Genomic DNA, 57,671 nt, shown 5'->3' with positions numbered 1-57,671 from the left:
CGAGCATTTCGGTGATCAATTCACTAGTTGATGACGCATATGGTTCGATGTAGATCAACATTGGGTTCTCTGGGAACTCCTCACCACGTCTATGGTGGTCGATAACTACAACTCTCTCGTTGCCTTGTTCAAATAGCTTTGGATTGATAGATATACTCTGCTTAGAGTGGTCAACCATGACTACCAAGGTATTTGATGTGATCATGTTATTAGACTCGTCAGAAGTGATTATATCGTTATTTACTTCAGGATCTTTCTTCTCGATCAACTCAATCAAACGAGCAACATCAGTATGTAATGATTTTTGATCAATAACGATTTTACATGGCGTATTATTCATCTCAGCAATACGTCTGATACCCAAGGATGAGCCAATAACATCCATGTCAGGATGATTATGTCCCATAACAATAACTTGGTCGCTATCTTTCAAAAGCTCTTGTAGAGCTTCACTGATCATACGTGCACGGACACGAGTTCTCTTCTCCATAGGGTCAGTATTTCCACCGTAGAAACGAGCTTTTTCTCCGATACCTTTAACTACGACTTGGTCACCACCACGTCCCAAAGCAAGGTTAAGATTCTTCTGAGCTTCTTCACTAAGGACAGCCAAGTCATCAACGCCATATGAAAATCCCATACTTAGCGTTAATGGTACGTTGATCTGTGAAGTGTATTCACGGATGGTATCCAAAACTTCGAATCCTTTATCTTCAGTTTCAAAAAGCTTTCCAGAATATGCAACTACGAAGAAATGATCATCGTCGATACGCTTCAAGAACATCTTTCCACGTGTCGCCCAGTTAGTTAATTCATTAGTAATGTAATTATCCAAGTTGGAAATATCTCTATCACTCATTGATTGAGTAATTTCAGCGTAATTATCTAAGTAGATTTGTCCGATAACAGAACGGTTATTCTCATAACGATTTTCCATTTCAGAATAATGTGTAATTTCAAATAGGTAGATAACCCTTAGTTCACGTTGAACCTGGACTAAATAATATTTGTGACCAATCTTAATTGTCTGACTACTGCCGTGCTCTGATTCCTCTTCTTCGTCGGTTGTGACGAATGAAAGTAAATCAGGCGAAATGTCAGCAATGTTCATACTATAGATAGGTTCCAAACCTGTTTTTTCAACAAAATAAGGATTGACCCATTGTACTTGCTTATCTTCATCGTATAATAGGATCCCTAATGGATATTCCACGAAGCTGTTGTCAGTACCACGATCAATTCGATACTGCAGATCAGTCGTATACTTACCAGCCTTTTCTCCTAATAATAGGAATAAATATACAAACAGAATAATAGCTATTACTACTAATAGTGCCTGAATGTAGCCACTTACTTCACCATGAATGATTCCTACTATAAAAATTGATACAAGCATCACTATTAATGATGCTGCAGTCAGTTGAGTCGAATGATCGACTCTAGAGAGGAAATATCGCAGATTTGCTTTTATATTTTTCATATCAATTCCCCTTTTAATATACCCTCTAATTTTATCACAGCAGGCCCTCGGACTCACTTATTATTAGTTTTTATTGGACCAGATATAATTATCGTAATGGAATAAATGGGAATAAAAAAAGACCACCTAAGTGGTCTAATTTATTAGTCTTCTGCAACGAATGGTAGAAGTGCCATGATTCTAGCTCTCTTGATGGCAATTGTTAATCTTCTTTGGTTCTTTGCGCTTGTACCTGTAACACGTCTTGGCAAGATCTTACCACGTTCTGAGATAAATCTCTTTAGTAAGTCTGTGTCCTTGTAATCGATGTATTCGATATGGTTAGCAGCGATGAAGTCAACTTTACGTCTTCTACGTCCGCCTCTTCTTTGTTGGGCCATGTGAATATCTCCCTTCTAATTAGAATGGTAAATCGTCATCTGATATGTCGATTGGTTTACTGTTGTCAGCAAATGGATCGCTCATGTTGTTATCAGAATTGTTATTGTTTGAATTGTTAGATTGATTATTGTTGTTACTATTATTGTTGCTGTTGTTACTAAATGGAGACTGATTTTGCGAAGATTGATTAGGAGCTGAATTTTGATTGCTGTTATTGTTGAAGTTATTGTTGTTACCACCGTTACCTTCATTAGCAGCTCTTCTTTCACTTTCAGATCTTGATTCCAAAAGTGAGAAGTTTTCAACTACTACTTCAGTTACATAAACACGGTTACCTTGTTGGTTTTCATATGAACGTGTTTGAACACGACCATCGACACCTACAAGAGAACCTTTATGTGTGAAGTTTGAAAAGTTTTCAGCAGCTTTTCTCCAAATAACACAATTGACAAAGTCAGCTTCACGTTCACCTTGAGCGTTAGTAAATTGTCTATTAACAGCAACGGTAAATGATGCTACCGCAGCTCCGTTGGCAGTGTATCTAAGTTCGGGGTCACGCGTCAGGCGTCCGACTAAAACTACTCGATTAATCATATCTCTGCCTCCTTTAATAAGTTCCACACAAGGTTATTGTGTTTCACTCTTTTGAAAAATTGTTTCACGTGAAACAAATTATTTGTCGTCGCGTTTAACTGTCATATGACGAAGAATGTTGTCGTCGATTTTTGCAAGACGATCAAATTCGCTTAATGCTACGTCATCTGAGGCATCTAAGTTAATAATATGATAGATACCTTCTTTGTAGTTAGCAATTTCGTATGCTAAGCGTTTCTTTTCCCAGTCTTTGGAATCAATTACTTTAGCACCATTATCGTTGATGATCTTGTCGTAACGATCAATAAGAGTCTTCTTAGCCTCTTCTTCGATATCTGGCTTAATGATATAAGTAATTTCGTAATGTGTTTCTGCCATGACTGTGCACCTCCTTATGGTCTAATGGTCCTAGCTAAAGGACAAGGAGTATAAATTATCTACATTTTATACTCACAATGTATGAGTTTACCATAAACACTCCTTGAATTCTAGCTGTTTTTTCAATTAAAAAATCGTTTCTGCCTGACGTGTACCGAACTGGATACACTATAAATTACGCAGAAACGATTATTTTTTTTCAAAACTATTAAATTTTATTCTTCAGAATTATCTGAGTCATCATCATTTGATGGCGCATCATCGTCGGAATTTGTATTTTCAGTTTCATCTGTACTATCAGAAGTATCATCTGAAGTACTTTCCGAATCATCTGCTTGATCACTAGCTTGAGGTGCATCTGAATCTGAGTTTGCTTTATCAGCATCGTCAGTTTCTGCTTCCTCATCTTCGTGGTCAATCAAGGCCATTGTCGAAACAATTGCTTTGTCGTCAACCTTGATCAATCTAACACCAAGTGTTGCACGACCAGTTTGAGAAACGTTCTCAACGTCGAATCGGATCATAACACCTGTATTTGTAACAAGCATGATGTCTTCATCACCAACAACTGCTGCAATACCAGCAATAGGTCCGTTCTTTTCAGTAACGTTGGCAGTCTTGATACCTTTACCACCACGACCCTTAACTGGATATTCAGTAGCTGCAGTTCTCTTACCATATCCATTTTCGGAAATCGTCAATACTTCTTGATCTTGTTCAAGAATTGAAGAACCAACAACGTAATCTTCTTCACGTAACTTGATACCACGAACACCAGCAGCTGTTCTTCCCATAGGACGGACGTCTGTTTCTCTGAATGTTACGGCATATCCACGGTGAGTACCGATAAAGATGATCTTGCTACCATCTGTCATAAAGACATTAGTCAATTCATCTTGGTCCTTCAAGGCGATGGCACGTAAACCGGAATGTCTGATGTTAGCAAAATCGTTAACAGGAGTACGTTTTACGGTTCCATACTTAGTAACGAAGAACAAGAATGAGTTATCTCGATCGACATCCCTATCAACATTGATAACAGTTTCGATTTTTTCACCCTTTTCAATATTCAAAAGGTTGATAACTGGAATTCCCTTGGCTGTACGTCCGTATTCTGGGACTTCATAACCTTTAGTTCTATAAACTTTACCAGTATTAGTAAAGAACAATAGACGGTCATGAGTAGATGTATAAATCATCTGTTCGATGAAGTCATCATCATGAACTCCCATACCTTGAATACCACGTCCACCACGGTTTTGAACTCTAAATTCATCAGCTGAAAGACGTTTGATATATCCATTATGTGTCAAAACGATAAGGATATTTTCTTCTTCAATCAAGTCTTCGTCTTCGATATTTGTGATTTCACTTGCACGAATTTCAGTACGACGAGCGTCACCGAATTTCTCTTGAATATCAAGTAATTCATCATAAATAATCTTATCAACACGCTCAGAGTTAGCCAAAATATCTTTGTAATCAGCAATTTTCACTACTAAATCTTGATATTCTGCCTCAACTTTTTCACGTTCCAAACCTGTCAAACGAACCAAACGCATATCAAGAATAGCTTGTGATTGTTTGTCAGATAACTTGAATCGGTCCATCAAAGTTTGTTTTGCGATAGCTGAAGTTTGAGAACCACGAATGATGGCAATAATTTCATCAATGTGATCCAAAGCTATTCTTAAACCTTCAAGAATGTGAGCACGAGCTTCTGCACGTTTCAATTCATATTCAGTTCTACGACGAATAACTACTTCTTGATGCTTCAAGTACTCAACTAAAACTTCTTTCAATGAAAGAACTTTAGGAGTCTTGCCAACGATAGCAACCATGTTGATACCATATGAAATTTGTAATTGAGTCATCTTATATAAGTTGTTCAATACAACAGAAGCACTCATATCACGACGTATGTCGATAACAATTCTCATACCCTCACGGTCAGATTCATCGTTTAGGTCAGTGATACCTTCAAGCTTCTTATCACGTGCAAGTTCAGCAATTCTTTCGACCAAAGTAGCCTTGTTGACCATGTAAGGTAGTTCAGTAACAATAATTTGTTCTGCGCCACTCTTCTTAGTTTCAACATCGACCTTGGCACGCAAGATAATTGTACCCTTACCTGTTTCATATGCACGTCTGATACCAGAGCGACCCATAATAATACCACCCGTGGCAAAATCTGGTCCCGGGATAGCTTTCATCAAGTCAGCAACGGTAGCTTCTTTATTTCTCATCAAAATATGTAAAGCATCGATAACTTCTTTTAAGTTATGTGATGGAATATTAGTTGTCATACCAACGGCAATACCAGTTGCACCATTGACCAAAAGGTTAGGAAAACGTGCAGGCAATACCATTGGTTCTTTTTCTTCACCATCGTAGTTAGGAACAAGATCAACTGTATCTTTGTTGATGTCTCGCAACATTTCAACAGCCATCTTACTCATACGAGCTTCGGTATAACGCATAGCAGCAGGAGGATCACCATCGATTGAACCAAAGTTTCCGTGTCCATCAACTAATGGATAGCGGTAACTAAAGTCCTGCGCCATTCTGACCATTGATTCATAAATGGCCGAGTCACCATGGGGGTGATACTTACCCATGATATCCCCAACGAAACGCGCACTCTTCTTATATGGCTTGTCAGGTGTAACACCAAGTTCATTCATACCGTATAAAATACGACGGTGAACTGGTTTTAAACCGTCACGTACATCTGGAAGAGCACGAGATACGATAACACTGGCAGCGTAATCAACGAAAGATTTCTTCATGACTTCCGTTAAGTTAACGTCTGAAATTCTTCTATCGTCCATTTAAATTAGTCCCCTCCCCTTAATAGTCAACCTCAGCATAACGAGCGTTGTCTTCAATAAATTCTCTACGTGGAGCAACCTTATCACCCATCAACATTGAGAAAATCTTGTTAGCTTCAATGGCATCATCGAGCTGAACACGATCAAGTCTTCTCTTTTCAGGATCCATAGTTGTCTCCCATAATTGGTCAGCATCCATTTCACCAAGACCCTTGTAACGTTGGATCTTTGGTTCTGGTTTTGCTGGCAATTGTGAAATGAATTCGTCTTTTTCTTTATCAGTATCAAGGTATTTCATGATTTTACCTTGGCGTACTTGATACAAAGGTGGCTTGGCGATGTAGACATATCCTGCATCAACAATTGGTCTCATGTATCGATAAAGTAGTGTCAATAGAAGGGTACGAATGTGCGCACCATCGACATCGGCATCAGTCATGATAATAACTTTGTGATAACGAGCTTTGGCAATATCGAATTCCTCACCAAAACCAGTTCCCATCGCTGTGAACAAAGTTCTGATTTCTTCGTTAGCCAAAATCTTATCCATCGAAGCCTTTTCAACATTCAAAATCTTACCTCTAATAGGTAGGATTGCTTGTGTTAAACGAGATCTACCAGTCTTAGCAGAACCACCGGCAGAATCACCCTCGACGATAAATAATTCTGAAATTGCAGGGTCTTTACTTGAGTTATCTGCTAATTTACCAGGCAAATTACTGATTTCAAGACCATTTTGCTTTCTAGTAACTTCACGAGCACGTTTAGCAGCAAGTCTAGCTTTAGTTGCCAAAGTACCTTTTTCGATGATTTTCTTGGCAATACCAGGATTTTCCATCATAAATTTCATGAAGTGCTCACTGAATAAACGGTCAGTTGCCGTTCTCGCGTCAGAGTTACCTAATTTAGTCTTAGTCTGACCTTCGAATTGTGGATCTGGATGCTTAACTGAAACAACAGCAGTCATCCCTTCACGAACATCTTCACCGGAAAGTTTTTCATTTTCCTTCATAAGCTTATTCTTGTGAGCATAATCATTGATAACACGTGTCAACGCAGTCTTGAATCCGACTTCGTGAGTACCACCTTCATAGGTGTGAATGTTATTAGCGAAAGTCATCAAGTTAGTGTGATATTCGTCGATATATTGCAAGGCAACTTCAACGGTAATATCATTTTGCATACCTTCAAGGTAAATAGGTTCGTCAAATAAGACATCCTTACCCTTGTCGAGGTATTCAACGTAACTCTTGATACCACCTTCATAGTGGAAAACCAATTTTTCAGCAGTATCTTTACGTTTATCAGTAAATGTAAGTTTTAATCCTTTGTTCAAGAAAGCTAGTTCACGGATTCTTGTAACTAAGGTTTTATCATCATATGTAGTAGTCTCGGTAAAAATATCAGGATCCGGAACAAAATGAACTAAAGTACCATGCTCGAATTCTGGAGCAGTACCTGCATCATGCATAGGATTCTTAACTTTACCTTTTTCAAACTCGATACCGTATTTCTTACCGGCACGGGTAACAACAACTTCTAGTGAACTACTCAAAGCGTTAACTACAGAAGCACCAACACCGTGAAGTCCACCGGAAACTTTGTATCCGCCACCGCCGAATTTACCACCGGCATGGAGAATTGTATATACAGTTTCTAGGGCTGGTTTACCAGTCTTCTTTTGAATATCGACCGGAATACCACGACCATCATCAAAAACAGTTATTGAGTTGTCGGGTTCAACAGTTACATCGATTTTGGTAGCGAATCCGGCAAGTGCCTCATCAATACCATTATCGATAATTTCCCAAACAAGATGGTGGAGTCCTTGTCCACTAGTTGATCCAATATACATACCGGGTCTCTTACGAACAGCTTCAAGTCCTTCGAGGACTTGAATTTGACTGGCATCATATTCTTCAGCTTTTTCTTCTTTTGCTTCTAATTCTTTTTCTTTGCTGTTATCAGCCATTAAATTTCCTCCTGTTTGATTTTTCCGTCAATAATCTGTAAAACATTAGGATCTTTAATCAAAGTTTGATCAACATCTTCTAATGATGTCGTGGTAATAAACGTTTGAATGCCTTGTCCGATAGATGCCAACAAGTGTGTTTGACGCTTGTGATCTAACTCAGACAAAACATCATCCAATAATAGAATTGGATAATCCCCTACCTCTTCTTTGATTAACTCGACCTCAGCTAATTTCAAACTCAACGCAACAGACCGTTGCTGTCCTTGTGAGCCAAAATCTTGAACATTTTTATCATTAACTAAGAATTTAATATCATCTCGGTGTGGTCCGAATAAAGTGACTCCACGTTGAATTTCTTTTTGATAATTCTTCTTGAAAGTATCCTTATATAGGTTGTAAAGTGCCTCGACATCTTTGCCTTCAGCATCAAAAAACGTACTATATTGAAGCTGCAATACTTCCTGATCATCAGTGATACGAGAATGAATCTTTTGAATAAAAACTTGCAGCCTCTTCAGAAAGGTCAATCTTGTCATGATAACCTCGGCACAATAGGCAGATAGTTGATCAGACAAGACATCCAGATATACCAGATCCTTTGTTTGATGATGCTGCAATTTCTTTAAATAAGCATTTCGCTGTTTCAAAACTAATCGGAATTGGCTGACCGTCTTCAAATACTGCGAAGATATCTGACCAAATTCCATATCGACAAATTTCCGTCTGATCGAAGGATTACCCTTAACGATCGACAAGTCCTCTGGCGAAAATAAAACTACATTTAAATTACCAATGTAGCTTGAAAGTTTGCGTTGCTCTAAATTATTCAATTTTGCTTTCTTTCCAGATTTACTAATAACCAAGTTCATTTTCAGTCGACTGGAATTGTCCTTGATGACCGTACCGGAAATTCGTGCAAAATCACTTCCCCATTTGATTAAATCCTTGTCATTGGATGTTCGATGGCTTCTGGTCAAAGCTAAAAAGTACATAGCCTCTAATAAGTTGGTCTTACCCTGAGCATTTTGCCCCAAAAAAACATTAATGTTAGGTGAGAACTCTGCTTCTAAAGCCTCATAATTACGATAGTTCTGGAGCTGTAGACTTTTTATATACAACTAACACTATTCAATTTCAAAAGTCTGACCTTCAGCAACGATAGTATCGCCCTTGTGAAGTTTCTTTCCACGACGGTTCTCAGGTTCGCCATTAACATCGATCGAATTCTCTTGTAAATACCATTTTGCTTGTCCGCCAGTTCCAATGATCCCGACTTCTTTCAAAAATTGTCCTACAGTTATAAATTCCGTATCAATTGCTATTTTTTGTGACATATTAACACCCTATTTATTAGATTTATCCATTAATGACATATGTTATATTATAGTGGTTTTGATCATAAAAAACAAATGAAAACCAATTTTCAGACGATTTGAGCGATTTTTGACTATTCCAGTAGTGGGACATTAAATATATACAAAAAACACGCAGAACAAAAAATAATGCCGTCATATTTTAAAGTACGCAAAAAAAAGACCAAATTCCGTGGAAAAACGGGATTTGGTCTTTTTTTTGATTAAAACGTTCTAACTGGTGTAATTAATTGAACAAAATTATCTTTGTTTTCCACAGGTCTGATAGTGAAAGGATGCAATGCTGAAGTAAAACTTACTTCGATATCAGTGCTACCACCGAATGAACGCAAGGCATCTTTCAAATAGTCTGGGTTAAATGAAATCTCAAGGTCGTCTCCTTCAAGATCCTCAAAATCAAGAACTTCTTCAACAGTACCAACCTCTGGTGAATTACCAAAGAGTGTAGCTTTCTTTTCATCACCTTTGATCTCTAGCTTGATAACGTTGTTTCTACTTTCATGTGAAAGCAATGAAGCACGTTCAACTGAAGATAAAAGACTTGATGAATCGAATTTCAAAGTTGTGTTTGAGTCATCAGGAATCAAACGGTCTGTTTCTGGATATCTACCGTCTAATAAACGTGAGTAAAACATGACGTTGTCAAAACTGAATAGTACTTGGTTTTCAGAGATAGCCATTGAAATTTCTTTAACTGAATCATCAATTGTTCTTACCAATTCAGTCAAACTCTTACCAGGAATGATCAAGTTATATTCTTCATCACTTGTGATGTTGATTTTACGTTGAGCCAATCTGTGACTATCAGTAGCGACTGAAGTTAAGCCATCAGGATTGATGATGAAATTAACACCTGTCAAAACTGGACGACTCTCTTGATTTGAAACTGCGATAACTGTTTGATTCACAACTTCTTTAAATAGATCAGTTGGGAAAACTAATTGATCTTCAGTTTCAACTTCTGGTAAATGTGGATAATTATTTGCATCTAATCCATTAATAGTAAATTCAGAAACTCCAGATTTGATCAAAGTTTGATTATTATCTAGTACTTCTAATTCAAAATTATCCCCAGGTAACTTCTTAATGATCTCGTTAAAGAACTTAGCTGGTAGAACAATTGAACCAGTACTTTCAATAGTAAGATCATTGTCTGCATCCTCTTTAGAAATGAATGCTGTTATTGAAATATCTGAATTGCTACCAGTAATAGTAAGTCCATTTTCAGCTAAGTCTAGCTTCATTCCTGTAAGTATTGGAATTGTTGTCTTACTTGATATTGCTCTTTGAACGTTATTTGTCTGATTGATGAATTTTGTTCGATCGATTGTAAATTTCATAGTCTGACTTCCCCTTTAATTAATTAATATATAAATAGAAGTAGTAGTAGTAGAACCTGTGATTTCTGTGGATAAGTGATTCAATGATGTTCAGCTCTAAGAAAAATCTTGTTGATAACAATTGTGGATAACTCTACGAATTATTAAAAGTTTTCAACAGGCTAATTTTTCAACTCGTCTTTTAATTCTTCAACAGCTTGCTTAACTTCTTCATCACTTACGACTAACTCCGTTATTTTATCACATGAATGCATAACAGTAGTATGGTCCTTACCGCCGAACTCCATTCCAATTTGTGGAAGTGATTTGTCAGTCAACTCACGAGATAGGTACATCGCAATTTGACGAGGCAAGACGATGGATTTAACACGTTTCTTACCTTTAAGGTCAGCTATCGTGATGTGATAGTATTTGCAGACCTTACTTTGGATCGTGCTGACGGTCAATCCACTCTTAGACTTCGCTAGTTTCAAGGCTTTCAAAGCATCAGCTGCCAATGATTTATCAATATCGGTGTTCTTCATTGTTGAGTAGGCTTGTACTCTAAGTAATGCTCCCTCAAGTTCACGGACATTGGTGTTGATCTGTTGAGCAATGTACGACAAGGCATCGTCAGGTATTTCTAGTTTTTCAGCTTCAGCCTTATTACGTAAAATTGCGATTCTTGTTTCCAGGTCAGGTGCAGTGATATCAACGGATAGACCCCACTTGAATCGAGAAACTAAACGAGCTTCTATATTATTGATATCGTTGGGTAGTCTATCAGATGTCATAACAATCTGTTTATTGTTTTCATGCAATTTGTTGAAAGTATGGAAGAATTCTTCTTGAGTCTTCTCCTTATTTCCAAGAAATTGGATATCATCTATTAATAGTAGATCTACGTTACGATACTCTTCTCTAAATGCTTTTTGAGTGCTGTGTTGGATAGAGTAAATAAGTTCATTAGTAAAGTTTTCACTCGTTACGTACTTAACGCGCGCTTGAGGATTGTTGTTCATCATTTCATGACCGATTGCCTGCATCAAATGAGTCTTACCAAGTCCCACGCCACCATAAATAAATAGTGGATTATAAATTTCTCCCGGTTCCCCCGCTGCAGCGACTGCGGCTGCATGTGCCATATTATTGGCATCACCGACGATAAATGTATCAAACGTGTACTTAGGATTTAGATGAGAATTTTCAAAAACTTCTCCGCCGTCGTTATTTTGAGCAGCATTGTCGTTTTGTTGGTTCTCTTCTTCAGTAGTAGTTTCTGGTTTTCTAGTATCTTGATCTTCGATCACTGGATTAAGCTCAATACCGTTAAACTCGTATGAATCTAAAACAATTTCGTTGACGAATTTCTTTTGCCAATATGTTTTGTGGAGTTCAGAAGGAACGAGTATATGTAGATTACTTCCTTCTATATATTGAGGCTTTGCAGTTGAGATCCAAGTATCGAACGCTGTGGACGATAGTGATTTCTTTATTTTGTTTTTAAAATAAGTCCAAAAGTCGTTCATTTCTTTTGTAGATGAGTTATTTGGATTTTGCAAAAAGTCCCCTCCAATCTTGCTATATATGAATTGTGGATAAGTTTTCCCCTAAAATGACAAAATATAGTTTATCATTCAATAAAATAGTTTTCCACAGAACAGATGTTTAATTTATATTTACTTAACAAGTTGTTAAAGGAATCGTAAAGAAACTGTGGAATTAGTTTAAAAATTTGACTTGTTAACACACTTATCCACAATTACACACAAGATAAAGTCCTTTACTACTGGGATTGAGAGAACTTATAAACCGAAATCCAAAACCTGTGGATAACTAATCCACAGTAAAAATATTCGGAGTATAAAGCTGTTTGTTATCTTGTTAATAACTTTAGTTATGAATTTAGTCCACAGATTTTCCACAAGCAGTTTTGTGCAAAAACCCCACCTAATAGGAAAATTAACTGTTTAAATTATTAGGGAAACATGATATTATAGTTGAGCAATTGTCTGATGAAGTGATAAATTAATTCAGGAGGTTTATTGATGACTACAAAAAGAACATTTCAACCTAAGAAGCGTCATCGTGAACGCGTCCATGGTTTCATGAAAAGAATGAGTACAAGTAATGGTCGCAAGGTTCTTGCAAGACGTAGAAAAAAAGGCAGAAAAGTATTATCAGCTTAGTTTTGAAGGATCACTAATTTTTGGTGGTCTTTTTTTATTACAAAAAGAGATTAGTCTGGTGACATATGAGAAAAAGCTATCGCATTAAAAAAGAAAATGAGTATCAATATGTCTACTCTAAGGGCCAATCAGTCGCAAACCGTAATTTTGTCCTCTATCAAATTGAGAAAGCAGGACAGAAACACTTTCGCGTCGGTCTTTCCGTAGGTAAGAAAGTTTCACATACAGCTGTTGGTCGTAATCGTATCAAGCGATATGTCCGTCAGTCTCTACTAGAATTAAAACCTAATTTGCCAGATGAACTGGATTTTTTGATTATTGCAAGAAAGCCAGCAATCAACTTAGATATGTTTGAAACGAAAAAAAACATAGTACATTTGTTAAAGTTAGGTAAAATAGTAGAAGAAAAATAAAAAAATATATATTGGGTGTAAAAGTGAATAAAAAAAGCTTAAAGAAATACATAGGTGTTGCACTGTTACTCAGTGTCGTTCTGGTGTTAGCTGGATGTTCCAACCTAAATGAGCCGATCACGAGCAACAGTACTGGATTTTGGGACCATATTGTTCTTTACAACTTCTCAAGATTCATTTTATGGTTAGGTTCGTTAGTCGGTCACAGTTCAGGTTGGGCTATCGTTCTCTTCACAATTATCATCAGAATCATTCTGTTACCACTAAACTGGTTCCAGATCCGTAGCATGAACAAGCAAATGGAAATTCAGCCTCAAATGAAGGCTTTGCAAACAAAATATGCTGCTAAAGATACTGATACACAAGCCAAATTACGTGAGGAAACTCAAAAGTTATATAAAGAAGCCGGAGTAAATCCGGTCGCGGGATGTCTACCATTGATCGTCCAGTTGCCTGTTATGTTTGCTTTGTACCAGGCTATTTACAAGACTGAACAATTACGTAATGGTTCCTTCCTTTGGATGCAATTAGGAAAGCCGGATCCATATTATGTTATGGCCGTACTTGCTGCCCTATTTACATTCTTAGCAACTTATATTTCAAGTATTTCTCAACCAAATCAAAATGCCACAACGAAGATGATGACATACATCATGCCTATCTTTATCTTCGTACCAGCATTAACATTCCCATCAGCTATCACACTTTATTGGGTGGTAACTAACTTGTTCCAAGTTCTTCAGACATTGGCTCTTCAAAATCCGTTCAGATATCGTCGTAAGCAACGTGAAAAAGAAGAAGCAGAACGTGAAAAGCAACGTAAGATACGTCGTGCTAAGAAGCGTATATATAAGAATCGTAAGTAATTTCAATTGACATTTGTCAAAAATCTAGTTAATATATGCTAGAAATTATCAAATACTGAAAAGTAGTCAAAGTGCTTTTCCGCTTTAATTGGCGGATTATGCACTTTTTTTGTGCTCAAAATTAGGAGGAATCGTTATGCCAAGTGCTGTAACAGAATATGATACGATTGCTGCCATCTCTACCCCACCAGGGGAAGGCGGGATTTCCATCGTCCGTGTGTCAGGAGATCAAGCTTTGTCTATCGTCAAAAAAGTTTTCAAGGGTAAAGACTTGGCGAAAGTTGCTAGTCATACCATCAATTACGGTCACATCGTTGATCCACAAACTGGCGATTTAGTCGATGAGGTAATGGTTTCAGTCATGCTGGCACCAAAAACTTTTACTAGAGAAGATGTCATCGAGGTCAATACTCACGGTGGAATCGTCGCTACCAATAAGGTTTTACAACTGATAATTGGTGCTGGAGCTAGAATGGCGGAGCCTGGAGAATTCACTAAACGTGCCTTCTTGAATGGTCGAATCGACCTTACTCAAGCTGAATCTGTCATGGATCTTATCCGTGCTAAAACTGATAAGGCTATGCAAGTTGCTGTTAACCAATTAGATGGAAATTTGACTCATCTGATCGGTGATCTACGACAAGAAATCTTGGACGTTTTGGCTCAAGTCGAAGTAAATATCGACTATCCAGAATACGATACGGAACAGATGACCACTAAGATGCTATTGGAAAAGGCTCGGACTGTTAGTGCTAAAATCGACGAGCTTTTGAAAACAGCTGATAGTGGTGAGATTCTCCAACATGGTCTGGCTACAGCGATTATCGGAAAGCCAAACGTTGGTAAATCAAGCTTATTGAATCGACTTTTGGACGAAGAAAAGGCAATCGTTACTGACGTTGCTGGAACTACACGTGATGTGGTCGAGCAGTATGTCAATATCGACGGTGTTCCTCTGAAATTGATCGATACGGCTGGTGTGCGTGAAACTAATGATAAAGTTGAAAAAATTGGTGTCGAGCGCTCCAAACAGGCTATCAGTAGTGCTGATTTGATTATTCTAGTGTTGGATGCAAGTCGTGAACTCGAAGAAGACGACATTCAATTATTGGATGCTACCCAAGATAAACGTCGGATCATTATTTTTAACAAGAATGATCTGATACCAGTTATCCACCCACTCGATGTTAAACAGTTGAAGGATGACGATATTATTCTCTTAACATCAGCCATCCAAAACGATGGTATCGAACAAATCAAACAAACAATTGGAAAAATTTTTAACGCAGGAATTGAAGACAGTAGTAGCAACGTTATTATCACAAGTGCCCGCCAAGCTGGACTTTTGCGCCAAGCTAAGCAGAGTCTTGAAGACGTTATTTCAGGAATCGAGTCAGGGATGCCAGTTGATCTAGTGCAGATCGACATGACTGCTTGCTGGGATACTCTAGGTGAAATTACTGGTGAAAGCTACCCTGATGAACTGATAACACAATTATTCTCACAATTCTGTTTAGGAAAATAGGTGAAAAATTACATGGAAGTTAAAGAATTTGATTCAGAAACATATGACGTTGTAGTTGTTGGAGCTGGCCACGCTGGTTCCGAAGCTGCACTCGCCGCTGCCCGTATGGGTGAAAAAACTCTCTTGGTAACTATCAATTTGGACATGGTCGCATTTATGCCATGTAATCCATCAGTTGGTGGACCAGCTAAAGGTATCGTTGTCCGTGAAGTCGACGCCCTTGGTGGTCAAATGGGTAAAAATATCGATAAGACATACATCCAAATGCGTATGTTGAATACTGGTAAAGGACCTGCCGTTAGAGCATTACGTGCCCAAGCTGACAAAAATATGTACCATCGTGTAATGAAGGACACTCTTGAACAAGAGCCTAACCTAACTTTGCGTCAAGGAATCGTTGAGAAATTGATCGTTGAAGATGGTGTTTGTAAAGGTGTAGTTACAGGAACAGGTGCCCGTTATCATGCCAAGACAGTCGTTCTAACCGCTGGAACTGCATCTCGTGGGAAAATCATCATTGGTGAGCTTATGTACTCGTCAGGCCCTAATAACAGTATTCCTTCAATCAAGTTGTCAGAAGATTTGGAAAAACATGGTTTCAAGTTGAGCCGTTTCAAGACAGGTACACCTCCTCGTGTTAATAAGAATACGATCGACTTTTCTGTTACTGAGGAACAACCTGGTGATAAGGAACCAAATCATTTTTCATTTGAAACTCCAGATTCTGTTTACTTGAAAGATCAGATTTCTTGCTGGATGACATATACAAATGGAACTACTCACAAGATAATTCGTGATAATCTCGACCGTGCACCAATGTTTTCAGGTGTTATCGAAGGTGTTGGACCAAGATATTGTCCTTCTATCGAAGATAAAGTTGTCAGATTCGCTGACAAGCCTCGTCACCAAATTTTCCTTGAGCCAGAAGGTCGCGATACTCAAGAATATTATGTAGGTGATTTCTCGACTTCAATGCCTGAAGAAATTCAATTGAAGATGGTTCATTCTGTTGCTGGATTGGAACATGCACAATTGATGCGTCCGGGATATGCCATCGAATATGATGTTGTTGAACCATGGCAATTGAAACTAAATATGGAAACAAAAGTAGTTAAAAATCTATTTACTGCTGGTCAAATGAACGGAACTTCAGGATATGAAGAAGCTGCCGGACAAGGAATCATGGCAGGTATCAACGCTGCTCTTCGTGCTCAAAATAAAGATCCATTTATTTTAAGAAGAGACGAAGCTTATATCGGCGTTATGATTGATGATTTGGTCACAAAGGGAACTAACGAACCTTATAGATTGCTAACAAGTCGTGCTGAATATCGTTTGATCTTGCGTCATGACAACGCTGACGAAAGATTAACTGATAAAGGTTATACATTAGGACTAATCAGTGATGACCGTTACAAGAAATTTCAAGATAAATGGAACGCCGTTGCACTAGAATTGAAACGCCTATCAAGAAAAATGATCACGCCTAAGATGGCAGAACCCTTCATGAAAGAACATGGATTGAAGTCATTGAAAGATGGTATTTTGGCTGATCATCTATTGAGAAGACCAGAAGTGCATTACGAAGATATCGTTGATATGATTGGTGAAGGCGGTGCTGAAGTTGACCGTCGTGTTAAGGAACAAGTTGAGATCGACATCAAGTACGCTGGCTATATCAAGAAAGAACAAATGAAGATCGATCGTCTTAAGAAAATGGAATCTAAGAAGATCCCTGAAAGGCTTGATTATACTAAGGTCAATGGCTTGGCTACTGAAGCTGTTCAGAAGTTGAGCAAGATCAATCCTGAGACTATTGCTCAGGCTAGTCGTATTAGTGGTGTTAATCCAGCTGATATCGGTATTCTCAGTGTTTACATAGAACAAGGTCGCATTGCTAAGATAGCTGAATAGATTTTTTTGTTGGCTGTTCACTTCCGATTGCGGAAGGAAATTGATTTTTTCAATGAACGTATGTCGCCTTTGGCGCATGCGCAACCATTTCAAGTGTTGGCTACGCCAACCAACGATTGAGGAAGGGAACGCCGTCGACCCATTTGGAGCCCTTCCAAGTTCGGGAAGGTCTTCAAACTGGCTCTTTTACTAACCCGAGTTCCTCGGGTAAGTAAAATGTGACCACTGAGCCAAAATTTATTTCCTTCCTCCATCTAGATTTAAATAATATATTCTGCTCCCTTCCAATTTTGGTCGGGGGCTTTTTTTCGGCCAAATATTTTTTATTTGCTTGTAACGGTTCACTTTGAAAATATTTATGTTTCATAACGGTATAAAAAAAAGAGTCCTTATGGACTCTTTTTTGTTTATTTAAAATAAACGAATCAATGCCACACCGGCTACCATGATTAATATTCCAATGATTTTGATTGGTGTTATTGGGTTTCTTTGTGATTGTAGTAGTCCGAACTGGTCGATCAATAGGCTGCCGGCCATTAGTCCTACTAATACTATAACCACTGCTAATCCTGTTCCTACTTGTGGGACTAGGTAGACGTTTCCTAATACGTATAACGCTCCGATCAATCCACCGATCCACATCCACCAAGGATTGCCGTTTTCTGCTTTCTTGATTTTTAGTTGTGGATGTTGAATTAGGACGATTGTTATCAGGACTATTGCTCCTACTAGAAACGAGATGAATGCTGCTTTGACTGTTGATTTCAATACTGTGCTTAGATGTCCATTGATTGCGGTCTGCATGGCACTGAACATTCCTGCTATTACTCCTAATAGTCGCCACAGATTGAGATTTTTTTCCTTTGGTACGTCTGAGATTTTTCCATGCATCTGCCCTATTATGCTATCCATCGCTACTATGCAAACTACCCCTAACAATACTAGGATTGCTCCGAATCCTCTTGTGATTGTTAATTGTTTGGTCATTGATGAAAACAGTCCAAAGTTATCGATGATCAATCCCATGATTATTTGTCCCAAAATTGGCATGATAACTGTCTGGACGCTTCCTAGCTTTGGAAATAGTAAGATGTTCGCTGTCAGGTAAACTACTCCCAGAAAGCCTCCTAGCCATATCCACGCTGGTTGGGTCTGGAATAGTGAGCTTGAGAAAAATAGTGAATGGTCGATGATCAGGGTTATTATTGCTAGAAAAATTGTTCCTAAGGTAAATGATGTCAGTGATGCTAGAAATGGCGATCCAACGGACTCTTTGAGTCTTGAGTTGATGCTTGTTTGCATTGGTAAGCCAATTCCGATCACTAGACCTACTATGATTGCTAACATTACGTTTTCTCCTTGCTACTTAGTCACAAAAAAACCTCGAAATATTCGAGGTTAGGAATTAATGATCCATTCTGATAATGTCGGGATCTTCCGTTACATATTCTCCGATATTTTTGGCAAAATTTTGAAAATGTGGTGTAGCGTTATGAGACTCAACTGCTGCTGCATCTTTCCAATGTTCAATGATTTCGTACTCGTCTTCAGTGCCGAGTTTCTTATAATGTCCGTATGAAATGTTGCCTGCTTCATTACTTGAGCCTTCGACTAGTTTTGAAACAAATTCTTCGTATGCTGTTTCTTTACCAGGTTTTACTTTAAGACTAACGTTGATAATTTTCATATCTATCTCTCCTTAGCACATTTGCCTTAAGTATACCGCTTTCATAGGAGAATTCTAAGCAGCATTTCGACGTTTCTTCAAATATGATTTTCCATAATAAACGCCGTAACAAATGGCGATGAATGGAATCATATAGAACAAGGCAGTGCGTTGATTTGGATCGAAGATTATCAATACGCATGATAGAAAACTCATGATGAATGCTGCCCAAGGTACCACGGGATACCAAGGTGTTTTAAACTTTAAATCTGCTAATTTATTACCTGATTTTAGGTAACTCTTGCGGAAATTGATTTCGGATAATGCAATCGCCATCCAGACGATAACGACTGCTAGTCCTGAGATGGATACTAGGACTAAATAGACTGTGGACGCTGCCACGACGCTGGATACTAGGGCTAGGACGCCACCTAACATACTCAAGCATAGGGCAATCATGGGAACACCGCGGGAGTTGGTTTTTGCATATTTCATTGGGATCATATTTTCATGAGCTAGCGACCATAACATTCTAGTTGAGGCATACAATCCAGAATTAGCTGCAGATAAAATGGCAGTCAGGACGACGAAATTCATCAGATCACCAGCAAAGGGGAGTCCGATACTTTTGAAAACTAGCACGAAGGGACTCTGATTCACGCCGGCTTTTTGCCATGGTATCAAGGCTGCCATAACGACGATACTTCCGATAAAGAAAATGACTAGTCTTAGCAAAGTAGTATGGATCGCACGAGGGATATTTTTACCGGGATCCTTGGTTTCTCCAGCAGTGATACCAATTAGTTCGGTCCCTGAAAAGGCAAAGTTAACGGTCAACATTGTTGTAAAAACAGCCTTGAATCCGTTCGGGAAGATGCCGTCTTTGAAGAGATTATGGAACATCGGTGCATGTGAATACCCTTTAATAGGTAAAACTCCGAATATCGCTAAGCCACCGAGAACGATAAAAATAATGATGGCGATAACTTTGATACTAGAGAACCAGAATTCTGTTTCGGCGAAAAATTTTACAGATAAGGCGTTGGAAACAAATATCACTACCATAAATAGGAAACTCCACACCCAAGTTGGAGAGTGAGGGAACCATTGTTGCATGATCAGACCTGCGGCTGTGAATTCCGAGCCCAGGGCGACTGTCCACGTCAGCCAATATAGTATGGCAACGGTAAAACCTGTCCCTGGTCCGATGTATTTGTCGGCGTAGACGTGAAATGAACCTGTCTCAGGCATAGCAACTGATAGCTCACCGAGACAGAGCATGACAAGGTACACAACGACCGCACCAATGGCATAAGCCAAAATAGTACCAATTGGTCCAGCTTGATGGATAGTGTAGCCAGAACTCAAAAATAGGCCAGTTCCGATGACTCCTCCGAGTGATATCATCAAAAGATGGCGAGATTCCATATTTCTCTTGAGCTTGGTATGTTCGACTTGTTCTGTTTGTTCAGTTTCCATGCACGATTCCCCTGCTTGCTAAAAATAATTGATTAGAATATCATTAAAAAAGTCTAATAAAAGATACTGTATACTTTATAATATATAATAACAAGTCGATTTTGACACTACGGAGGGATGTAAATGACAGATTTAATTTCAGAAAATTTAAAAAATAAATCCGCCTTGGTTGTCGATGGTGCCATGGCTACTGAGCTAGAAAAGCTGGGCATAGACACAAATAATGATCTTTGGTCAGCAACGGCGTTGATTGAAAAACCGGAGGCTGTAACGGCTGTTCACAAAAGTTATTTTCAGGCTGGTGCAGATGTTGCAATCACAAACACGTACCAAGCTAACATTAAAGAATTTGAGAAAAATGGATTTAGCGAAAAGGAAAGTGCAGGACTGATAATTAAAGCAGTCGAGGTAGCTAAACAAGCACGGACAGAATACTTTTCTTCATTGTCAGATAGCGAACTATCTACACGTGCCAAGTTTCCACTGATTGCCGGAAGTGTCGGACCTTATGGAGCATATTTGGCTGATGGTAGTGAATATCGTGGTGATTATCAGTTGACCAAAAAGGAATTTCAAGACTTTCACCGATCAAGAATGCAATTATTGGATAAAGCTGGTGTCGACCTGTTTGCGATGGAGACGCAACCTAACTTTGAGGAAGCTAAGGCATTGGCTTCGTTATTAAAGAATGAATTCCCAAAGCAGTCTGCCTGGATGTGCTTTAGTATCAAGGATAGTCAGACTCTTTGTGATGGCACTTCTTTGACGGATGCCGTGAAATATTTCAACATCTATCAACAGATTTCTGCAATCGGTGTCAACTGTACGACTCTTGAAAACATCGAAGACACTGTTAAAAATATCAGAGCTGTCACAGACAAACCAATCGTTGTCTATCCAAATAACGGTGATATTTACGATCCTAAGACGAAGACTTGGCAGACTAATCCTCAAGCGGACACATTTAGTGACCTAGTTCCAAAATGGTTAGCTGCCGGCGCAAACTTAATCGGGGGATGTTGTCGAACAACTCCTAGTGATATTGCTGAAATAGCAGCAATAGTTAATAAATAAATTTGTAAGCCCCAACATTGTGACCTCTGTTTTCAATCAAACACAATATATTGTAGAATGAATGTATGTTCCCACATGATGTTCCATGTGAAACAATATTTCATAATTCAGTCATACCATGATGTTTACGACTTTTTTATGGAAAGCGAGGCATAAATTTGAAACAAGGCTCGATTTTTGATAGTGAAACGCTACAAAGTAGTCCATTAGCTAACCGAGTGAGACCCACAAATTTTGATGAATTCACCGGTCAAAAACATTTGATTGGTAAGGGTAAAATTTTACGAGAACAAATTGATCAAGATAAACTATCTTCAATGATTTTTTGGGGCCCTCCAGGGGTTGGTAAGACTACTTTAGCACGAATTATTGCTCATAAAACTAAGTCACAATTTGTCACTTTCAGTGCTGTTACAAGTGGCATCAAAGAAATTCGCCAGATAATGGAAGAAGCAGAACAGAATCGTGAAATGGGCGATAGAACTGTCGTCTTTATTGACGAAATTCATCGATTCAACAAGGCTCAACAAGATGCCTTTTTACCATTTGTTGAACGTGGAAGCATCATTCTGATTGGTGCAACTACGGAAAACCCATCATTTGAGATCAACTCTGCGTTACTTTCACGTTGTAAGGTATTCGTCTTACACCAGCTGACGACTGACGATATTATTGAATTGCTCCATAATGCTTTGAAGCATCCAAACGGATTTCCAGATTATAAGGTTGAGATCAGTGAAGATGCAATCACGATGATTGCTGAATTTGCCAACGGGGATGCCAGAATCGCCCTCAATACTTTAGAAATGGCTGTGTTGAATGGTGATAAAAAAGCTGGTGCAGTTCACGTGGATCCTGACACTCTCAACCAACTTATCAATACGAAATCTCTTCGTTACGATAAAAAAGGTGAAGAGCATTACAATATTATCTCGGCTTTGCATAAATCTATGCGAAATAGTGATGTAAATGCCGCTGTCTATTGGTTGACCAGAATGTTGAAGGGTGGAGAAGACCCAATTTATATTGCCCGGAGATTAGTAAGATTTGCGAGTGAGGATATCGGAGTGGCAGATACTCACGCCTTGTCGATTGCTGTCGATGTATTCCAAGCCTGTCAGTTCATCGGTATGCCAGAGTGTGACGTCCATTTAACTGAAGCAGTAATTTATTTGTCGATGGCACCAAAATCTAATTCAGTTTACGTTGCTAAAATGTTGGCCGAAAAAGATGTTAAGAAGACTGGTAATGAGACAGTTCCGCTACAAATTCGTAATGCACCAACCAAGTTGATGAAAGATTTGGATTATGGAAAGAATTATCAGTATGCACATGATACCGACGACAAATTGACTTCTATGAAGACGATGCCTCCTGATTTAGAAGGTCATGAATATTACTATCCAACTTCGCAGGGGAACGAAGATAGATTTCAAAAACGTCTGGAATATATTAAAGATTGGCATAAAAAGCACGATCGAAATTAGTTTTTCAAAATGGGGTGGAGTAGATGGTTGTAGAAAAATTTGTTAAGACAAAGAAACTGGAAATGGCATATGAAGTTACTGGTCCAGAGGATGGCAAGCCAGTAATATTGATCCATGGATGGCCAGATTGTCCACGTACCTGGGATGAAGTTACCCCACATTTGCACAATCGAGGATATCGGACTTACGTTACAACATTGAGAGGTTTTGGCAATACTAAATTTTTACAATCTGATGCTCGTAGGACCGGTGGACCGTTTGCGATTGCTTCAGATGTCAAAGAATTTATTGAAGGATTAAATCTAGCACCAGTCGATATAATTGGACAAGGTTGGGGTGCATTAGCCGCCATGACTTTGAGCAGTTTATATGGAACTGAGTTGGTGAAATCTGAAGTAGCCTTGTCTGAGGGATGGCAATTGTTCGATAAATTGTCATTGGAACAGGTCAAGGATTACTGGTATCAGTGGTATATGACAACACCACAAGGCGGAGAATATGTCCGCAAACGTCAGAGCGAGTTCGCACTGTTCATGTGGAAGCAGTGGAGTCCGGATTACCAGCTGACCGCGCAAAGGTCCCAAGTATTGACCAGCTATTTCCAAAATGATGATTGGGCCGAAGTCACGCTGGATACATATCGTCAACGTTGGGGATACAATCCCTTCGATGAAGATTATGCTGATATGAAAGCAAAACTGGATCTGTCGAAAGATATATCAGTTCCAACTTTGAATATTATTGGAAAAGAAGATTATTGTACCGATTATAAGATGACCAGCAGTATGAAAAATTACTTCAAGTCAACTTTTGAACAACAGTATTGGGATGATTGTGGTCATTTCATTCAGCGTGAACAACCACGTAATATTGCCCTTGCTGCAGATGATTGGTTTAAAAAGAATTAAGAAGTATTCTATTTTTGTACGCCATAACAAATAAAGTTACAGTAGGAAATTATAACGAATTGAGGAAGGCGACAGAATGGATAAAAAGCATATCAAACCTAGTTCAGATTCATTATATTCAATTATTGTAAATTTAACGGGGACAAAACCGAATCTCACGTTAATTGTTTCTGATACCAAATTATCTAGAAGTACGGTAAATGATGCTTTATATAAATCCGTGGGTAAAACATCATTTGATGTTGCCACTAGAATTTTAAAATCGACGGATGTTTCCATTGACGAAGTAGTGGAACATCTTGAACAAGAAATAAGAGATCCTAAAACAGAAGAGCTTAAATTCATTAATGAAACGGACTTAAGCACTTTAACAATTATGGGAATCCAATTTAGTACAAAAGGAAATTACTGGAAAACTAGAGATGCCATCATGAATAATATCTATGAAGGTTTCTATCCAACGAAACGAAATGTCGAAGAATCTTATCAAATTCTAGAAAAAAATGCTTCTTCTGAAAAAATCATCAATGATTTTCTTGATGAAAATCGTGAAAATTAATGGATTGGATGGCTGATACTCTTGAAGGTAATGGAACGTTAAAAAAACACATAATTTTAAATTATGTGTTTTTTTATTGCATAAAAATGTAAAACATGTTTTACTAAAAGTGTAAAAGATGTTTTACATTTTATTCTATGAGGTCGGCATGAAAAATCTAATTAGAGAAAAGCGCAAAGAAAAAAAGTTATCTCAAGAAGAACTTGCAAACACTGCAGGTGTGACACGACAGACTATCAATGCAATCGAGAACGACAAGTACGATCCTTCGTTGAAGTTGGCCTTTCAATTGGCAGCAATCTTACATGTTCGTGTAGATGAACTATTTAAATGGGGAGATGTTCGTGATGAGCAGTACTAGAAAGTATCTAATAGGTCGAGCAACAATGATTTCACTTCTAGCCGTATTAGTGGGTATCTGGGGTATCGCAAGTTATTTTGGGAAAGGTGAGATAGCACCATTCTTGGCTATTGAATTGGCTTTAGTTGTAGTTGGTAATCGTCAGAATAAAAAATATGGAAAAGGCAATTTTCTGAAAATAAATCATGAAGGTTATTCCGAAGGGATGCAGCATAATGATGAACGAGAAGCTCGCAATTTATTGAATGCTACCTTTATTAGTGCCAGGATCACATTGTTATTCGTCATGTTGTGTCTGACATTTGCATGCATCTACATTCAAAATTTTGGTAACAACGCTAAACTTATTTTTGACATCAGAGCCTTCGCATTCTTAGGTGTTTTCACAATTATTATTCAACAATGGAGTTTAGTTATTACTTATCTTAGATTCGATAAATAAATTAATAAAGCAGGGTGTAAAAATAATACATCCTGCTGTTTTTATCTCATTTTTAGTCAATCGATGGAAATTAAATTTGAAGTTATTGTGTTTCATATCGTTGGTATAACAGCATTCTTTCAGTTGTATTACAATACCAGCCAAATTTTCATTTATCGATTTTTATATGTTATATTTATTCCGCTTTATTAGGGGAGGATATAGTTACATATGAAAAACAAGAAAAATTTCAAAAATCGTTATTATACTAGCTTAGCTGTTTTATTCTTAGCTGGAACGATTATGACACCTGCTGGCAATGCTTACGCCGCTACAGTTGATGCTAACCAAACTGCTGGGGATGACAAAACTGAGCAAGCAATCGCCGAGGTCAAGAAGACTGGTACAGTAACACTTAGAGGAACTGATCGTGTTGATTTGAAAGCATTGATCGACGCCACAGATCCTGACAAAGTCGCTGATACTGAGACAACAAGTCCCGAGGAAAGTAACACTACAACAACAACTGAGGAAGCTAACGTTACTGGTGAGGCAGCAACGGAAACCAACTCAGACGATAATACTTCAACTGCTGCAACAACTGAGGATGTTACAACCGCTGAAAAACCAGTTACAGTTGATCCAGATACAACTACTGACGAAACTGCAACTGACAACGATTCAGAAAATACTGCGGAACAACCAACAGACACAAATACTGACACAAACACAGATACCGATACTGACACATCAGAAACAACGACTGCGGACACGACCGTTCCTGACGTTATCAACAAAGCCGGCATCACAGCATCTGCAGATGACGATTTGACAATGGCTGATATCGACAGTGCTTCAGGCAAAACTTACAAGACTTTGCTTGGAAAAATTGCCGGTTTCATTGATGATAAAGTTACTGATGTGACAACTGGAATCGCCGCTGCATTGGGATATCCATTGTTATTCAGCCGTTTTGGAACACAAGCATTATCAGATTTCAGAACACTCTTGGATCCAAGCCGTTACGATGTTTCAAACACATGGACAGATTTGGACGAACAATATGATCCAACAACTAGCCAGGCATATTACACAGCCGCCGCTGACTGGTGGAACAACACTGCTGCTAAAGAGGACGTTTCAGTTCCTTATTACAACAATGCCAATAAGGAAATTCGTGCAACATATGTCGCACATCCTGATTCAAAGAAAACAGTTATCATCGGACAAGGTTGGACAGAACGTCCCGACTGGATCGGTGTAGTTTCAAAAGTTTGGTACGACATGGGTTATAACGTCTTGATGCCAAGCCAACGAGGCCAATTTGCCAGTGATGGTAACCTACTTTCATTCGGTTATTACGACAAGACAGATTGGAAGAGCCTAGTAAATAAAGTTAATGAAATGAATGGTGACGATGGTGAAATAGTTTTCTATGGTCAATCATTAGGTGCTAATACTGCACTTGAAGCCGCTTCAGAAGATGGATTAGCTCCGAATGTTAAAGCCGTTGTCGCTGATGCCGGATACTCAACATTACCTGCACTTGGCGCATCACTTTACAACAAAACTTTAGCATCTGCCAATTCATCACTAGGTAAGTTGATCATTCCGATCCACTTCGATAACATCCCATTCTTGCCATATGACAAGATCATGAAACACGTTGATAACATCAATAAATTTTTCCAAGGATTCGGTTTAGATGATGTTTCAGGTATCGTGGCTGCCGCAAAGACAACACTTCCTGCTTACTTTATTTCAACTGAAGATGATGCGTTCATCCCTAACTCACAAAGTGCTGCTATGTATGACGCAAACAATTCCGCTATTAAGAAATTGTGGATCTTGGATGGTAATGTTGGTGGACATGCCTCAGCTAATAACGCTGTGACTGAGTATCAATCCAATATTCAAGCTTTTATCGATGAGGTTAACAAAGCTAATAATTTGAAAGTTAACGTTGAAGTTACTGATGCTGCTGATAAGGCTGCTGTTTCTGAAAATGTTGCTTAATAGTTTGAGAAGGGTCAAAACCTTGTATTGGTTTTGGCTCTTTTTTTGGCTATATATGCCGCCTTCGGTGGGCTGGAATTCCACCTGCTGTGGGGTCGCTTCAGCCTGACAGACCTTCAGGCTTCTCGCTCAACTTGAAGCCGAGCAGTTCTCTCGTCTTCAAGCTTGCCCATGGGCTAGGCCAGCATAGTACGCTGACCAAGTCCATTTTTACAGCTGGTTACATTCCTGCCCTCCTTCGGCTGAGTTTTATTGAAACATTTCATTTTGGTGGCCTGGACTGGATTATTTAGCTCCATTTCCGAGTTTGATATAGTTCACTATTTATTGCAATTATGAAAAATTTTATGCGTTGTTCGAATTCGATTTACTCATTATCACGATGGTTAATATAAGGTATACCTGCGGTTATGATTTGTGCGACAAATATCGAAGTAAGATGTAAATTAACCGGAGGAGGACAGAGGTGGAGGCAGCTGTGACAACGCTGTTAGCTGAGAAGCAGCTTACAGCGTAGGACGAGTTATAAGACTGACAAGAACTTCGTCAGGCTTATAATCGAGCCCACGGACCGCATTTTGGCCGAGGGCGGTCCCACAGCAGCCGTAATCTCTGTCAGCCGCAGGTGACAGTTTTAGCCTTTAGTTATATGATATATTTTATAAAAAGAGGGGGTAGTTAAATGTCAGAATTCGATACGACATTGATCCACGGTGGTGGCGTTGATGACAATAATACTGGAGCGGTCAACGTTCCGATTTACAATTCATCTACCTATAAATATCCAGAATTATTGGGGCAAGTTCGTTGGGATTACGCTCGTTCAGGCAATCCAACCCGTGAATCTGTAGAAAGACTGATGGCACATTTGGAGGATGGCTCTGGTGCCTATGCATTTTCTTCAGGGATGGCTGCCATCCATGCGGTATTTTCTATTTTCAAACCTGGGGATCATGTAATAATTGGTAAAAATATATACGGTGGAACATTTAGACTTATAAACGAATATTTAAAAGATTATGGAATTAAATTTACTTCCATCGATACTAGAGATTTGGATAGTCTGGAAAAATGTATTCAAGCTAATACTAAAGCAATTTATTTTGAAACATTGACTAATCCGCTATTACAATTTTCAGATGTGAAATCTATCGGAAAAATCGCTAAGAAACATGGTTTATTGACGATTGTAGACAATACATTTTTAACACCTTATTTGCAGAAACCATTAACTATGGGGGCAGACTTGGTTGTTCACTCTGCTACCAAATATTTGAGCGGACATTCTGATTTGATGGCTGGTGTTGTCGTCGCAAAGGACAAAGAGGTCGGAGACAAGATATATCAAGCTCAGAACACGATGGGGGCTACTCTTTCGCCACAGGATAGTAATTTGCTCCAAAGAGGTATCAAGACTTTGAGTGTCAGAATGGACCGTCACATTGAGAATGCTAAGCATGTGATCGAATTTCTGAAAAGTGACCCTAAAGTTGCGAAAATTTATTATCCCGGTTGTGATGGGGATGCTAATTTCGACAACATTAAAGATCAATGTGCTGGATTCGGCGGTGTGTTATCGTTCGAATTGCAGCCTGGATTAGACGTTAAGGGCTTTATCAACCATCTACAACTATTTACACTTGCCGTGAGCTTGGGAGCCGTTGAGAGCCTAGCTGAAGTGCCTGCGTTCATGTCGCACTTTGAGATACCAAAGGAAACTAGATTGCAGATCGGTATCAAGGACGAATTAGTCCGTTTATCCGTTGGAATCGAAGATTATCGTGACCTAATTAAAGACCTTGAACAAGCTTTGAAGTTTGCCTAATTATTAAATAAACAGTTAAATGTAACCGAAAAAATGTTATATTTTATACATGATGACATTAGGAAGATTTTTCAAAACAAAGAGATTTTTTACAGATATGACCTTGAAACAAGTGGTCGAAAAGGCAAAAGCTGACTATAATTTTTCTACTTCAACATCTGCACTAAGTTCACTAGAGACCGATAAAACGAAAATTGTTGATGGCCGCTTGATCATGGTGTTGGCAAAAATGTATCGAGTAGATTTAGAAGAAGTTCAACGAATCATATTGTTAAATTTAAAAAAAGAGGGAAATGACTAAGATACAGTCATTTCCTTTTTTCGTGTCTTAGTATATAGTCATGATGTTAAATAAATGGTTTCCGGAGGATATTATCATGGATGCAACGTTCAGAGTCATGATTGGATCAGACAATAAAATTACTGTTCCAAGTGAAATCGTTAAAAAATTAAATCTTAAACGTGGTGATTTGATTAATGTAAAGTTAAATACTGATGGTGAAATCATAATCGACATGCATGAGACCTTATGGGAAAAAGTTGAACAACAGGAAAAGCAATATGGAAATGTCTCAATTTCTGATAAAAATATATAGATGAAAAAAAGAGGGAAATGACTAAGTTACAGTCATTTCCCTCTTTTTGATTACACTTCTTTGATGACCATGAAAACTTCTGGGTTGGCATCGTTTACCAAAGCAAACAATTCAGCGTGTTGATCCATAATGGTCTCAAAGTCTTTAATATCGGCTTTGATGATTATCTGGAAAGTAACGTCCATCCCTAAAACGGTAGTCTCAAAAGTATCACCTACAGCCAATCCTTTAGTAGACTTGGCGAAAGCAAACTTGTAACCTTCCTCATTTGGTACGAATAAATTAACATCTAATCTCATAATTCTCACTCCTGACTTTTTTAAGTTCAAGAGTTTACTGGCAAAAACGAAGTTTTTGCTTAGGTTTGTGGGTCACCGGTTTTGAGAATTTGAGACTAAAAAAAGCAAACTTGGGAACCAAGTTTGCTTTCGGAATTTAATATTTATTTGTTTTGTGCACGGATCGCTTCGGTGATTGAAGCTGCACCTGCTGCGACGCTACGGTCGTCTTGATATTTAGTTAGAGCGGCGATAACTTGTTCTTCTAATTCTCTTGAATGGTTAGCTTCAAAGAAAGGAAGATAAACTCTCTTTTCAACGCCTGATCGTTCATAGGCAAAAACAGTCAGAATTCCACTACCACCAATTGCGATACCAACTAGAAGAACGAATAAGAACATGAAGAATGATTGTCCCATCAATGCAAATGAAGTAAGCATAAGCAATGCACCTAAGAAGATGCGACCTAACTTGTATTCACTTGAAGTACTTACATTTGAAACAGTGTTCAGTGGAGAAGTATCCTTATTTCGACCTGCTGGAATTAATCCAAATAATACAGTGTTTTGCATGTCTACTCTTAAGAAATTGTCATCAACAAAAATATTACCTTTGATCCATGGTGTAACTAAACTACTTGAAAAGTCCTTGTTGTTACTAATTTTTCTACTTTCAACCATAAGATGTATTCTCCCGATATAATATTTTTTACGATTTGACGTGAAATCAAATTATAAAATAAACCCCAAAACATTGTTAAAGTTAAATTGTACTCTAAATATCATATGGGAATAAAAGTATCAGGTCAACGGAAATATCATTATACATTAAATTAAATTTAAAAAAATACACACAGTTATTAAACGAAATAATTGCGTGTATTTTTATTATCTATTAAGCGTAGTAACCGGCTGTGAATCCAGTTGCAGATGAGACTAATGCGTTAGATGGTTTTGTAACGTCACCAGCTTCTTCAACGTTATTCAGTTCAGTTTGCAATGATTTAAGTAGGTCATTGTTTGAATGATATCCCATTGCTAATACAATATGATCAGCGGGAATATGTTCAGTTTTTTCATTGTGTTCAATAACTACTTCGTTGCTGCCAAACTCTTGAACGGTGGCATGTGTCACGATAGTTACCTCATGATCTCTGAGGAACCGTTTAGTAGGTACTGTTCTCAATAGTCCAGCGTTGATATCTCCCGTCATTTCAAGAACAGTAACGTGACCTCGCTCACCATCGGCTAAGAACATTGCAGTTTCGGTACCAACCTCGCCACCACCAACGACAACTATTTCACCGTTCAATGGGGCTTTTCCTAAAAGAACCTCGTTAGCAAAATGAATATTATCGTTATCGATTCCTTCAAGATGTGGCTTGTTTGGATGTCCACCAGTTGCAACTATTACCTTATTCGCACCGAATGCTTTGACGTTTTCAACGGTAGCAGTTTGATTCATTACGACGTTAATGTTGAGAATTTTTAGCTGTCTCTTCAAAAATACTAAGAAGGTTGCATATTCACCTTTTGCAGGTGGATAAATAGCAGGTATAAACTCTCCACCTAGTAAATTGGATTTTTCCCATAAAGTAACACTGTGACCTTGTCTAGTTGCGGCAATTGCGGCTTCCATACCAGCTGTACCACCACCTATGACTAAAACAGTTTTTGGAGAGGGTTGAGATTCGAAGGTATATTCGGATTCGTGACCTATCATTGGATTTACCAAGCAGTTAATAGGCTTTTGTTGGAGCAAGTTGCCGATACAGCCTTGTAAACAACGGATACAGTAGTTGATATCGCCTAGTTGGCCACGAGCAGCTTTTCTTGGCAAATCTGGATCAGCCAATGAAGCACGGGCCATTCCAATGAAGTCGCTAGCATCTTGTTGCAAAATATTCTCGGCCATTGCAGGGTCATTGATACCATTTGCAACGATAGTAGGGATGTTGATGAAATCATGAACCTTTTTAGCGTTAGCAACGTTAAAGCCTTTTGGAGTAAAGGTTGTAGAGATTGATTCATCAGCATATGACGAATATTCACCATTTGAAAGGTTTAGAGCATCGAAGCCTAATTCCTCAAAATACTTTACCATTACCATACTTTCATCCATCGGACGACCATCAACAGTATCTTCAGTAAGTGAGAATCTAGCAGTTAGTGGAAAGTCTGTTCCAACTTCAGCCCTCATTGCATCATAAATTTCGTGAACGATGCGCATTCTGTTTTCCAAGCAACCACCATATTCATCAGTTCTACGATTTTGGCGAGTACTCAAGAATCCTGATAGAAGATAGCCGTGGGCAAGATGTAGTTCGATACCATCAAAGCCGGATTCTTTCATCAATTTGGCAGTGTGACCGAATTCATGAACTAATTCATGGATTTCTTCAACAGTCATGTCTCGAGGGATGTCTTGGTTAAATGGATCAGGTATTCTCGAAACGGAAATTGGTTGAACACCACCATTGACCTTCGAGTTTGTTTGGCGTCCTGGATGGAATACTTGGGCAAACATTTTAGCTCCATACATATGAATAGTATCAGTTAGTTTTTTGTTAGCAGGCACCTGTTTTTCATCGTATAGGCGAACGCAGTTTTTGTATCCAACACCATTAGGATTGACACCGTAGTCTTCGGTGATGATCAGGCCCCAACCACCCTTGGCTTTTGTTTCATGGTATTTGATGAATTGATCAGTGATATTACCATCCTCATCACACATATTGGAAACCATTGCTGGTACGACGAATCTGTTTTTAATTTCACATTGATTGATTTTATAAGGTGTAAACATCTTTTTTAAGTACATTAGTTTTCCCCCTGAACTTATTTTGTTTGTTGCTTACAAGTTCAGTTATAGAGTATGGTGTTACTAGAAGGTCAATGGATTTGTGAAATATTATACAAATGTGAGGATGGATTATGAAAGGTTATTACAAGATTGGCGATGTAGCAAAGTATTTTCATCTTTCTAAAGAGACGATGAGATTTTATGAAGACAAAAAATTGATTAAATCTATTCGTGATCCTGAAACGGGATATAGATACTTTGGATACCCAGAATTGAATCAAATCAAAGATATTGTTCAGTACAAAAGCTATGGTTTTTCACTAGATAAAATCGATTATCTGGTCAACAAAGCTGATTCTAAAGAGATTGATAATATGTTATCTTTGCAGGAAGTAGTAATCCAGGAGAAAATTTTTAGAATGCAAAATTCTTTAAAAAAGATGACTCAACTGAGGAATGATGTTAAAAGAATAAATATCAACTCGAATGCTATAAACTTTACATATAGTCCAGCGTTTATTTTTTATGAGTTTAAGGGATATGGCGGTAACAATGCGGTTCTAGACAATAAAGACGTGTTGCAGTTCCTTTACTCCCCCTCGGCAACACCAGTAGGGTTTATTTGCGACTTAAATGCTTCTAGTGAGGTATGGGGTGTACTGTCATATTACAATGAGGCGCGTAAACAGATGATGTTTGCAAATATTAAAGATAATACCTTTATGGCTCCACGCCAGACTGTACACTTTATTTTTCAAGCCGGAAAAGAAGGGGACTTGCGGGATAATTTGAATTTCATTATTGAGGATCTAAAGGTCAAATATAATCTAGAAATAGTTGATAAACCATTCGGTAGAATAATCTTGAGATACCACAAAGATGGTGTCAGACAAAGATACTTAGAAGCATACATCCCAATAAGCGATGCTTGTTATAATGCCAATACTGCAGAAAATATCAAATAAAAAAGGCTGCTCACATTGAAGTGGGCAGCCTTTAATTTACTAAAAATTAGTTGTTTTGGTTGTTGTTTGGAGCATCAGTTGATTGGTCTTGTACAGGTTGTTGTGTAGGTTGTGCTGGTTGAGCAGCATCTGTAGTTTGATTTTGAACTGGTGCTTGGTTTTGATCTTGAACAGGAGCTTGAGTTTGGTCTTGTACATTAGCAGCAGTTTGATCTTGAGCAGGTGCTTGATACTGTTGATTTTGTACAGGAGCTTGGTTTTGATATTGGTTATTAGGTTGTTGTTGATATTGTTGATTAGGATCTTGGTATTGGTTATTTTGTTGTTGGTACTGTTGGTTAGGATCTTGGTATTGATTGTTTTGTTGGTACTGATTATTAGGTTGTTGTTGGTATTGTTGGTTAGGATCCTGATATTGTTGTTGATTGTTGTATTGATTAGGATTCTGTTGATATTGGTTATTAGGTTGGTATTGATTTTGTTGTTGATATTGATTGTTATATTGTTGGTAATTTTGGAATTGTTGTTGCTGTGACATTCCTTGAAGAGCGTTAGTAATAGTTGCGGCACCGGCTGCAACGTTAGTAGCAACGTTTCTATCATTTTGGAATTTAGCCATTTCAGCAATAACTTGTTCCTCTAGTTCACGAGCGTGATTAGCTTCGAAAAATGGAAGCGGAATAGACTTTTCAATACCGGATTTTTCATATGAGAAGTTAGTCAAGATTCCACTAAGGAATATTGCTGCACCAATAATAGCAAAGATGAATGCAGGTATGATTGCCCCTGCACCGGCAGTCATTGTTCCGATTCCGGCTATAAAGATTACTGCACCAAGTAACATACGTCCCAATTTATATTCTGATGATGTATTAACATTTGAAAGAGTGTTCAATGGTGATGTATCTTTTGAACGACCCGCAGGAACCATTCCAAATAACACTGTGTTTTGAACATCTATTCTCAAAAAGTTGTCATCGACAAACATATTACCTTTGACCCAAGGAGCGACTAAACTTACCGAAAAGTCTTTGTTTGGGCTTAATTTATTACTTTCTACCATATTTATATTTCCCCTATATACTTACATATTTGAGTCTCAATGAAGAAACTATCAATTAATTTAACGGTAATTATAAATAATAAAATAATTATCCTGATTAATGAAAACATTCCTAGATTAAGGTCACTGTAATATCCTAATTTATTCTAATTAAATAATCAATATATTTTTCAATATATATAACATTATTAATAGTATTTTGTGGATTCAGGAACTATATAAAGCTGGATTTAACACTGGTTTCACGTATAATTGTATCCAACAAACGGGGGAGGAACTGTAATGCTAAAGATAGAACACGTTTCAAAGCAATTTGGCGATGTCAAAGCTCTAAATGATGTCAGCTTCAGCATTAACAACGGTGAAATACTGGGTCTTATCGGCCAAAACGGTGCTGGTAAATCTACTACATTCCATAGTATTTTGAATTTTATCAAATATAGTGGAAAAATTCTTTGGGATGGAGAGCCTATTTCTGAAAAACTTTTCGACAAGATTGGTTATCTGCCTGAAGAACGTAGTTTGATGCCAAAACTTACTATTGAGCAACAAATTATTTATCTTGCACGATTGAAAAATAAATCCGTCAAAGAGGTCAAACCACAGATTGACAGCTGGATGGAGAAATTTGCGGTCAAAGGTAAGAAGACAGATAAAATCAAGGATCTATCGAAGGGTAATCAGCAAAAAGTTCAGCTGATCTGCACGATGATCCACCAGCCTTCATTGATAATCCTCGATGAACCATTTAGTGGACTGGATCCGGTCAACTCTGATTTATTGAAGCAATCTATTGTTGAGGCACAACAACGTGGGGCAGCAATAATTTTTTCAAGTCATGATATGTCTAACGTTGAAGAAGTTTGCGATTCACTTGTGATGCTGCGTACTGGTGAAGTCGTTCTTAACGGTAAAATCGATGAAGTCCGTGACCAATTCGGAAAAACTGAATTGTTTGTAACCACTGATTGGACACTTGAACGTTTGCAGGCCTTACCACACGTGACATCTGTAACTCATCAACGCGGGAATCACTACTTTATAAGACTAGAAAATGAGTCGGACGGTCCAGCAATTTTTGACCAATTAACTGACGGACATTATATAGAAGAATTTAGTCAGCGACCACCAACTCTAGATGAAATATTCCGAATGAAAGTTGGGGAGGCTGCTCATGAATAAAATGTGGATCGTAACAGCTCAAACATATTTGCGACAAGTAAAATCATGGAGTTTTATATTGTTGATCCTAACTCCGTTTATTTTCGGTGGTATTGGAATGGGTATTGGATCCATCAGTGCTAACAGTGCCGATCAGGAAGATAGAATTGCAGTAGTTAGTTCTGAAGCTAGTTTACGCGATGGCTACATTAAGCAGAATAAGGACGATGTCGCTAAGAAATACACGACAGTCGATGCTTCTAAAAAAGCACTCAAAAGTAAAGATATCGCTGGATACCTGGTCCTATCGAACTCCGATAAACAAGTAAAAGCGACTTTCCATGGTAATGACGATTTGGACAGTGGGACTAAATCTCGTGTTCAAATCTATTTATCTCAGGTTCAGCAACAGTTTAACCTTCAAAATGCTAAATTAACGGGTGCACAAGCCGCTGCACTTCAAACACAGCCCCAATTTAAACAAGATATCCAAAAGAACGTAGGAAAGCAAAATATAGCCATGCTGATATCATTTTGGGTAATGGTCGTCATGGTCTATATTATATTGATCACATATTCCTCAATCACGGCTCAAGAAATAGCCTCTGAAAAGGGTACTAAGATCATGGAAATAATTTTCTCAAGTACATCTGCGGTCAAATACTTTGTCGGAAAAATCCTCGGGGTATTGCTGGTTATCGTGACGCAGATCTTGGTATATGTGCTTGGAGGCTGGATAGTATTAAATTACGCGAAAAGTGCCAGTTTGACCAAAGACTTTTTCGCTGATAATCAAACTATGATAAATTCGGTCATACATAACTTATTCGGTGTGAACATGCTGTTCCTACTATTAGGCGTGGTCTTGTTCACTATCTTGTCAGCCTTGAGTGGTGCACTGGTTTCTAAGGCCGAGGATGCTTCGAAGGCAGCTCAACCTTCAATCATGTTGGCAATGCTGACATTCTTCTCAACTTTCCCATTCCAAAATAATCCTGAATCAATTTTTGCAAAAATTTTATCGTATGTACCATTTTTCTCATCCTACTTTATGCCACTACGAGTTATCAATCATGCCGCGAGTCCACTGGAAATTGGCTTGTCGTTGTTGATATTGTTAGTAACCATCGGATTGATGGGTTACTATATCGGTCGCATGTACAAGGGATTGATGTTGCAGACTGATACGCATGGATTCTGGAGTAGTTTAAAGAGTGGATTAGCTTATAACAAATAAAAGATAGCCTGACGGCTATCTTTTTTAGTAGTTATTATCTTTAATGTATTGACGTGCCCAAGCAAGCATTTTTTCATCTTCCTCAGCATCTTGTGAAGTCAAAATTACTGGACCATCATCAGTGATCGCAAATGTGTGCTCATATTGAGCAGACCAGCTGCCATCAGCTGAAACGTAATAGATCCAGGGATCGTTACGGTCTTTTACTGAACGATCAGCAATTTTCCAAGTACCTTCGTTGATCATAGGTTCAACGGTAATTGTCATACCAGCCTTCAAACGAAGTCCCTTACCTTTTTGACCATAATGGAAAACATCAGGTTTCTCATGCATTGTAGGTTGAATGCCGTGACCTAACAAATCACGTACATCACCATAATCATGTTTATTTTCTGTGAAATCTTGAATGGCGAAACCAATATCACCAAGACGATTTCCGACGACGGATTCAGCAATACCAAGATATAGAGCTTTCTTAGTAACATCCATCAAGTCTTTAGTTTCTTGGCTAACATTTCCGACAGCGTAGCTCCAGCAGGAATCGGATTCATAACCATTTTTGTTAACAGTCATATCAACTTTAACAAGGTCACCGTCTTTTAAAATCAAATCACGACGTGGAGTACCATGGGCAACTTCATCATTTACATCGACACAAGTTGCGTATTTATATCCTTCAAATCCCTTTTCTGAAGGAGTGGCACCATGTTTAAGAATATAATCGTTAGCAAAAACCTCAATATCGTATGCTGACAGACCCGGTTTGATCATGTTGCGAAGTTCCAAATGAACTCCAGCCAAGACCTTACCAGATTCACGCATACCTTCAATTTCTCGTTCTGATTTTAATGTAATCATAAATATAAATATTCTCCTTAACGTAATAATTGTAAACCAAATATTCGTCAGTACAAAGGTTTATACTTTTAATACCAAACAAGGAGTAAATAGCACATGAATTCAGCCGAATTATTTGCCTATAGACTTTATAAACATGGAATATTAGATCAAAACGATACTGCGATTACTCCGTTTACTAGAGTAGTTGGTATTCAAGCGCAAAACCAACGAGCGGCAGAATTGAATGCAACTTTGCAGACGGGTGCTACTCAAGATGAACTGAATAGCCTCTTCTCTGATAGGAAAATAATTCGTTCTTGGTCACAGAGATGGACGATACATCTAATGACACCAGATGATTGGCGGCTAGTCATCAATGCACGTCAAAAAGAACGTTTACCCAATCTCTATTTTCTAGGTATGAGGGATGAAGTTGAACCAGCTGCAGAATTTGTTTATGAGATACTGCAGGATAAGAAATCATTGACGCGCGACGTTTATGAACAATTGATGACGGATAAATTTGCCTGGTTTACTGGGCGTCCCAAGAATGTCGATTACAGCTTGTTTCAACTACTAGCATCTCAAGGGAAGATGTATATGCAGGCCAATTCCAATCCCCGTAATTTTGAAATGCTGCTGCCCGATAACTTTACTGGAATGAATCAGGTTGAGGCGACGGCTGAATTGATCAAGCATTACTTGGATACCTTTGGACCAGCTTCCATTCAGGACTTTGTTAAATGGAGCGGTATCAAAATATCCAACGTACGGTCAGCCTGGAAGTCGATTGAACCAGAATTGAATTCGATCGAAGTTAATAATGAAAAATTATGGAGTCCGGGACTCGTTGCTAAGGATAAACTGCAAGAGGTTATGGAACAGGTGTCTACTAATACTTATGTTGCAGCAAGATTTAGTTCATTAATGACAGGTTACGTTGATAAGCGATGGTTTATCGATAAGTCCCTGGAATCCAAAATGTGGTCTAAAAATGGGATTCTTATGGCCCCGATTATTGCAAATGGCCAAATCGTCGGGAAGTGGACCTATAAGCTCACGTCAAAGAAAATCAAGTTTATTGTCAGTTCTTGGGGTGATTACAATAATCGACAACTTGAAAAACATTTTAATAAGATTGCTCAATTTTTACAGCACGAATACGATGGAATCACCATCGAGTGATTTTAGCTATAAGTCTGTAAAATTGGCTTTAGAATGAAGAATAAGACGATAGCAACTAGTGCTACGGTCGATAGTATGATCACTAAATTATTTTGATTAATTCTAGATTTTCGAAATTGTAAGAACAGCACAAATATCATCATCAATGCCACAATTATTAACAGGATAGAACCCACATTTTCCACCTCATGATAAAAGCTTTCAGGAAATAAGTGTAACAGATGAAGGTTGATTATAGATTGAAAACAATTATTTAAATGGAAATAGTTTGGAATCAAAAAGTTGGAACAGGTAAGTATACTTGTTGCAGCTTTTTTGGATTGAGCAGGCTGATTTTTATTTTTTAATTCACAAGGAACGTACTATGCTACAATTTAAAATATAAATATATTTATATTTTGGAGGGATAAGGATGAAAAAGATTATTTGGTTGGTGGGGATGTTATCGATCGTACTTCTTGCTGGCTGTTCAAATAACAGCTCAAACGGTAGTAAGGAAAGTACTACAAAGACTACTAAAACAGAATCAGCTACAGCTTATCAAAAGCTAAGTGGTAGCGAGAAAACTGACATTAAATTCAAGGTTATCAAGGGCGAAGAGAATAGCAATAACGCCTATTCGCTATCAATGAAAATCAAGAATAACGGTACGAAAGATGTGAAATTCGACAAGTCAAAATTTTTCTTGATGGTCGATGGGGCTAAGAAATTTAGTACTTCATTAGATGGAAATGTGACTTTGAAAGTTGGCAAGTCAGTTACTATCGATGACTTGTTTAAGAATGTTTCTGCAGAAAAGCTTGATGGAAATAAGGTCAAGATTGCTTACTTGAATAAGAATAATGTCGTTGCTAGTCCTAAGTTGAAGACTAGTTCAGATGAGTCAGATAATGCTACAAGTAATACAGATAACGCTGCTGCAACAAGTCAGAATGCTACTACGGATCAAAATAGTGACTCAAGTGCTGCAGCAACTCCTGCTCAGCCTGATACTTCTAATCGAGTAGTAGATAGTACTGAGAAAGCAGTAAATATATTTAGAGGTGCAACAGGTAATTTTGGTGTTGGTGATATTCAAGCGACTGACACAGGTTCTGGATATTCCGTTAGTGTTGACGGATCTCCTGCAGGATCAGTTTCTTACGATGGAACAATAACTGCTTCAAATGGTGTTACGACACGTGCTCAGTGGGAGAATTCTACTGGATATTCAATGTCAGATTAGTTTTTAAGATATACGAAAAAAAGAGACCGAAAGGTCTCTTTTTGTTTTGGATTTATTTTGGTGGGTTTCACTGTATTAATTTGATATCGATTACTAGTAAATTACCTAGTATTCATTGAAGCCTATTATTAAACTTAGATTCTAGTTCATCCTTTTTGTTCTTAAGAAGAACCTCCATTTGGTCTTTTGCAACTTGATTAAGTTTATCTGTTCTCCAAGCAGAATCTTTTCCATCTTTAATAAATTCCGAATTTAAACTCTCTAAATTTGATAAAACCAATAATTGATAAACATTGGCATTATCTCTAATATTTCCATGTAAATTTGGATTATTAATTTTCCAGTCCTTAGCAGTTAATCCAAATAATGCCATGTTTAATCTGTCGGCCTCGGTTGCATATTTGAAACCAATGGCCGATTTATCAAGCTTTTTTGGGATAAGATGAGATTTTATTGCATCAGTATGAATCTGATAATTTACTTTAGATAGTTCTCTATTCAAGTTCCATTCGAGATTTAGATGACTACTTTCATCAGATTTTAATCTTTGGTAATCCTTAATTAAATACAATCTAAATTCAGCTGAGATCCATGAAGCAAACTCAAATGCAATATCTGATTGTGCATATGTTCCACCGTATCTACCAGGTTTTTATTGTATACCGATAGCACCCGTTTGGTTTATCCACTTAGTGGGCGACATTAAAAAAGAATTTGCGCCAGTTGCGGACAGTATTTTCTCAAATTCCGAATTATTAAAATTTTCATTATTCAATTGCTCCCAGATACCTAAGAACTCTAGGGAACTTCGAGACCGCATCCAATTTCTAATTAATTCATTTGGATTATCTTTTGATCGGTACTTTGCAATACCAGTGAGGCTAATATAATCGTTATTGTTATCGGAATTGTTAAATAAATTAATTTCGACACCTTTTACATTTATTTTTTCGGTTTTATCAGTCATTTTGTTGCCTCTTTTCTCTAAACCCGTCGAAATCGACGGGTTTAGAATCCGAACATATTAATATGTTTTATTATCACACGCAGCTAAGCACGGACACAATATATTGAATAGAAAAAAAGCGCTAGAACAATTCATTTGTTCCAGCGCCTTGGTTTTGTCTAATTTTTACTTTTGTATTTCCTCTAACTTAAATGAAAACGCTAAAATTTCCACTGAGAACTACATGTAAGCTGGACAAAGCTGCGGGGTGTTACGAACCCACTCCGCTGTGTTGCATCTTACACTCCGTTCTCAAGGCGTGTAAATTTTGGCTCTGCTCTAGAACTCAGCATTTCCTGGTGTTCTTGGATATGCGATGACGTCTCTGATATTCTTCATACCTGTTAGATACATAACAAGTCTTTCGAATCCGATTCCGAAGCCTGAGTGAACTGTTCCACCGTACTTACGTAACTCTAAGTACCACTTGTATTCGTCTTCGTTTAACTTCAAATCTTTGATCTTTTGTTCTAGTAAATCAAGGCGCTCTTCACGTTGTGATCCACCGATCAATTCTCCGATTTCGGGAACTAACAAGTCAGCTGCAGCAACTGTTTTACCATCGTCGTTAGCACGCATATAGAAGGCTTTGATGTCTTTTGGATAGTCTGTTAAGAAGACAGGTTTCTTGAATACTTTTTCACTCAAGTAACGTTCGTGTTCTGATTCTAGATCTAATCCCCAGCTTACTGGAACATCAAAGTCGACGTCAGCTTTTTCTAGTAAATCGATAGCTTCTGTATATGTAACTTCGGCGAACTTTTCAGAAACTGTGTTTGAAAGGCGTTCGATCAAGTGTTCATCGATGTTGTCATTTAAGAATTGGATTTCTTCTTTGGCGTTGTCGAAAACATATTGGACAACATATTTTAGCAATTCTTCTGAAACGTTGATTTCATCTTGCATATCGGCGAATGCCATTTCAGGTTCGATCATCCAGAACTCTGAAGCGTGACGGCCAGTATGTGAGTTTTCAGCTCTAAATGTTGGTCCAAATGTGTAGACGTTTCTTAGTGCTAAAGCGAATGCTTCAACTTCAAGTTGTCCACTAACAGTTAAGTTAGTTTCCTTCTTAAAGAAGTCTTCGTTGTAATCAACTTTTCCATCATCAGTCTTTGGAACGTTGTTCATATCCAAAGTTGTAACTTGGAACATTTCACCGGCACCTTCAGCATCACTACTTGTGATAATAGGTGTGTGAATATAGTTGAAACCGTTATGTTGTAGGTATTCATGGACAGCAAAGGCAGCCAATGAACGAATTCTAAAGATTGAATAGAAAGTATTTGTTCTTGGACGCAAATGAGCAATCGTTCTCAAGTATTCGTATGTGTGAGCTTTCTTTTGTAGAGGATAGTCAACATCTGAAGATCCAAGTTCTTTCACATCAGTAGCATGGATCTCGAATGGTTGTTGAGCATCCGGAGTTAATGCAAGTTCACCAGTGACCTCAATAGTAGTACTGATTGGGAATTTCTTGATGTCATCAAAATCATCTAGGTCTTTACTGAAAACAACTTGAACGTTTTTCAAAAATGAACCATCGTTCACTTCGATAAAACCAATTTTCTTTGAACCTCTAATAGTTCTGATCCAACCTTGAATGGTGATTTCTTCACCATCTTTGAATTCTTTAGTAAATAAATCTTTTGCTAAAACTTTTGTCATAACGGATTCTCCTTTCAATATGAAAAAGTACAGATTAATGGGTACTTAAATGTAGACGGTTATGTCTGCTCAAAAAGTTAAGTATCATATGAAACCTACATAATCGGAACGCGAACGTCCTTTCGCCGTCCCCGTAACGTCTTCTAAACATCGAAGATGTAAAACCGACATTAAATGAACGCGAACGTCCTTTGGCCGTTCCCATAACGTCTTCTAAACATCAAAGATGTAAAGCCGACATTAAATGAACGCGAACGTCCTTTGGCCATTCCCATAACGTCTTCTAAACATCGAAGATGTTAAGAAGACGTAAAAAAAGACCTTCCACCCCTGGTAAAAGGGGCGAAAGGTCTTTTCGCGGTACCACCCAATTTGTTTTCTAATGAAAACATCTCTAACAAGCACATCATATGCTTACTGACTGTAACGTGTCAGCGACGTCAAACCCTACTGCTAGTTCAGGCCGATGTAAAAAGATGTTATTCGTAGATACCTGCATGTTAAGTTCGCACTGTCCTTAACTCACTGAGAATAGGGTAAATAGTACTTCTTCTTTTTAAAATCCTATGTATTAAGTTAATGAAAGAATAGCACGTTTTTTTGGTGGTTGTAAAGACCAATTTGCTACTTGGCGCTATCTATCACGTTTCCAACGGCTTTTGTTAAAGCTTTATCCTCTAATTTTTTTAGATTAGCGGGATTCTTGGCTAATGTTGGATCTGTTTTTATCTGATTATGAACATCGTTTTCGACATCTTGTTTAATTGCTAATTGAGTTTTGGGTTCTTTAAGTACCTTACCGGCACGTTTTAATTGTGATTTAGTAACTATGTGCCAGTTAGAATTGAGATTATACGTAATTTCTTGAGAACTCAATTGACCACTGTTGGTGATTCCGGTGAATAGTAGTTTTTGGATCGTATCGTTATAACGATACTTGATATTTTTAATTTCTTTATTTGAATCATTTGAATCTGTATTTATTTTGACCGTTTTTTGTTTATTTAGCACAGTGTGTATCTCAGATTTACCAGGCGTTTTAGTTGCGTATGCCTGATATTCGGTTTTACCTTGTTTGATTTTCTCTTTGACAAGAATCTTGTTACCTTTGATATTGGCAACTGGAGCGATTTGTTCTGTTTGAGTGGCCGTGTATTTGCTGGTTCCGTAATGCTTATTTGCATCGAGGAGTATGAATGATTGGCAGATCAACATGCTGACCAACAGGGTAATTCCTAAGACATGTTGTTTTTTAAACAGGAGAATCACACCAACGACGGCAAATACAACTGTTAGAATTATTAGCATTATGCCACCTTCTTTTCGTGATTTTCACTAAGCCAGAATGCTGGAATTATACCAATCAGTGTACCGACTGAAATCCAGATGAATGCTTGTGAGTAAGCTGTGTTCATCATTGTGGTGCTAGCGACATTTGTTCCAGTAAAACTGGCAATAACGGCAGCTAACAATGCTGTAGCGACAGAGCCACCAATATTTTGGATCATCCGAGTTGAGACAGTTGCTTCAGAAATAAGACTGTTAGGTATGTTACTGTAACTATCAGTCATGATGGGAATTATTCCACTACGGCTCAATCCTAATAAGAACATCACTACAACTAGTAACCAAGTTGGAGTAGATTTGGTGAAGAAAGCAAAAGGAATTGTTGTCAAGAATCCTGCTATCAATGATATTATGACGATCCATTTTGCTCCATAATCGTCAGTCAGTCTTCCCACAATTGTTCTAGTTACTAACATACCGAGACCAAGAGCTATCAGATAAATACCTGACCAGATTACGGAAAGTCCACGGATATTTTGTAAATATAAAGGAAGTACGAACATAACGCCGTTCGACATTAAGCCTGTCATAAATAGTAGAATGGCTGATGCTGAGAAACGAGTGTTTTTGAAAAGAGTCAAAGGTACTAATACTTTTTTAGAATTCATGTAAGCATATATTATGTACAAAATTAAACAATCGATACCGATGAAAATTGGAAATAATACGTTCATTTTTCCGAAAACATCATCAGTACTAAAGTTAGTTATACCTACAACTAGACCTGAAAAGAGTCCAACTAAAAGGATGAAACCAGTGAAGTCGAAGCCCTTATCTGACTTATCTGTATCGAAAGTTGGAAGCCACATTATCACGAAAAATAGTGCAATGAGAATTACAGGAATATTGACATAGAACAGCCAGTGCCAGTTAAGAAACTTGATCAATGCGCCACCAATTGTTGGTCCGATTATTGGGGCAAACACGATTGGTAGTCCCACGGTAGCCATCATTTTTCCTAAATTTTTACCACCAGCTGCTCTTACGATCAAAGTTTGTGAGGCCGAAATTAAGACACCTGCTGCAGCCCCTTGAATGATTCGACCAATCATCAGTGTAGATACGCTGGTTGAGATACCAGACATGATTGAACCAATTAGGAAGGTTACCAGTGAGATCTCAACTAGAAGTTTTCCAGAAACTTTGTCTATCAACCATCCAGCAAGTGGAACAGCTAATCCCAGAGCTAAAACATAAGCAGTTGTGATCCACTGCATGGTGTTAACTGTTGAATTCAAATCTTTTAAGATAGTATTGATACCAATATTGGTCATGGTTGTGTCTAGCATAGGAACAATCATTGCTAGGACAAGGATCATGGCACTTTTCATTGGTGATGGTGCTTTTTGAGTACGTATTGTTGTATAAGGACTAATTTGTTGAGCCATAACAATTCTCCTTTTAGGGTACTTCAAGTATTTAAAAAGAGAATAACACCATTTTTATTAATGTCAATAAATTATGATTACCTCCCCGTAATTAGGTGAAGACCGGATAATTTATGTTTTGATTGATATTTTTTATAGAAATCTGATAGTACCTTAAATGATTGACATTTACTTTAGAAACTATCAGTATTAAATTAACGAATTATTTAATCCCAAAGGAGGCTAATTATGGCTCAAAGACGGCGTGGAAAAGAACTGGAAGATGCGATTTTGACCTCAACTTGGCAATTGTTGCAAACGACTGGCTATACTCCGATGACGATGGATGATATTGCTGGTACTGCTCATACAAATAAGAATGCAATTTACCGTCGTTGGAACACAAAGCTAGAAGTCACAGTTGCAGCAATTAGAAAGTTCTCTCCTGTTGCAGAAGTATTTGCATCTTTAAAGGCGCCTAACAATGGTAGTTTACGTGCTGATCTAATAGAGTTAATGAACATTCCACTTACATTAATACGACCAATTGGCCTCAAGAATATTAAGGGAGCTTTGCGAGATGCTCTGCCAAATTTCTCTAAAGCTAATGCTGAAAGTTATCGTAGGATTTTTGATGAAAATATATTGAGAAATTATTTAATGACCATACTCCAAAATGCATACAAACGTGGAGAAGTTAAGACAGATCCAGAAACCTTTCCAGAAACCGTCATTAATATGCCTATATTTTTACTCATCACACGAATTATTAGTGAAGATCACTATGATCAGGAGACTGTGCTGATGTTTGTCAATAAAATTTTGGTACCTGTGTTTGCGGCACAATAACATTAAAAAGCTACACTTTATCACTGACATGTGGTATATTCATGTTGGAAAAAGGTATAACATTTTGTTCACATGAAAACCCCGGTAGTGGAATACCGAGGCTCTTTTTAGTTGAATATTGCTTGAAATTATACTTGCCTCTGTTATTCAATCAGTAACTTAAGAGGGCAACGAAACACCCGGCACGTATTAACTTCATTTAGACTAATAAGCTTTAGTTAATCACTGACATGTGGTATATTGTTCTTGTACAAAAGGATCGTTAAGAACATTTTGTTTACACAAAAACCCCGGTAGCCGTATACCGAGGTTTTTTATTTGGTTGAAAATTGCCTTGAACTCTACTTGCTTCGGTTATTCAACCAGTAACTAAAAAGTGCAACAATGCACCCCGCAAGTATTGACTCTAGGATCGTTATGAACATCTCGTTCACCCCCTCACTGTTTCCAGATTGAGTAAAGGCAACTTCTAAGTATATCACATGAACTTATAGTTTAAGTGAACTATAAATGTGGATAAAAAAATAACCAGTCATTCGACTGGTTATTTTTGTTTAATATGTTTTATTTATCACTGAAATAGTAAATATTTAGTTGGATCTGATGGTAGTAAGAAATTGAATCCTTCTTCGGCGATAATTGCTAATAGGTTTGCAACTATCAATACTGCGAAGATCCAAATGTTGATTGTTGCGATAACGTTATACTCGTCACCTTTTGGACAAAGTTCTTTTGAGAAGATCATCATAAATGAACAGAATACAATTACAACAACGAAACTTACTAATGCCCAAGTGTACGTATGTAGGCCTAGAACGGCTGAACCGTAACCTGGGTCATTTGGTGCGATATGCAATAGTATTTGTCTGATTGAGGCTGTTGAACCTAAGAAGGCAGCTAATGCTGACAATCCATATCCCCGCATAAATTTTTGTGGATTGATCGTACCATTCTTTGTGGCAATGATGATGTATAGTGGCCCGAAGCTTGCTAACATCATAAAATATCTTTGAATCATACAGAGTGGGCATGGGAATTCGTGTAATGCGAATTGAAAGAAGAATCCTCCTGCCAATACAAAGTTATATCCAAATACGAACAGGTTCGCTAACCAAAAGCCTAATTTTGAGGTAGCGGTACCTTTATTTGCAGTTTCCATAATTATAAATATCCCCTTCTATAGACTTATTGGTAAGGTACTTGTTGCATGCAATTTGAATAGGATCAAGACTAAGACGGCAATTAATGCCCACATTGCGAAGTCGGCCTTTGTCACTTTCCCCTTAATAATCATCCTTAGAAACATGAAGGTAATGATTATCATAATGATAATGTCCATGAAATCGCTTCCTTTCCAACTAGTACTTTACCACTCCCAAAGTGATAAATGAATGGTTTCACTTATCGTTTTTCAAAAATCGCTCAATGAATCAAAAAGTTAAATTTCAGTTTTTATTATGTAATAAAACAAGCGTCCAAGATGATTTTGAGTACAAAAATCATTTTGAACGCTTCTATAGTTATAGATAATATCTGAGTAGATTGTCTAATTGTGTCTTATCAAGGAAGGTAGTAGTGCGATACTCGATATGATCATTTTTTTCAATGATGATAGTTGGTGCGGTCATGATGTCGTATTTTTCAACCAAATCTGGATTGCTGTCGGCATTGATCGTGTAAAAATTTAGCTTACTATCATATTTATCTGCTGCAGCAGTGATTATTGGATTTTCCATATAACATTGTGAGCACCAATCATTGCTAAAATTGAGTACGTTGACCTTGCTTGTATCACGAGATGTAAAATTTTGGGTAGTTAATGTTTTTATCATTTGCCGACTCACTTCCAATTGAGATATTAATATTTTAATACAATTATCTCTGATTGCGGTGGATTTAGCTCTGATAACCTTGAAACTCAAAATACCAATTACAATTTACTTATATTTAAATTGAAAAATAAGACAAAATAACTAAATGTGTTCATATCGGACAATTGAAATACAATCAATACTCATTTAAATTACTTATTTCGATATACTTTTTAATATTATTTTATGTAAGCGGTACCAATCCAACTTGTTTTGTGATATTCTTAGAATAATTTTTATAGGAGGGGAATAACATGAAACATAAAGTTACTTTGAAAAAACGGTATATAACTTCCCTTGCCGCTTTATTCATGGCTGGAACATTTATGGCCACGACTAGTAATGCTTCTGCTGATACTACATCTGGAAGTTCAGCCGATTCAACTAGCCAAACTGAAGCTGTTAGCTATGATCAGACTGCTTCCCAGTCACAAATTAATCAATCTAATGTAGTTGTTTTAAGTGAGGATAATCCAGCTACACAACAGAATACTCAGGCTGGCACCGCAGAATATCAAGATGTTCCTTCAGTCTTATACACTGGGACAACACCTGATGTTATTAATGATGCTAATGTAACGGCGTCTTCTGCTGATGATATGAAAGCTGCTGATTTCAATAATGAACCGACTGATCAGCCAACTACTTTATTGGGAAAGATTGCTTCAGACGTTAATGATAAAATCACGGATGTGACTACAGGAACTGCTGCCAAAGTAGTTTTCCCAATTGGTTTTTCACGAAAAGGCAGTGACGCATACTCCAAACTTGAAGATATCCAAGAGCCTGATCGTTACGATACTTCAAGAGCTTATGGTGGACTAGGTGAGAAATATGATCCAGCAGCAAGTGAGACATTCTATAATGCTGCACAAGACTGGTGGGATAACGTTGCTGACAAGCAAACACTAACTATTCCTTCATCTAGTTTCCCAAACGAAACTAGTACTGCAACCTTTGTTGCTAATCCTGGTTCCAAACAGACTGTGATCATAGGTCAAGGCTGGACAGAGCATCCAGATTGGGTCGGAGTCGTCTCAGGCGTTTGGTACAACATGGGTTACAATGTTTTGATGCCTAGTCAACGTGGACAATTCTCTGGTGACGGAGACTATATTCCATTTGGTTATTACGATAGTCAGGACTGGAAAAATTGGGTAAATGTTATGGACAGTATGGTTGGCCCTGATGAAGAAGTTATTTATTATGGACAATCAATGGGGGCAGCAACGGCCTTAGATGCTGCCGCTGATCCACAATTACCAAGCAATGTAAAAGCGGTTATTGCTGATTGCAGCTTTTCAAGCTTAACATCACTGGGTAATTCTTTGTATAACGGTGCATTGAACAAGATCAATGGTCCTTTAGGAAAATTGATTGTTCCTATTAAACTAAATTCGATTCCTCTTATCCCATTTGACAAGACTATGCAAAATGTCGATAAGATCAATGAAGCAAAACAAGGATTTGACTTAGATGACGCATCACCAATTGACGCAGTAGCTAAAATCACAATTCCTTCATACTTCATCACAACCGAGGATGATGACTTTATTCCTGACACTGAGAGTGTAGCGTTATATAACGCTAGTGTTGCTCCAATCAAGAAACTCTGGGTATTGGATGGAGCAGTTGGTGGCCACGCACACGCTGAAGGTGCGGTAGAACAATATCAACAAAATATCCAAGGATTTTTAAACGAAGTTGATCAAGCTAATACTGCTTCGATTCAAGCAGCATAAACATTCAATTGTGTATACAATGTCATTGAGGTAAATTTCATGACAGATAAAAATACAAACGATTTAGATTTAGCTATAGAAGATATCAAAAATGGTAATATCAGTAAATTGTATGATAATCATCAGGAACTGATAAAGGATTTAACCGATGGACGCGATACAATTTAGCTTCTATTTTTAACATAAAACAGCTCCTGATCTCAATGATCAAGAGCTATTTTTGTGTGATTAATTTAGTGTAACGCCGCTGGACTGTTTAACCCATTCGTCTGTCGAGACTCGATAATATGTATTGCCATTTGAGTCGGTAGCAGATTTGTCAGTTACCCAGGAAGTATCTCCAGCTAAACCACGATTTGCGACTGCGACTGATGAATTAAATAGTGTGTATACAAAACCAGAGGGACCAGATAGATTGACAACTGATCCGGAAGCTAGGTTTTGAACGTTAGATAATCCAGCGGTTTGGTTTGAATTATTATTGCTAGTTCCGACTGGATTTGAGTTGTTGTTAGTATTTGCCGGGATATTGTTATTAGTAGAAACGTTGTTATTTTTTGGTGCAGAGTCATTATTGTTTGTTGGAGTAGAGTTACTGCCGTTCTTACGGCCATTATTTTCGATATTACTGGAACTAGGTGCTTTAGAATTATTATTATTAGAGCCAACAACATCCGCATTTGCTACAGATGATCCAACCGCAAACGCCTCTGCAGCCGGGATCCATGCTAAAACTACGGCTGATGCGATAACTAAGGTTCTTGTTGATTTCTTCATAATTGTAAATCCTCCTTGATGCATATCTCGTATGCTATAAGGGTATATTAGGATAACGAAATTAAATGGAGCTTAAAAGTATATGTCTATTTTTCGTATTTTCGTCAAAAAAATACCTTAGGAATTAATTATCCTAAGGTACGATTTATTATTTAATAAAAATTATCTAGCCAAGCCATCTTTGGGCGCTGGTTGATTGTTAGCAGGCTGTGTATGAGCAGGGACTTGTTGTTTAACCTGTCCTTGTTTTGCAGGCTGTGGTTGTTTAGCAGGTGCTGGTGTAGTAGCCTTAACAGGCTGTGCGGGAGCTGGTGTTGATACTTTTTCTGGAGCAGGTGCATTATTTTTTGACGGTGCTTTAGGTGCTGGAGTCTGTTGTTTTGCGGGTTGCTTTGCGGGAGCCTTTCGAGCAGGTTCGTTGGCAACTGCGGCATTGGCTGTTGATGATCCGACTGCTAGTGTTGCGGCTGGTGCCAATGCCAAAACGGCGACTGTTGAGATAAGTAATGCTTTTCTTGATTTCTTCATAAATGTGAATCCTCCTTGTCGCATATCTTGTATGCTGAGACCAATATTAGTTATAAAATAATAAATGGAACTTAAAAATAGATTACAAACATTGGAGTTATATTTCGCTTAAATTAGCTTCATAGCAATTAAACGGTTTAGAAAATCTCCAAAGTATATTAAAATTGATACAAAGTCTTTTAAAAAAGAGGAAAATAATTTGGAACAAAAACTTTTTACATCAAATGGTGAAGTAAACGTCAAAGTTACTGGTGATCTTGCTAGCGACAAAGAAATTATCGTTCTAGTTCATGGAATCGATGCTTCTCTAGAGTACTTCGATGAGATAACTCCATTCCTAGAAAAAAGATTTACAGTTGTAGCTGTTGATTTGTTGGGACACGGCAAGTCAGATCCAGCTAAAGATGAAAATTATCAAATGGATAGCGAAGCCTGGGCAGTTTGGGAAGCTATCGCAAAACTTAGAATCGTTAAGGATGTAACTTTATTCGGTTACGGAATCGGTGGCTTGATCGTCACACAAATGACAGAAATGCATGATATTTCAGTTAAAGATGTCGTTATGTTGAATACACCAGCCAACGAGAAATACGCTTATATCAACACTATGACAACACGTCTAGGTGGAATGATGGCAAGTTCTCAAGTCAAAGCTAAATTGTATTTTGCCAAAGGATTTGATACATCAACATTGAGTAATCCTAAAGTCGTTCAAGAAGCATCTAAACAAGTAGAACGTAAAACTTCAAAGCAGTTGCAGAAAATTGCTCCAGCATACTTGGAAGAAAAGTCAATGAACAAACGATTGCGTGCACTTCCTAAGCCAGCCTTGTTGTTATACGGAACAGAGGATCAAATTCTTGGCGAAGATGGTATCAAAGATGCCAAAGCCAGTTTGGAACGAGTTCCAGATGTTAAGATTCGTGATATTGAAGGTGCCGGACATGCAGCAATGTTAGAACAACCTGAAAAAATCGCTAACGAAATCTTCTCATTCAATGATATTGTTACCAAAGCTAAAGAAAATTAATTTTACTGATGAATCTGTTATCCCTTTTGGGGATGATGGATTTTTTTGTTCAACACCAAAAAATTGTATTGGTTGTTAATAAATACCGATGTTTTAACTTTTTTACAATTGAAACTATCTCAGTCATCATAATCAACGTCGCTTGTAGTTTAAGTTTGTGCCATAATTTAATAACTAGAATAAATGTTAGAAAGTGGAAAATATGTCGTTAGTATCGTTAGAGAAAGTAATGAAGCAAGATGGCGGACAAGTTATTTTGAAGAATATCGATTTAGAGGTAGCCTCTGGATCTAAAATTGGTATAAAAATGACCCATAAGGAAAGCTTGGTTCTTTTTAAATTGATAACTGGCAAGATGGTTCCTACTAGTGGTCACATCGTCGCCGATAATACTAATACGATTCTGTCTGAAATAATTGAGGACGGACTATATGACAGCTTAACTGTTAAAGCTTATTTGAAATTTTTTCAAACGATTGTCGGAAAAACTGACGACTTGGACAAATTGAAGACACATTTTTCACTTGAAGATGTTTGGAAAACCAAAATAAAGCATTTAACTGCCAATCAAAGAGAGCGTATCAACTTATTTAGAATGTTTATGTTTTCTCCCAAGTTAATTTTGATTGAAAGTCCTCTAAGAAACTTGACTAATGATGGAATTGAATTGTATCTAAAAGCACTAGATTACGTTAGATCGAACGGTATAACGGTGTTATGCACTTCGTATTATACTGAAGAATTGATTATCTTAAGTGATACGGTTTATCGGTATAATCAAAACGTTGGCTTAGAAAAAACTGACTTGAAGCAGAATGTTGATGTTAGTGATGATGATTCCGAGGCATCATTTATGCCCAAGCGTGTCTTTAAAGTTGCCTGCAATATCGCTGATAAGACAGTTTTCTTCAGCCCTGATGAGATTGATTTTATTGAAAGCGTCAATGGCGTTAGTAATATTAGGATCGGTAATGAGTACTTTCCATCAGCTTTGACAATGAATGATCTCGAAGAAAAGCTGAATCATTTTGGGTTTTATCGTTGCCACCGTTCCTATCTGGTCAATTTGCAGCGTATTTCGGAGTTGATCAGTTATTCTCGCAACAGCTATACTTTGATTTTGAAAGGTAAGTCTAAGGAGAAATTGCCACTGTCCCGCACTAGATTAGATGAATTGAGGAAACTTATAGAAAACTAGCACAATTCAACACTTCGAGCGCACAACTCGTGGAAATTTTACGACATTCTCACTACTTTTTTCTAAGATGGATTTTGTAATCAATTAAAGGAGAAAGTAATGACACAAACAGAGGTAATTAAGGTTGACCATATCTCTAAACATTTTAGAGAACAGTTGGCACTTAAGGATTTAAGCTTTTCCATTAAACAAGGTGAAATTTTTGGATTCTTGGGACCATCTGGAGCTGGAAAAACGACTACTATTAAAATATTAACTGGACAGCTGGAACAGACTTCAGGGGATGCGATGGTATTAGGGCGTTCGGTTAATAAGATAAACGAGAGTATCTATGAACAAATAGGTATAGTGACACACAATAGTGGGATTTATGAAAAACTGTCAGTTTATAGTAATTTGGAAATCTTTGCATCAATTTTAAATATTGATAAAAAGCGCATCAATGAAATCTTAAAGAGAGTTGGATTGTATAAAGATAGAAAGAAAAAGGCTAAAAAGTTATCTCAAGGAATGCGTCAACGTTTAGTGTTGGCAAGAGCAATTTTGCATGAGCCAAAGGTATTGTTCCTTGATGAACCAACTAGTGGACTGGATCCTAGTACGTCCATGCAGATTCATAAGCTACTGATTGAATTGAAGAACAAAGGCACAGCTATATTTTTAACTACTCACAATATGGAAGAAGCTGCCAAACTTTGCGATAACTTAGCTTTGTTAAATGATGGAAAGATTGTTGAAGCAGGAAGCCCTAAGGATATTTGTTTGCGATATGACAAAAATAAACGTTATAAAGTATTATTACGTAATAATGAAGAAATGATATTGCCGCAATCAATTGAAACTGCTGAAAAAATTGATCAATGGATGGGTCAAAACGATCTGCTAACGATTCATTCCTGTGAGCCAACTTTAGAAGAAGTCTTCTTAGAAGTAACTGGGAGGGAATTAGTATGAATTTATCAATAAGAAAAATCAATGCAATTTTTAAATTAAAAACACAGTCAATCTTCACTAATATGTCAATTATGGTAGCGCCATTAATGGCAATAGGATACGTTTTGATCATGAAATTAGTAATGCCAGACACTGGTTTTACTGGAGCGTACTTGTTAGGTTTTGGGGTTCTTTTCAACGTAATTTTGGGAGGAATCATGATGGGAAGTTACCCATTATCTGAGGAAAAAGAAAAGAATACTCTAAGGGTATTGATGACGTCTTCTGTCAATGGAATGGAATTCTTGATTGGTAGTCTATTACCATCAATAATTTTGATAGTTGTTGTTAATATAATTTTAGTTCCTATCAGCAGCATCTCAATCAGTAAAATAAGCTGGGGGCCATATTTATTATTCACTACTTTGGGTGGGCTGATCAGTCTCTTATTAGGTTATGTTATTGGTATTTATTCTAAGAGTCAGATGCAATCAAGTAATATAAGTATGCCATTCATCGTACTGCTCACATTTACACCAGTTTTTCAGGCAGCAAATAAGAGTTTAGCTCATATTATGTCTTATACGTATTCTGGGGTAATCACAGAATTTATATCGAAGATGCTGACGAGCGGAAAATATAATTTTGATGTTAAAAATATCGTTGTTATGGTCAGCTGGTTCATCATATGCTTAGTTGTATTCGTTTACGCGTACTCTAAGCACGGGCTTGACTATGAATAGAACAAAAAAAGTATAGTTTACGATAATCCCTTTATGGTTGTCAGATGGAATAATGTAATCTCATCCGACCGCTATGAGGGATTTTTTTGTATAAATAATTTGACTGGAAAATTATTTGAGTGATAATGTACTATCGAAGCATCAATGCGGGAGGAGGTTTTTGGATGAAGAATGCTGAAGTGAACAGATGGCTTGATTTCAACAAGAAACGTCGTTTGATCGAAGATAAATTGGACGAACAATTGGCTATTCAAGCACATAAATTATCATTGAATGAGTTCTATGCCTTGTACTTTTTAGGCTTGAAAGATGACGAAAAGCTGCGTTTACAGGAACTCCAAGCTCAAGTCGGATTGAGTCAAAGTGCCATGTCACGACTTGTTGTCAGACTTGAAAGACCAGAGTGTGGAGCAATTGAGCGTACGACCTGTGAAGATGACAAACGTGGTGTATATATCCATCTAACTAAGGTTGGTGAGGATGTTTTAAAGAGTACACTTCCAAACATTGAACCAATTATTAAAGAAAATTTGTAATTGAGGGTTGCACTTTTATTTTTTTGTAATAGTATATGCATGTGCATGCAACTAATAAAAGAAAAGAAGCTTTTTAGGAGAATTGATATGACTAAATTAGATGAAACATTAACATTTAAGAGTGGACTTACTTTGAAGAACCGCATCGTGATGCCACCTATGACAACTAAAATGAGTTTTTATGATGGTGTAGTTACTAATGACGAGATCAATTATTATTCACTACATTCTGGTGAAGTTGGTGCCGTTATAACAGGCGCTGCTAATGTTCAAGATGATGGAAAAGGCTGGGATGGCGAGCTTAGTGTCGCTGACGATAAATTTTTGCCAGGATTAGAAAAGCTTGCTGCAGCAATTAAGAAAAATGGAACACGTGCTATTTTGCAAATTTTTCACGCTGGTCGTATGACTGACTCAGGCGTTTTGCATGGTGTTCAACCAGTTTCTGCAAGTGCGGTTGCTGCTGAACGTCCAAACACTGAAACTCCACGTGCAATGGAATCTGCCGAAGTAAACGAGTTGATCGAGAACTTCAAGAAAGCCACAAAGAGAGCAATTGAAGCAGGATTTGATGGAATTGAGTTACACGGTGCAAATACATATATCATCCAACAATTTTTCTCACCACATTCAAACAGACGTGATGACGAGTGGGGTGGTAGCCTTGAGAAACGTTACCATTTTATCGATAAATTAGTAGATGGTGTAACTGGAGTAGTTAAAGAATCCGGAGTAAAAAACTTTGTCGTTGGCTACCGATTGTCACCAGAGGAATATGAAAATCCTGGAATTCGCATGTCGGACACAATGTATTTAGTCGATAAATTGACAGACAAGCCATTAGATTATCTACACATTTCAATGGGCGACTATAAGCGAGTTTCAGTAAGTGATGATTACAAAGACAAGCCAATTCTTGCTTATATTAAGGATCAAGTTGCCGGACGTATGCCAATTATTGGAATTGGGGATGTCAGAACAAAAGCTGATGCTGAAGAAGTATTGGAAAATACCGATTTAGTTGGAGTTGGACGTTCATTGTTACTCGATCCACATTGGACAGAAAAAGTGATGACAGGCCATGAAGACTTGATCAATAAGAGCTTGTCACGAGTTGACCAAGATGTCTTGATGATATCAAATGGTACTTGGAGCTTCTTGGAAGGCAAGATGCCAGATCGATTGGTTGACTAGATGTTTAGAATTTTAAAAAGGATTCGCCTGTTTTGGGGCGGATCCTTTTTTGCTGAATGTAGTTCTAAGGTGGTTAGATGACTTAAAACTAAAACTTGTCAGTCAAAATAGACTCATTGTATTTAGGTTCTTAAGTAATTGAGATGACTTAAATCTAAAACCCACTGTCTTAGACATGTGTATGTTGCCTGGGTTCTTAAGTAATTGAGATGACTTAAATCTAAAACCGTCAGATTTGTGCTATTGAAGATTCAACCGGTTCTTAAGTAATTGAGATGACTTAAATCTAAAACGCTTTACTACAAGATTCCAATTTGAAGGCAGGTTCTTAAGTAATTGAGATGACTTAAATCTAAAACTTTACGTTTGATTGAGTATAATTACCTTCAGGTTCTTAAGTAATTGAGATGACTTAAATCTAAAACCATTTGTGGAGTCGGGACATAGACAAGTTCGGTTCTTAAGTAATTGAGATGACTTAAATCTAAAACTTAGT

General features: G+C 37.7%; 57 protein-coding genes, 1 pseudogene, 1 CRISPR repeat array and 1 other annotated feature (2 of these 60 running past the window's edge). Of the genes and pseudogenes, 29 read left to right on the top strand and 29 right to left on the bottom strand.

Going from position 1 to position 57,671, the window contains the following annotated elements:
• The 10 genes from EKM63_RS05545 to dnaA form a co-directional block, all read right to left on the bottom strand.
• Positions 1 to 1,480, bottom strand: partial view of a DHH family phosphoesterase gene (locus EKM63_RS05545; protein ID WP_125704546.1) — the 5' portion only. Its footprint begins 539 nt before the window's first position; the window shows 1,480 of its 2,019 coding nt (coding positions 1-1,480); its start codon is at positions 1,478 to 1,480; its stop codon lies beyond the left edge, outside the window.
• A gap of 143 nt (positions 1,481 to 1,623) precedes the next feature.
• A complete protein-coding gene (rpsR, locus tag EKM63_RS05540; protein ID WP_010625570.1) occupies positions 1,624 to 1,860 on the bottom strand; it encodes a 30S ribosomal protein S18 in 237 nt (78 codons plus the stop codon).
• 19 nt (positions 1,861 to 1,879) lie between these two features.
• Positions 1,880 to 2,455, bottom strand: coding sequence for a single-stranded DNA-binding protein (gene ssb, locus EKM63_RS05535; RefSeq protein WP_125704544.1), 576 nt, complete (start codon positions 2,453 to 2,455; stop codon positions 1,880 to 1,882).
• Positions 2,456 to 2,533: 78 nt separating this feature from the next.
• Positions 2,534 to 2,833 (bottom strand): 30S ribosomal protein S6, encoded by a 300-nt coding sequence (gene rpsF / locus EKM63_RS05530; RefSeq protein WP_125704542.1) that lies wholly within the window; start codon positions 2,831 to 2,833, stop codon positions 2,534 to 2,536.
• 215 nt (positions 2,834 to 3,048) lie between these two features.
• Positions 3,049 to 5,664 carry a DNA gyrase subunit A gene (gyrA, locus tag EKM63_RS05525; protein WP_125704540.1) on the bottom strand — a complete coding sequence of 872 codons (2,616 nt, stop codon included), beginning with the start codon at positions 5,662 to 5,664 and terminating at the stop codon, positions 3,049 to 3,051.
• A gap of 19 nt (positions 5,665 to 5,683) precedes the next feature.
• Complete coding sequence (gene gyrB, locus EKM63_RS05520; RefSeq protein WP_125704538.1) at positions 5,684 to 7,636, bottom strand: DNA topoisomerase (ATP-hydrolyzing) subunit B; 1,953 nt, start codon at positions 7,634 to 7,636, stop codon at positions 5,684 to 5,686.
• Positions 7,636 to 8,757, bottom strand: coding sequence for a DNA replication/repair protein RecF (gene recF / locus EKM63_RS05515; RefSeq protein WP_125704536.1), 1,122 nt, complete (start codon positions 8,755 to 8,757; stop codon positions 7,636 to 7,638). The genes gyrB and recF overlap by 1 nt, the downstream gene beginning before the upstream one ends.
• Positions 8,758 to 8,763: 6 nt before the next feature.
• Positions 8,764 to 8,973, bottom strand: a complete 210-nt coding sequence (gene yaaA, locus EKM63_RS05510; RefSeq protein ID WP_125704534.1) for a S4 domain-containing protein YaaA — start codon at positions 8,971 to 8,973, stop codon at positions 8,764 to 8,766.
• A 242-nt stretch (positions 8,974 to 9,215) separates the two neighbouring features.
• The gene (gene dnaN / locus EKM63_RS05505; RefSeq protein WP_125704532.1) at positions 9,216 to 10,352 is read right to left on the bottom strand and encodes a DNA polymerase III subunit beta; all 1,137 of its coding nucleotides are present in this window, start codon (positions 10,350 to 10,352) and stop codon (positions 9,216 to 9,218) included.
• A gap of 161 nt (positions 10,353 to 10,513) precedes the next feature.
• Positions 10,514 to 11,860 carry a chromosomal replication initiator protein DnaA gene (gene dnaA, locus EKM63_RS05500; protein WP_125704580.1) on the bottom strand — a complete coding sequence of 449 codons (1,347 nt, stop codon included), beginning with the start codon at positions 11,858 to 11,860 and terminating at the stop codon, positions 10,514 to 10,516.
• A 519-nt stretch (positions 11,861 to 12,379) separates the two neighbouring features.
• Between dnaA and rpmH the strand changes: the two genes are divergently transcribed.
• The 5 genes from rpmH to mnmG all read left to right on the top strand — a co-directional run bounded on the left by rpmH (position 12,380) and on the right by mnmG (position 17,238).
• Positions 12,380 to 12,520 carry a 50S ribosomal protein L34 gene (rpmH, locus tag EKM63_RS05495; protein WP_010625561.1) on the top strand — a complete coding sequence of 47 codons (141 nt, stop codon included), beginning with the start codon at positions 12,380 to 12,382 and terminating at the stop codon, positions 12,518 to 12,520.
• A 65-nt stretch (positions 12,521 to 12,585) separates the two neighbouring features.
• Entirely contained in the window at positions 12,586 to 12,933 is a 348-nt protein-coding gene (gene rnpA / locus EKM63_RS05490; RefSeq protein ID WP_125704530.1) for a ribonuclease P protein component, read from the top strand.
• A gap of 23 nt (positions 12,934 to 12,956) precedes the next feature.
• Positions 12,957 to 13,799, top strand: coding sequence for a YidC/Oxa1 family membrane protein insertase (locus EKM63_RS05485; RefSeq protein WP_377768687.1), 843 nt, complete (start codon positions 12,957 to 12,959; stop codon positions 13,797 to 13,799).
• 136 nt (positions 13,800 to 13,935) lie between these two features.
• Positions 13,936 to 15,324 (top strand): tRNA uridine-5-carboxymethylaminomethyl(34) synthesis GTPase MnmE, encoded by a 1,389-nt coding sequence (gene mnmE / locus EKM63_RS05480; RefSeq protein ID WP_125704526.1) that lies wholly within the window; start codon positions 13,936 to 13,938, stop codon positions 15,322 to 15,324.
• 12 nt (positions 15,325 to 15,336) lie between these two features.
• A complete protein-coding gene (gene mnmG, locus EKM63_RS05475) occupies positions 15,337 to 17,238 on the top strand; it encodes a tRNA uridine-5-carboxymethylaminomethyl(34) synthesis enzyme MnmG (RefSeq protein WP_125704524.1) in 1,902 nt (633 codons plus the stop codon).
• 411 nt (positions 17,239 to 17,649) lie between these two features.
• Here the strand turns inward: mnmG and EKM63_RS05470 are convergent, their stop codons facing one another.
• From EKM63_RS05470 to EKM63_RS05460, 3 genes are read right to left on the bottom strand one after another with little or no spacing between them, the layout of a single operon-like run.
• Positions 17,650 to 18,585, bottom strand: coding sequence for a DMT family transporter (locus EKM63_RS05470; RefSeq protein ID WP_125704522.1), 936 nt, complete (start codon positions 18,583 to 18,585; stop codon positions 17,650 to 17,652).
• Between the two features lie 58 nt (positions 18,586 to 18,643).
• Entirely contained in the window at positions 18,644 to 18,925 is a 282-nt protein-coding gene (locus EKM63_RS05465; RefSeq protein WP_125704520.1) for a putative quinol monooxygenase, read from the bottom strand.
• A gap of 54 nt (positions 18,926 to 18,979) precedes the next feature.
• Positions 18,980 to 20,383, bottom strand: a complete 1,404-nt coding sequence (locus EKM63_RS05460) for an amino acid permease (protein WP_164504911.1) — start codon at positions 20,381 to 20,383, stop codon at positions 18,980 to 18,982.
• 123 nt (positions 20,384 to 20,506) lie between these two features.
• Between EKM63_RS05460 and mmuM the strand changes: the two genes are divergently transcribed.
• The 10 genes from mmuM to EKM63_RS05410 all read left to right on the top strand — a co-directional run bounded on the left by mmuM (position 20,507) and on the right by EKM63_RS05410 (position 29,630).
• A complete protein-coding gene (gene mmuM / locus EKM63_RS05455) occupies positions 20,507 to 21,457 on the top strand; it encodes a homocysteine S-methyltransferase (RefSeq protein ID WP_125704518.1) in 951 nt (316 codons plus the stop codon).
• 158 nt (positions 21,458 to 21,615) lie between these two features.
• A complete protein-coding gene (locus tag EKM63_RS05450) occupies positions 21,616 to 22,944 on the top strand; it encodes a replication-associated recombination protein A (RefSeq protein WP_125704516.1) in 1,329 nt (442 codons plus the stop codon).
• Between the two features lie 23 nt (positions 22,945 to 22,967).
• Positions 22,968 to 23,852 (top strand): alpha/beta fold hydrolase, encoded by an 885-nt coding sequence (locus EKM63_RS05445; RefSeq protein WP_125704514.1) that lies wholly within the window; start codon positions 22,968 to 22,970, stop codon positions 23,850 to 23,852.
• A gap of 76 nt (positions 23,853 to 23,928) precedes the next feature.
• Positions 23,929 to 24,411, top strand: coding sequence for a winged helix-turn-helix domain-containing protein (locus EKM63_RS05440; protein WP_125704513.1), 483 nt, complete (start codon positions 23,929 to 23,931; stop codon positions 24,409 to 24,411).
• Positions 24,412 to 24,559: 148 nt separating this feature from the next.
• Positions 24,560 to 24,772 (top strand): helix-turn-helix transcriptional regulator, encoded by a 213-nt coding sequence (locus tag EKM63_RS05435; protein WP_125704511.1) that lies wholly within the window; start codon positions 24,560 to 24,562, stop codon positions 24,770 to 24,772.
• Positions 24,759 to 25,214 (top strand): hypothetical protein, encoded by a 456-nt coding sequence (locus EKM63_RS05430; protein ID WP_125704509.1) that lies wholly within the window; start codon positions 24,759 to 24,761, stop codon positions 25,212 to 25,214. Before EKM63_RS05435 ends, EKM63_RS05430 begins: the two co-directional genes overlap by 14 nt.
• Positions 25,215 to 25,424: 210 nt before the next feature.
• Positions 25,425 to 27,209 carry an alpha/beta hydrolase gene (locus EKM63_RS05425; RefSeq protein WP_125704507.1) on the top strand — a complete coding sequence of 595 codons (1,785 nt, stop codon included), beginning with the start codon at positions 25,425 to 25,427 and terminating at the stop codon, positions 27,207 to 27,209.
• 682 nt (positions 27,210 to 27,891) lie between these two features.
• The gene (locus tag EKM63_RS05420) at positions 27,892 to 29,034 is read left to right on the top strand and encodes a trans-sulfuration enzyme family protein (RefSeq protein WP_125704505.1); all 1,143 of its coding nucleotides are present in this window, start codon (positions 27,892 to 27,894) and stop codon (positions 29,032 to 29,034) included.
• A 97-nt stretch (positions 29,035 to 29,131) separates the two neighbouring features.
• Positions 29,132 to 29,335: a hypothetical protein gene (locus EKM63_RS05415; protein WP_125704503.1), complete on the top strand. Its 204-nt coding sequence runs from the start codon at positions 29,132 to 29,134 to the stop codon at positions 29,333 to 29,335.
• Positions 29,336 to 29,411: 76 nt separating this feature from the next.
• Entirely contained in the window at positions 29,412 to 29,630 is a 219-nt protein-coding gene (locus EKM63_RS05410) for an AbrB/MazE/SpoVT family DNA-binding domain-containing protein (RefSeq protein WP_125704501.1), read from the top strand.
• A 50-nt stretch (positions 29,631 to 29,680) separates the two neighbouring features.
• Here the strand turns inward: EKM63_RS05410 and EKM63_RS05405 are convergent, their stop codons facing one another.
• The 3 genes from EKM63_RS05405 to EKM63_RS05395 all read right to left on the bottom strand — a co-directional run bounded on the left by EKM63_RS05405 (position 29,681) and on the right by EKM63_RS05395 (position 32,728).
• The gene (locus tag EKM63_RS05405) at positions 29,681 to 29,929 is read right to left on the bottom strand and encodes a hypothetical protein (RefSeq protein ID WP_125704499.1); all 249 of its coding nucleotides are present in this window, start codon (positions 29,927 to 29,929) and stop codon (positions 29,681 to 29,683) included.
• Between the two features lie 143 nt (positions 29,930 to 30,072).
• Entirely contained in the window at positions 30,073 to 30,588 is a 516-nt protein-coding gene (locus tag EKM63_RS05400) for a DUF2892 domain-containing protein (protein WP_125704497.1), read from the bottom strand.
• A gap of 214 nt (positions 30,589 to 30,802) precedes the next feature.
• Positions 30,803 to 32,728: an oxidoreductase gene (locus EKM63_RS05395; protein ID WP_125704495.1), complete on the bottom strand. Its 1,926-nt coding sequence runs from the start codon at positions 32,726 to 32,728 to the stop codon at positions 30,803 to 30,805.
• A gap of 113 nt (positions 32,729 to 32,841) precedes the next feature.
• Between EKM63_RS05395 and EKM63_RS05390 the strand changes: the two genes are divergently transcribed.
• Positions 32,842 to 33,675: a MerR family transcriptional regulator gene (locus EKM63_RS05390; protein ID WP_125704493.1), complete on the top strand. Its 834-nt coding sequence runs from the start codon at positions 32,842 to 32,844 to the stop codon at positions 33,673 to 33,675.
• Positions 33,676 to 33,721: 46 nt separating this feature from the next.
• Here the strand turns inward: EKM63_RS05390 and EKM63_RS11435 are convergent, their stop codons facing one another.
• Positions 33,722 to 34,738: a hypothetical protein gene (locus EKM63_RS11435; RefSeq protein ID WP_225418260.1), complete on the bottom strand. Its 1,017-nt coding sequence runs from the start codon at positions 34,736 to 34,738 to the stop codon at positions 33,722 to 33,724.
• Between the two features lie 282 nt (positions 34,739 to 35,020).
• Here EKM63_RS11435 and EKM63_RS05380 point away from each other — a divergent pair, with 282 nt between their 5' ends.
• Together EKM63_RS05380 and EKM63_RS05375 are read left to right on the top strand one after the other, a co-directional pair.
• Positions 35,021 to 35,920, top strand: a complete 900-nt coding sequence (locus EKM63_RS05380) for an ABC transporter ATP-binding protein (RefSeq protein ID WP_125704492.1) — start codon at positions 35,021 to 35,023, stop codon at positions 35,918 to 35,920.
• A complete protein-coding gene (locus EKM63_RS05375) occupies positions 35,913 to 37,136 on the top strand; it encodes an ABC transporter permease (RefSeq protein ID WP_125704490.1) in 1,224 nt (407 codons plus the stop codon). The genes EKM63_RS05380 and EKM63_RS05375 overlap by 8 nt, the downstream gene beginning before the upstream one ends.
• A 24-nt stretch (positions 37,137 to 37,160) precedes the next feature.
• Here the strand turns inward: EKM63_RS05375 and map are convergent, their stop codons facing one another.
• Positions 37,161 to 37,994 (bottom strand): type I methionyl aminopeptidase, encoded by an 834-nt coding sequence (map, locus tag EKM63_RS05370; RefSeq protein ID WP_125704488.1) that lies wholly within the window; start codon positions 37,992 to 37,994, stop codon positions 37,161 to 37,163.
• 96 nt (positions 37,995 to 38,090) lie between these two features.
• Between map and EKM63_RS05365 the strand changes: the two genes are divergently transcribed.
• Positions 38,091 to 39,161 (top strand): DNA glycosylase AlkZ-like family protein, encoded by a 1,071-nt coding sequence (locus tag EKM63_RS05365; RefSeq protein WP_125704486.1) that lies wholly within the window; start codon positions 38,091 to 38,093, stop codon positions 39,159 to 39,161.
• Positions 39,162 to 39,163: 2 nt separating this feature from the next.
• Here the strand turns inward: EKM63_RS05365 and EKM63_RS11280 are convergent, their stop codons facing one another.
• Positions 39,164 to 39,337 carry a hypothetical protein gene (locus EKM63_RS11280; protein WP_153494260.1) on the bottom strand — a complete coding sequence of 58 codons (174 nt, stop codon included), beginning with the start codon at positions 39,335 to 39,337 and terminating at the stop codon, positions 39,164 to 39,166.
• A 236-nt stretch (positions 39,338 to 39,573) separates the two neighbouring features.
• On the opposite strand from EKM63_RS11280, the gene EKM63_RS05360 reads away from it, so the two are divergent.
• Entirely contained in the window at positions 39,574 to 40,386 is an 813-nt protein-coding gene (locus EKM63_RS05360) for a hypothetical protein (RefSeq protein ID WP_125704484.1), read from the top strand.
• A gap of 112 nt (positions 40,387 to 40,498) precedes the next feature.
• Here EKM63_RS05360 and EKM63_RS05355 read toward each other — a convergent pair.
• The 4 genes and pseudogenes from EKM63_RS05355 to EKM63_RS05340 form a co-directional block, all read right to left on the bottom strand.
• A pseudogene (locus tag EKM63_RS05355) lies at positions 40,499 to 41,353 on the bottom strand (KilA-N domain-containing protein).
• Positions 41,354 to 41,671: 318 nt separating this feature from the next.
• A complete protein-coding gene (gene asnS / locus EKM63_RS05350; protein WP_125704482.1) occupies positions 41,672 to 43,060 on the bottom strand; it encodes an asparagine--tRNA ligase in 1,389 nt (462 codons plus the stop codon).
• 335 nt (positions 43,061 to 43,395) lie between these two features.
• Positions 43,396 to 43,629 (bottom strand) — a binding site (T-box leader).
• Between the two features lie 55 nt (positions 43,630 to 43,684).
• Positions 43,685 to 44,368: a DUF4811 domain-containing protein gene (locus EKM63_RS05345; RefSeq protein ID WP_125704480.1), complete on the bottom strand. Its 684-nt coding sequence runs from the start codon at positions 44,366 to 44,368 to the stop codon at positions 43,685 to 43,687.
• Positions 44,368 to 45,795 (bottom strand): MDR family MFS transporter, encoded by a 1,428-nt coding sequence (locus EKM63_RS05340; protein WP_225418259.1) that lies wholly within the window; start codon positions 45,793 to 45,795, stop codon positions 44,368 to 44,370. The genes EKM63_RS05345 and EKM63_RS05340 overlap by 1 nt, the downstream gene beginning before the upstream one ends.
• Positions 45,796 to 46,023: 228 nt before the next feature.
• Here EKM63_RS05340 and EKM63_RS05335 point away from each other — a divergent pair, with 228 nt between their 5' ends.
• The gene (locus tag EKM63_RS05335) at positions 46,024 to 46,623 is read left to right on the top strand and encodes a TetR/AcrR family transcriptional regulator (protein WP_125704479.1); all 600 of its coding nucleotides are present in this window, start codon (positions 46,024 to 46,026) and stop codon (positions 46,621 to 46,623) included.
• 341 nt (positions 46,624 to 46,964) lie between these two features.
• Here EKM63_RS05335 and EKM63_RS05330 read toward each other — a convergent pair whose 3' ends face one another.
• The 4 genes from EKM63_RS05330 to EKM63_RS05320 form a co-directional block, all read right to left on the bottom strand.
• Positions 46,965 to 47,048 (bottom strand): type I toxin-antitoxin system Fst family toxin, encoded by an 84-nt coding sequence (locus tag EKM63_RS05330; RefSeq protein WP_153383965.1) that lies wholly within the window; start codon positions 47,046 to 47,048, stop codon positions 46,965 to 46,967.
• Between the two features lie 146 nt (positions 47,049 to 47,194).
• Complete coding sequence (locus EKM63_RS05325; RefSeq protein ID WP_125704475.1) at positions 47,195 to 47,782, bottom strand: disulfide bond formation protein B; 588 nt, start codon at positions 47,780 to 47,782, stop codon at positions 47,195 to 47,197.
• An 18-nt stretch (positions 47,783 to 47,800) separates the two neighbouring features.
• Complete coding sequence (locus EKM63_RS11275) at positions 47,801 to 47,962, bottom strand: DUF5993 family protein (protein WP_153383944.1); 162 nt, start codon at positions 47,960 to 47,962, stop codon at positions 47,801 to 47,803.
• Positions 47,963 to 48,143: 181 nt separating this feature from the next.
• Entirely contained in the window at positions 48,144 to 48,455 is a 312-nt protein-coding gene (locus EKM63_RS05320; protein ID WP_125704473.1) for a thioredoxin family protein, read from the bottom strand.
• A 293-nt stretch (positions 48,456 to 48,748) separates the two neighbouring features.
• Between EKM63_RS05320 and EKM63_RS05315 the strand changes: the two genes are divergently transcribed.
• Positions 48,749 to 50,236, top strand: coding sequence for an alpha/beta hydrolase (locus tag EKM63_RS05315; protein ID WP_125704471.1), 1,488 nt, complete (start codon positions 48,749 to 48,751; stop codon positions 50,234 to 50,236).
• A 39-nt stretch (positions 50,237 to 50,275) separates the two neighbouring features.
• Positions 50,276 to 50,404 (top strand): hypothetical protein, encoded by a 129-nt coding sequence (locus EKM63_RS11535; RefSeq protein WP_263852853.1) that lies wholly within the window; start codon positions 50,276 to 50,278, stop codon positions 50,402 to 50,404.
• A 60-nt stretch (positions 50,405 to 50,464) separates the two neighbouring features.
• Here EKM63_RS11535 and EKM63_RS05310 read toward each other — a convergent pair whose 3' ends face one another.
• Entirely contained in the window at positions 50,465 to 51,013 is a 549-nt protein-coding gene (locus tag EKM63_RS05310; protein WP_125704469.1) for a hypothetical protein, read from the bottom strand.
• A 162-nt stretch (positions 51,014 to 51,175) separates the two neighbouring features.
• Positions 51,176 to 51,541 carry a hypothetical protein gene (locus EKM63_RS05305; RefSeq protein WP_125704467.1) on the bottom strand — a complete coding sequence of 122 codons (366 nt, stop codon included), beginning with the start codon at positions 51,539 to 51,541 and terminating at the stop codon, positions 51,176 to 51,178.
• A gap of 199 nt (positions 51,542 to 51,740) precedes the next feature.
• Between EKM63_RS05305 and EKM63_RS05300 the strand changes: the two genes are divergently transcribed.
• From EKM63_RS05300 to EKM63_RS05275, 6 genes are all read left to right on the top strand, one after another.
• The gene (locus tag EKM63_RS05300) at positions 51,741 to 52,571 is read left to right on the top strand and encodes an alpha/beta fold hydrolase (RefSeq protein ID WP_125704465.1); all 831 of its coding nucleotides are present in this window, start codon (positions 51,741 to 51,743) and stop codon (positions 52,569 to 52,571) included.
• Positions 52,572 to 52,773: 202 nt separating this feature from the next.
• Positions 52,774 to 53,769: a LytTR family transcriptional regulator DNA-binding domain-containing protein gene (locus EKM63_RS05295; protein ID WP_125704463.1), complete on the top strand. Its 996-nt coding sequence runs from the start codon at positions 52,774 to 52,776 to the stop codon at positions 53,767 to 53,769.
• Positions 53,770 to 53,868: 99 nt separating this feature from the next.
• Positions 53,869 to 54,723 (top strand): ABC transporter ATP-binding protein, encoded by an 855-nt coding sequence (locus tag EKM63_RS05290; RefSeq protein ID WP_125704461.1) that lies wholly within the window; start codon positions 53,869 to 53,871, stop codon positions 54,721 to 54,723.
• The gene (locus tag EKM63_RS05285; RefSeq protein ID WP_125704459.1) at positions 54,720 to 55,445 is read left to right on the top strand and encodes an ABC transporter permease; all 726 of its coding nucleotides are present in this window, start codon (positions 54,720 to 54,722) and stop codon (positions 55,443 to 55,445) included. The genes EKM63_RS05290 and EKM63_RS05285 overlap by 4 nt, the downstream gene beginning before the upstream one ends.
• Before the next feature lie 164 nt (positions 55,446 to 55,609).
• On the top strand, positions 55,610 to 55,981 hold the full coding sequence (locus EKM63_RS05280) for a MarR family winged helix-turn-helix transcriptional regulator (RefSeq protein ID WP_125704457.1): 372 nt from the start codon (positions 55,610 to 55,612) through the stop codon (positions 55,979 to 55,981).
• 87 nt (positions 55,982 to 56,068) lie between these two features.
• Positions 56,069 to 57,175 carry an NADH-dependent flavin oxidoreductase gene (locus EKM63_RS05275; protein WP_125704455.1) on the top strand — a complete coding sequence of 369 codons (1,107 nt, stop codon included), beginning with the start codon at positions 56,069 to 56,071 and terminating at the stop codon, positions 57,173 to 57,175.
• A gap of 125 nt (positions 57,176 to 57,300) precedes the next feature.
• Positions 57,301 to 57,671: direct repeats of the CRISPR family, unit length 36 nt; unit sequence GGTTCTTAAGTAATTGAGATGACTTAAATCTAAAAC (it continues 259 nt past the right edge of the window).

This window comes from Companilactobacillus mishanensis (genome assembly GCF_003946505.1).
Classification (GTDB): Bacteria; Bacillota; Bacilli; order Lactobacillales; family Lactobacillaceae; genus Companilactobacillus; species Companilactobacillus mishanensis.
Note: the sequence above shows the minus strand (reverse complement) of the source record. Positions and strands in the feature narration are given on the sequence as shown.

Bases quoted from the DNA above. Each gene is read 5' to 3' on its own strand.
- rpsR (WP_010625570.1), bottom strand. From the start codon at position 1,860: ATGGCCCAACAAAGAAGAGGCGGACGTAGAAGACGTAAAGTTGACTTC.
- ssb (WP_125704544.1), bottom strand. From the start codon at position 2,455: ATGATTAATCGAGTAGTTTTAGTCGGACGCCTGACGCGTGACCCCGAA.
- rpsF (WP_125704542.1), bottom strand. From the start codon at position 2,833: ATGGCAGAAACACATTACGAAATTACTTATATCATTAAGCCAGATATC.
- gyrA (WP_125704540.1), bottom strand. From the start codon at position 5,664: ATGGACGATAGAAGAATTTCAGACGTTAACTTAACGGAAGTCATGAAG.
- gyrB (WP_125704538.1), bottom strand. From the start codon at position 7,636: ATGGCTGATAACAGCAAAGAAAAAGAATTAGAAGCAAAAGAAGAAAAA.
- yaaA (WP_125704534.1), bottom strand. From the start codon at position 8,973: ATGTCACAAAAAATAGCAATTGATACGGAATTTATAACTGTAGGACAA.
- dnaN (WP_125704532.1), bottom strand. From the start codon at position 10,352: ATGAAATTTACAATCGATCGAACAAAATTCATCAATCAGACAAATAAC.
- dnaA (WP_125704580.1), bottom strand. From the start codon at position 11,860: ATGAACGACTTTTGGACTTATTTTAAAAACAAAATAAAGAAATCACTA.
- rpmH (WP_010625561.1), top strand. From the start codon at position 12,380: ATGACTACAAAAAGAACATTTCAACCTAAGAAGCGTCATCGTGAACGC.
- rnpA (WP_125704530.1), top strand. From the start codon at position 12,586: ATGAGAAAAAGCTATCGCATTAAAAAAGAAAATGAGTATCAATATGTC.
- mnmE (WP_125704526.1), top strand. From the start codon at position 13,936: ATGCCAAGTGCTGTAACAGAATATGATACGATTGCTGCCATCTCTACC.
- mnmG (WP_125704524.1), top strand. From the start codon at position 15,337: ATGGAAGTTAAAGAATTTGATTCAGAAACATATGACGTTGTAGTTGTT.
- EKM63_RS05470 (WP_125704522.1), bottom strand. From the start codon at position 18,585: ATGTTAGCAATCATAGTAGGTCTAGTGATCGGAATTGGCTTACCAATG.
- EKM63_RS05465 (WP_125704520.1), bottom strand. From the start codon at position 18,925: ATGAAAATTATCAACGTTAGTCTTAAAGTAAAACCTGGTAAAGAAACA.
- EKM63_RS05460 (WP_164504911.1), bottom strand. From the start codon at position 20,383: ATGGAAACTGAACAAACAGAACAAGTCGAACATACCAAGCTCAAGAGA.
- mmuM (WP_125704518.1), top strand. From the start codon at position 20,507: ATGACAGATTTAATTTCAGAAAATTTAAAAAATAAATCCGCCTTGGTT.
- EKM63_RS05445 (WP_125704514.1), top strand. From the start codon at position 22,968: ATGGTTGTAGAAAAATTTGTTAAGACAAAGAAACTGGAAATGGCATAT.
- EKM63_RS05440 (WP_125704513.1), top strand. From the start codon at position 23,929: ATGGATAAAAAGCATATCAAACCTAGTTCAGATTCATTATATTCAATT.
- EKM63_RS05435 (WP_125704511.1), top strand. From the start codon at position 24,560: ATGAAAAATCTAATTAGAGAAAAGCGCAAAGAAAAAAAGTTATCTCAA.
- EKM63_RS05430 (WP_125704509.1), top strand. From the start codon at position 24,759: ATGAGCAGTACTAGAAAGTATCTAATAGGTCGAGCAACAATGATTTCA.
- EKM63_RS05425 (WP_125704507.1), top strand. From the start codon at position 25,425: ATGAAAAACAAGAAAAATTTCAAAAATCGTTATTATACTAGCTTAGCT.
- EKM63_RS05420 (WP_125704505.1), top strand. From the start codon at position 27,892: ATGTCAGAATTCGATACGACATTGATCCACGGTGGTGGCGTTGATGAC.
- EKM63_RS05415 (WP_125704503.1), top strand. From the start codon at position 29,132: ATGACCTTGAAACAAGTGGTCGAAAAGGCAAAAGCTGACTATAATTTT.
- EKM63_RS05410 (WP_125704501.1), top strand. From the start codon at position 29,412: ATGGATGCAACGTTCAGAGTCATGATTGGATCAGACAATAAAATTACT.
- EKM63_RS05405 (WP_125704499.1), bottom strand. From the start codon at position 29,929: ATGAGATTAGATGTTAATTTATTCGTACCAAATGAGGAAGGTTACAAG.
- EKM63_RS05400 (WP_125704497.1), bottom strand. From the start codon at position 30,588: ATGGTTGAAAGTAGAAAAATTAGTAACAACAAGGACTTTTCAAGTAGT.
- EKM63_RS05395 (WP_125704495.1), bottom strand. From the start codon at position 32,728: ATGTACTTAAAAAAGATGTTTACACCTTATAAAATCAATCAATGTGAA.
- EKM63_RS05390 (WP_125704493.1), top strand. From the start codon at position 32,842: ATGAAAGGTTATTACAAGATTGGCGATGTAGCAAAGTATTTTCATCTT.
- EKM63_RS11435 (WP_225418260.1), bottom strand. From the start codon at position 34,738: ATGGTAGAAAGTAATAAATTAAGCCCAAACAAAGACTTTTCGGTAAGT.
- EKM63_RS05380 (WP_125704492.1), top strand. From the start codon at position 35,021: ATGCTAAAGATAGAACACGTTTCAAAGCAATTTGGCGATGTCAAAGCT.
- EKM63_RS05375 (WP_125704490.1), top strand. From the start codon at position 35,913: ATGAATAAAATGTGGATCGTAACAGCTCAAACATATTTGCGACAAGTA.
- map (WP_125704488.1), bottom strand. From the start codon at position 37,994: ATGATTACATTAAAATCAGAACGAGAAATTGAAGGTATGCGTGAATCT.
- EKM63_RS05365 (WP_125704486.1), top strand. From the start codon at position 38,091: ATGAATTCAGCCGAATTATTTGCCTATAGACTTTATAAACATGGAATA.
- EKM63_RS05360 (WP_125704484.1), top strand. From the start codon at position 39,574: ATGAAAAAGATTATTTGGTTGGTGGGGATGTTATCGATCGTACTTCTT.
- asnS (WP_125704482.1), bottom strand. From the start codon at position 43,060: ATGACAAAAGTTTTAGCAAAAGATTTATTTACTAAAGAATTCAAAGAT.
- EKM63_RS05345 (WP_125704480.1), bottom strand. From the start codon at position 44,368: ATGCTAATAATTCTAACAGTTGTATTTGCCGTCGTTGGTGTGATTCTC.
- EKM63_RS05340 (WP_225418259.1), bottom strand. From the start codon at position 45,795: ATGGCTCAACAAATTAGTCCTTATACAACAATACGTACTCAAAAAGCA.
- EKM63_RS05335 (WP_125704479.1), top strand. From the start codon at position 46,024: ATGGCTCAAAGACGGCGTGGAAAAGAACTGGAAGATGCGATTTTGACC.
- EKM63_RS05330 (WP_153383965.1), bottom strand. From the start codon at position 47,048: ATGTTCATAACGATCCTAGAGTCAATACTTGCGGGGTGCATTGTTGCA.
- EKM63_RS05325 (WP_125704475.1), bottom strand. From the start codon at position 47,782: ATGGAAACTGCAAATAAAGGTACCGCTACCTCAAAATTAGGCTTTTGG.
- EKM63_RS11275 (WP_153383944.1), bottom strand. From the start codon at position 47,962: ATGGACATTATCATTATGATAATCATTACCTTCATGTTTCTAAGGATG.
- EKM63_RS05320 (WP_125704473.1), bottom strand. From the start codon at position 48,455: ATGATAAAAACATTAACTACCCAAAATTTTACATCTCGTGATACAAGC.
- EKM63_RS05315 (WP_125704471.1), top strand. From the start codon at position 48,749: ATGAAACATAAAGTTACTTTGAAAAAACGGTATATAACTTCCCTTGCC.
- EKM63_RS11535 (WP_263852853.1), top strand. From the start codon at position 50,276: ATGACAGATAAAAATACAAACGATTTAGATTTAGCTATAGAAGATATC.
- EKM63_RS05310 (WP_125704469.1), bottom strand. From the start codon at position 51,013: ATGAAGAAATCAACAAGAACCTTAGTTATCGCATCAGCCGTAGTTTTA.
- EKM63_RS05305 (WP_125704467.1), bottom strand. From the start codon at position 51,541: ATGAAGAAATCAAGAAAAGCATTACTTATCTCAACAGTCGCCGTTTTG.
- EKM63_RS05295 (WP_125704463.1), top strand. From the start codon at position 52,774: ATGTCGTTAGTATCGTTAGAGAAAGTAATGAAGCAAGATGGCGGACAA.
- EKM63_RS05290 (WP_125704461.1), top strand. From the start codon at position 53,869: ATGACACAAACAGAGGTAATTAAGGTTGACCATATCTCTAAACATTTT.
- EKM63_RS05285 (WP_125704459.1), top strand. From the start codon at position 54,720: ATGAATTTATCAATAAGAAAAATCAATGCAATTTTTAAATTAAAAACA.
- EKM63_RS05280 (WP_125704457.1), top strand. From the start codon at position 55,610: ATGAAGAATGCTGAAGTGAACAGATGGCTTGATTTCAACAAGAAACGT.
- EKM63_RS05275 (WP_125704455.1), top strand. From the start codon at position 56,069: ATGACTAAATTAGATGAAACATTAACATTTAAGAGTGGACTTACTTTG.